This is a genomic window from Pseudomonas laurylsulfativorans (assembly GCF_002906155.1).
Lineage (GTDB): Bacteria > Pseudomonadota > Gammaproteobacteria > Pseudomonadales > Pseudomonadaceae > Aquipseudomonas > Aquipseudomonas laurylsulfativorans.
This window is the reverse complement of sequence record NZ_MUJK01000010.1, coordinates 170,955-213,507: the sequence shown is the minus strand read 5'-3', so window position 1 is coordinate 213,507 and position 42,553 is coordinate 170,955. Positions and strand designations below refer to the sequence as shown.

Genomic DNA, 42,553 nt, shown 5'->3' with positions numbered 1-42,553 from the left:
GGGCTCATCGGAGATCATTGCCATGAACAACGTAGCTATTGCCGCCATCGACCTCGGAAAACATTCCTTTCATCTTCATGCTCAAGATGATCGCGGCCACGAGGTTCACCGCAGAAAGTTTACGCGCGCAGCACTCACCCAATATCTGGCGAAACTGGAACCCTGCACCGTCGTGATGGAAGCCTGTGGCGGCGCCCATTTCATGGCGCAGGAAGTCGCCAAGCTGGGGCATACGCCCAAGCTTATTGCGCCACATCTGGTACGCCCTTACGTGAAGAGCAACAAAAACGACTTCGCTGATGCCGAAGCGATCTGCGAGGCGGCGACCCGGCCCACAATGCGCTTCGTGCACCCCAAAACCCAGGCTCAGCAGGCGCTGGCGATGCTCAATTCGGTTCGTGAGTCGTTCATCAAAGACCGTACCGCCACCGTCAATCGGATTCACGCAGCCCTGCTGGAGGTGGGTATCAGCCTGGCTCCCGGCTTCAAATCCATCAAAGAGCTTCCAGCATTGCTTGAGATGAGTTCATTTTCCGGCTCCATCAAAAAAATTCTGATGGGGTTGCATGAGCACTTCAACTATCTGGATGGGAAGGTCAAAGCGCTGGACAAGGAGGTGGAATGCCAAGCAGCTGAAGATGATCTGGCGGCTCGTTTGATGACCATGCCGTGTGTCGGCCCGATCACCTCCAGCGCCTTGGCTGCCGAGTTGGGCGATGGCAAACAGTTCAAATGCGGCCGAGGCTATGCGGCGTCGATCGGGCTGGTACCCAAACAGCACGGTACGGGCGACAAAACCGTGTTGCTCGGCATCAGTAAACGCGGCGATCGAAATCAGAGGCGCCTGCTCATCCAGTGCGCCCGTGTGTACTTGATACAACTGGAACGACAGAAAGGCGCCTTGGCGGACTGGGTCCGCCAACTATTAGCTTCCCGCCATCACTCCAATCTCGTGGTCTGCGCACTGGCCAACAAGCTGGCAAGAATCGCCTGGGCGATAGCCGCACACCACACTGAATTCGATGCGGGGCCAGCCGCGATGAACGCCTGACCCCGCTGTCACCCGAGCACCACCCACCTGGTTTTGCGATGCTGGATAACTGATGACGTGAACGGCCAACCGGCCTGACGACAACCCTGGGCTCCTACACGGCTGTAAGGCCGTTCAACTAATTAGGGTCGTTGGGCATCGATTCTCATCGAGGCGCGGGGCGACACCCCCACTCAGACGCCGGATAGATGAAAGCAAGCCAAACACGCATCAAATACAGTATTGCAGAAAAGGGGGTAACCATAGATGTAGGAGCCGGCTTGCCGGCGATGGACTCAAGGGCGCGGCGTTTATCCGGTTTACACGCGTTATCGTTAACGACCATCGCTGCGATGCGGCGACCCGACAAGCCAGCTCCTACAAGGGACCATGCCCACGCTGAAACCAGAGATAGGCACAAAAAAGGCCCGCATGCGCAACCATGCGGGCCTTTTGCATGACCAGTCGCTGATCAGTGCTTGCTGTCCTGGTTCGACAGCGCCAGCAGCTGCTTTTCCTGATTCCAGTCGAAAGGTTCGTCGTTCTGTTCGGCTTCGAAGCGGCGTTCTTCCAGGGCCTGATACAGGTCGATTTCATCATCGGGCATGTAATGCAGGCAGTCACCGGCGAAATACCACAGCAGGTCACGCGGGACCAGGTGCGCAATTTGCGGATAGCGAGTGATGACCTGGCACAGAATGTCCTGGCCCAGGTACTGGCTTTCGATCGGGTCGACAGGCAGTAACGCAAGCAGTTCGTCGAAGCGCTCAAGGAACAAGGCATGACTTTCGTCGGGAACCTGCTCGGCCTCACCTACGGCGACCAGGATGCTGCGCAGGTGGTCGAGTAAAACGAGATGATCGGCAACGATGTTGGACACGAGATAAGTCCTCAAGAGCAAAACGGGCGCGGGAGTATAAAGCGCCCGCGCCCGTTTTTACATGCTAGAAGAGATCAGCGGACTTTTCCCCCGGCCAGTGCCAAAGCCTCTTGGTCAAAGTCATCGACGTCGATCACCTTGCGCCGGGCTGCTTCGGCTTCACGCAGGGTTTGGGCTTCCACCGGCTGCAACACGCCCGCCTCGAGTGCAGCATCGATCACCGACTCGCCGGCCACCGTTTTGACCTGGCCACTCTTGAGTGCCACATGCAGCTTTTTCTGCAGCGGTTGTGCGGCGCTCAACAGATTGCAAGCGTGTTGCAATGCACCGACCGGATCGTCGCTCGCTTGTGGGCGATAGCAACCCAGGAGCAATTCCTCCAGGGCCGGGTCGCCCTTGGCCCGGCCAATCAACGCAGCGACTTCGGCACCGAGTTTGTCCGATGGCCCTTTGTGCCGGCGACCGAACGGGAACACGATCACCCGCAACAGGCAGCCCACGACCTTGTTCGGGAAGTTGTTCAGCAGCTCATCCATGGCCCGTTCCGCCTGGCCCAGGCTTTCCTCCATGGCCCAGGCCAGCAGCGGTGTCATGTACTGCGGTGAGTCGAGATCGTTGTAGCGCTTGAGTGCGGCCGAAGCCAGGTAAAGGTTGCTCAGGACGTCGCCCAATCGTGCGGACAGGTGTTCGCGGCGTTTCAGTGCGCCGCCCAGCAACATCATGCTGAGGTCGGCGAGCAGGGCGAAAGCAGCGGCTTGACGATTGAGGGCGCGGAAATAACCCTGGCTGAGTTTGTCGCCCGGGGTGTGTTCCAGGTGCCCGAAACCGAGATTGAGCACCAGCGTACTGGCGGCGTTGCCCACGGCAAAACCGATGTGCTTGAGCAGGAGTTCGTCGAACTCTCTGAGCGCCTGATCTTTGTCTTCACGGCCGGCAAGGGCCATTTCCTTGAGCACGAAGGGATGGCAGCGGATCGCGCCCTGGCCGAAGATCATCAGGTTGCGCGAGAGAATGTTCGCGCCTTCCACGGTGATGAAAATCGGCGCGCCGTTCCATTTGCGGCCGAGGTAGTTGTTCGGCCCCATGATGATCGCCTTGCCGCCGTGCACATCCATAGCATCGCTGATGCAGTCGCGGCCGCGCTCAGTCAGGTGGTACTTGAGAATTGCCGACAGCACCGACGGTTTTTCGCCCAGATCGACCGCATTGGCGGTGAGCATGCGGGCGGCGTCCATCATCCAGGCGTTGCCGCCAATGCGGGCCATGGCTTCCTGAATGCCTTCGAAAGCGGCAATCGGCACGTTGAACTGTTCGCGAACCTGAGCGTATTGGCCCGTCACCAGGCTGGTGAACTTGGCCATGCCGGTGCCCACCGCCGGCAGGGAAATCGAACGCCCGACCGACAGGCAGTTCATCAGCATCATCCAGCCTTTGCCGAGCATTTCCTGGCCACCGATGAGGAACTCCAGCGGGACGAACACATCCTTGCCCGAGTTCGGGCCATTCATGAACGCGGCGCCCAACGGCAGATGCCGACGGCCGATCTCGACACCAGCGGTGTCGGTCGGAATCAGCGCCAGGCTGATACCCAGGTCTTCCTTGTCACCCAGCAGGTGATCCGGGTCGTAGGCCTTGAAGGCCAGGCCGAGGAGGGTGGCCACCGGGCCGAGGGTGATGTAGCGCTTTTCCCAGTTCAGGCGCAGACCGAGGACTTCCTGGCCTTCCCATTCACCTTTGCAGATCACCCCGGAGTCCGGCATGCCGCCGGCGTCGGAGCCAGCCAACGGGCCGGTCAGGGCAAAGCACGGGATGTCGTCGCCGCGGGCCAGGCGTGGCAGGTAATGATTGCGTTGTTCATCGGTGCCGTAATGCAGCAACAGTTCGGCCGGGCCGAGGGAGTTGGGGACCATCACGGTGGAGGCGAGGTCGCCGCTGTGGCTCGCCAGTTTCATCGCCACTTGCGAGTGGGCATAGGCGGAAAAGCCCTTGCCGCCAAACTCCTTGGGAATGATCAGGGCGAAAAAGCCGTTGTCCTTGATGAATGTCCAGACTTGCGGCGGCAGGTCCATGGTTTGACCGAGCTGCCATTCATTGACCATGGTGCAGAGTGTTTCGGTCGGCCCGTCGATGAAAGCCTGTTCCTCTTCGTTCAACTGCGCCTTGGGATAGGACAGCAGTTTGCTCCAGTCCGGGCGGCCGCTGAACAGTTCGCCGTCCCACCACACCGTGCCGGCGTCGATGGCGTCGCGTTCGGTTTGCGACATGGGCGGCAGGGTTTTCTGGAACCAGCTGAACATTGGCGCGCTGAACAATTTGCGGCGCAGGTCAGGCAGCAGCAAGGGCGCGGCGACGGCGGCGATCAACACCCAGCAAATCAGCAGCAGCCAGCCCGGCGCACGGCTGAAAGCGCCCATTGCCACGACATAGACGGCCACGATGACCAAGGCGGGCAGCGGGGCGATGCGGCGGTGAGCCAAATAAGCAATCCCGACCAGCAGAACCAGTATCCACAACAGCAGCATATTCATTCCTCCGTGAAACCAGGGTGAACCAGCCCTCAGAGCTTAGACGGCATCCGCAAAACAGGCTGATTGGAGCGATGTGATTGGAATCGTGGGAAAAGCATTGATTGAGCGAGCGGCAAAGCGCCCATGTTTGGCCGAAACGTCGTTATCTCTGTGCTGAAGCTCTCGCTAGACTCGGGGCTTCTCCAGGAGATTATTCTCATGCACGAGTACCTGAGTCCCGGCCGCTTCATCGATAGTGACCATCCGTCCGTGGTGGAGTTCGCCGAAAAACACCGTGGCGCCAGTCGCGATCCGCTTGAGCAGGCGATCAGTCTCTATTACGCCGTGCGTGAAGCGGTACGCTACAACCCGTATACATTCAGTCGCGATCCGCAGACCCTGCGCGGCAGTTATGCGCTGGCGACCGGGGAGAGTTACTGCGTGCCCAAGGCCACGTTGCTGGCAGGTGCAGCGCGGCATTGCGGGATTCCCGCGCGGATCGGCCTGGCGGATGTGCGCAATCATTTGTCGACGCCACGGCTACTTGAATTGCTCAAGAGCGACATGTTTGCCATGCACGGCTACACCGAGTTCTATTTGCAGGATCGCTGGGTCAAGGCGACACCGGCGTTCAACCGAAAACTCTGCGACCTGTTCAATGTGGCGCCGCTGGAGTTCGACGGGGTCAACGACAGTGTTTTTCATCCCTTAAACCGCGATGGCGCGAAGCTGATGGAGTACCTCGTCGATCACGGCCAGTTCGCCGACGTCCCTGAAGCGTTCTTTTTTGAACACCTGGAAAAATGCTATCCACACCTTTTCGGCGAGCAACAGCAACCGCTGCTGGGTGACATGCAGAGCGATTTGAGTCGCGCCTGATCCGGCGTATGCTGCCTGCCCACTTATCGAAAAAGAGGCGGTCATGCTGAAGATCTGGGGTCGGAAAAACTCGTCGAATGTCAGAAAACCGTTGTGGGCCGCCGAAGAGTTGGGGCTGGCCTATGAGGCCATCGATGCCGGTGGCGCCTTTGGTGTCGTCGATTCGCCTGAATACCGCGCGATGAACCCCAACGGTCGGGTTCCGGTGATCGAAGACGATGGCTTCGTGTTGTGGGAGTCCAACGCCATCGTGCGTTACCTGATGGCCAGCCACGCCGCCGATACGGCCTGGTATCCGGCGAATCTGCAAGCCCGTGCCACCGCCGACAAGTGGATGGATTGGACCACCTCGAGTTTTGCCGGACCGTTCCGCACCGTGTTCTGGGGCGTACTGCGCACCCCGGCAGACCAGCAGGACTGGGTCGCCATCAAGGCGGCGATCAAGGAATGCGACTCGCTGCTGGCGATGGCCGATCAGGCGTTGGCGAACAAGCCCTACCTGTCCGGAGACGAGATCGGCATGGGCGATATTCCCCTGGGCAGTTTCATTTATGCCTGGTTCGAGATGCCGATCGAGCGTGCGCCACAACCGAATCTACAGGCCTGGTATGCACGGTTGAAACAGCGTCCGGCGTATCAAAAGGCGGTCATGACCGCGTTGACTTAATACTCACTATCGACACGCTTGACTGTACTTGTGTGGCGGCGACAAGCACCATTGTGCCAGTTCGCTGCGGTTGTATTGTTCGCCGCCGCCCATACTTATCCCTTTCTTCCCTTCTTGGTGCGTAAATCAGATATGAGTTCCGCTCTGTCCATCCGGCAGCTAACCAAAACCTACGGCAACGGTTTCCAGGCCCTGAGTGGTATCGATCTGGATGTCGCCGAAGGTGACTTTTTCGCTTTGCTCGGCCCCAACGGCGCCGGCAAATCCACGACCATCGGCATTCTCTCGACCCTGGTGAACAAGACCAGCGGCACGGTGAATATCTTCGGTCACGACCTGGACAGGAATCCTGCGCAGCTCAAACGCTGCATTGGCGTGGTGCCTCAGGAATTCAACTTCAACCAGTTCGAAAAGACCTTCGACATCGTCGTGACCCAGGCCGGCTACTACGGCATCCCGGCGAAAATCGCCAAGGAACGCGCCGAACAGTACCTGACCCAGCTCGGCCTGTGGGACAAGAAGGACGTGCCGTCGCGTTCGCTGTCCGGCGGCATGAAGCGGCGCCTGATGATCGCCCGCGCGCTGGTTCATGAACCGCGCCTGCTGATCCTCGACGAACCGACTGCCGGGGTGGACATCGAGCTGCGTCGCTCGATGTGGAGCTTCCTCACCGAGCTGAACCAGAAAGGCATCACCATCATCCTCACCACCCATTACCTAGAAGAGGCTGAACAGTTGTGCCGCAACATCGGCATCATCGACCACGGCACCATCGTCGAGAACACGAGCATGCGTAACTTGCTCAGCCAACTGCATGTCGAAACCTTCCTGCTGGACCTCAAGGGCGACCTGCCAGCCGCGCCGCAGTTGCTCGGCTACCCGTCCCGGCTGATCGACAGCCACACCCTGGAAGTCCAGGTGGACAAGTCCATGGGTATCACCGCGCTGTTCACTCAGTTGGCGCAGCAGAACATCGAAGTGCTGAGCCTGCGTAACAAAACCAATCGCCTCGAGGAGTTGTTCGTGTCCCTGGTGGAGAAAAATCTGTCGAAGGTGGCGGTATGAGTTCCGAGCTGCGCCCCAACCTCGTTGCCCTCAACACCATCGTTTACCGTGAAGTCCGGCGTTTTACCCGGATCTGGCCGCAGACCCTGCTGCCACCGGCCATCACCATGGTCCTGTACTTCGTGATCTTCGGTAATCTGATCGGTCGGCAAATCGGTGACATGGGTGGCTTCACTTACATGGAGTACATCGTGCCGGGGCTGATCATGATGTCGGTGATCACCAACTCCTACGGCAACGTGGTGTCGAGCTTCTTCGGCAGCAAGTTCCAGCGTTCCATTGAAGAACTGATGGTCTCGCCGTTGTCGCCGCACACCATTCTGATCGGCTACACCCTGGGCGGTGTGCTGCGCGGGTTGATGGTGGGGATCATCGTGACCTTGCTGTCGCTGTTCTTCACCCATTTGCAGGTGCATCACCTGGGCGTGACCGTTCTGGTGGTCGTGCTGACCGCGACGATCTTCTCGCTGCTGGGCTTCATCAACGCTGTGTTTGCGCGCAACTTCGATGACATTTCGATCATTCCGACGTTCGTGTTGACGCCACTGACCTACCTGGGCGGAGTGTTCTATTCGATCTCGCTGTTGCCGCCGTTCTGGCAGACCGTGTCCCTGGCCAACCCGGTGCTGCACATGGTCAACGCATTCCGCTACGGCATCCTTGGCGTGTCGGATATCCGCATCAGTATTGCGATTACGTTCATGCTGGTGGCGACCGTGGTGCTTTACCTCGGTTGTGCGCGGTTGCTGGTCAGCGGGCGCGGGATGCGTACCTGATAGGTAACCTGTAGGAGCTGGCAAGCCAGTTTCTACACTGCGAAAGCGTGAGTCTAGGCACCACAAAAAAACGGCCTCCCAAGTGGAGGCCGTTTTGCATTTTCACATCCGGCTCTGCTTGCGCCGCTTCCATTGCCTGGCCACCCACCAGCGCCAATACGTCATCACCAGGAAGTAGGCCAGAGCACCGAGCGCCAGTCCCGTCACGACCGAGCCCAACAGAAACGGTTGCCACAAGGTCGAGATTTCACCCGTGATCCATTCCCAGGTCAGCGAGTCCGGCAACGTCCGGGCGGGGACGTCCATCAGCCAGGCGCCGGTCTGGTACGTGCAAAAGAACACGGCAGGCATGGTGATCGGATTGGTCAGCCAGACCAGACTCACGGCAATCGGCATATTGCCGCGCACGATAATGGCGAGGATTGCCGCCAGCAGCATCTGCAACGGAATTGGCAGGAATGCGGCAAACAGACCTACCGCCATGGCGCGGGCAACGGAGTGGCGGTTGAGGTGCCACAGGTTTGGGTCATGCAACAGCGTGCCGAGAAAGCGTAAGGACTTGTGTTCCCTGATGCTCATCGGGTCTGGCATGTAACGTTTGAATAAGCGCCGGGGCATAAGGCTTCTCGCTCGGTCAGGGCGGCAAGTATGTCTGGATTCTATGAACTGCCCATTCAGACTTTGTGACAATTATTAACGACGGCCAGGCGACGGGCGGGCTAAGCCTTGGATGGGACTCTCAAGGACGGGCTTATGCGCACAGGGATGATGGCGCTGGCGCTGGGTCTGCTGACCTTGCGTTTTTTACCGGCTTTGCCGCCGGTCTGGTTGTGGCTGGCAATGCCGGTGGCGGGTTTGATGTTGCTGCCGTTCAGGACCTATCCGGTGGCGTTTTACTTATTCGGTTTGAGTTGGGCCTGCGTGAATGCGCAGTGGGCGCTGGATGACCGGTTACCGCCGACTCTGGATGGAGAAACCCGCTGGATCGAAGGGCGGGTCACGGGCTTGCCCCGGCATGACGACGGTGTGATGCGTTTCGAATTGACCGACATCCAGTCCCGGCGTACCCGGCTGCCGCGGCAAATGCGCCTGGCCTGGTACGGCGGGCCACCGGTGAACAGTGGTGAACGCTGGCGCCTGGCAGTCAAATTGAAGCGCCCGGTCGGGCTCCTCAACCCGCAGGCGTTCGATTATCAAGCCTGGTTGCTGGCACAACGTATCGGGGCGACCGGGACGGTCAAGCAGGGCGAACGCCTTGCGCCAGCCCAACGGGCCTGGCGCGATGGAATCCGCCAGCGTTTGCTTGCGGTGGATGCCCAAGGGCGAAGCGGCGCATTGACGGCATTGGTACTTGGGGACGGCGCCGGGTTGAGTCGTGAAGACTGGCAGGTATTGCAGGACACAGGCACGGTGCATCTATTGGTGATTTCCGGGCAGCACATCGGATTGTTGGCGGGCGTCGTGTATCTACTGATCGCCGGCCTGTCCCGTTTTGGGTTATGGCCGAACCGTTTGCCATGGTTGCCTTGGGCGTGTGGCCTGGCATTCGCCGCAGCGCTCTGTTACGGGATGCTGGCCGGTTTCGGGGTACCGGTGCGACGGGCCTGCCTGATGATTGGCCTGGTGTTGTTGTGGCGTCTACGGTTCCGTCATCTCGGCGCATGGTGGCCGCTGTTGTTGGCACTCAACGGCATTTTGCTGCTGGAGCCCCTGGCGAGTCTTCAGCCTGGCTTCTGGCTGTCGTTCGCTGCCGTGGCAGTCTTGATATTGACCTTTGGCGGCCGATTGGGGCCGTGGCGTTGGTGGCAAACCTGGACCCGTGCCCAGTGGCTGATTGCAATCGGGTTGTGCCCGTTGTTACTGGCACTGGGGTTGCCAATCAGTCTCAGCGGGCCGCTGGCCAATTTGTTCGCAGTGCCCTGGATCAGTCTGGTGGTGCTGCCACCGGCATTGCTCGGGACGCTGTTGCTGCCGGTGCCTTACGTGGGTGAGACGTTGCTGTGGCTGGCGGGCGGCTTGATCGACTGGTGGTTCAGGGGCTTGGGACTCGTCTCCGGTCAGGTTCCCGCGTGGGTGCCAACGGCAGTCCCGCTATGGGCCTGGTTGATGGGTGCCATTGGCGCTGTGCTGCTATTGCTGCCGCGAGGCGTACCGATGCGCCCCTTAGGGTGGCCCATGCTGTTGATGCTGGTTTTTGCGCCCAGGCCGATGTTGCAGGAAGGCGTGGCCGAAGTCTGGCAACTGGATGTCGGTCAGGGCCTGGCGATCTTGGTGCGCACTCGGCATCACACGATGCTGTATGACGCCGGACCGCGTTTCGGTGAGCTCGACCAGGGGGAGCGGGTGGTGTTGCCGGCATTGCACAAACTGGGGGTGAAGGGCCTCGACTTGATGCTGATCAGCCACGCCCATGCCGATCACGCCGGTGGTGCCCGGGCGATTGCCAAGGGCTTGCCGGTGAATCGGGTGGTCAGTGGTGAACCGTCGGACTTGCCTTTGGAATTGCGGGCCGAGAGGTGTGAAAGCGGTCGACAATGGACCTGGGACGGAGTCGATTTCCAGCTTTGGCACTGGCCATTGGCCGGCGACAGCAACCAGAATTCCTGTGTCTTGCTGATCGAGGCCAATGGCGAACGGTTGCTGTTGAGTGGCGACATTGATGCTGCCGCCGAAAGAGCCCTGCTGGACAGTCCGTTGGCCCTGCCCACCGATTGGCTGCAAGCGCCACACCACGGCAGTCGCAGTTCTTCGTCCAACGCCTTGCTGGATGTCCTGCAACCTAAAGGGGCGCTGATCTCCCGCGGTCAGGGTAATTCCTTTGGCCATCCGCATCCCACGGTCATCGCGCGTTATCAAAAACGTGGAATGACGATCTACGACAGCGTCGAACAGGGTGCCATTCGTCTGCAACTGGGGCGCTTCGAGCCGCCGTGGTCAATGCGCCAGGAACGGCGTTTCTGGCGCGATCCGCCGCCGTTGACCCCATAACCGGGCGTTATTAAAGCCCGACCGGATGCGACATCACGGTCTTCGGTGCTTGCACCCCCTATGTTAGAGTGGCGCACTTTTTCGAGGGGACTGTCACTGTGTGGGAATTGGTCAAATCCGGCGGCTGGATGATGCTGCCGATCATTCTGAGTTCCATCGCGGCCATGGCCATCGTCGCCGAGCGTCTCTGGACGCTGCGCGCCAGCCGCGTGACCCCGGAGCACTTGCTCGGGCAGGTCTGGGTCTGGATCAAGGACAAACAGCTCAATAAAGACAAGCTCAAGGAACTGCGCGCCAACTCGCCTTTGGGCGAGATCCTGGCGGCGGGCCTGGCTAATTCCAAACATGGTCGCGAGATCATGAAAGAGTGCATCGAAGAGGCCGCTCAACGGGTCATTCATGAACTCGAGCGCTACGTCAGTGCCCTGGGTACCATTGCCGCCATGGCGCCTTTGCTGGGGTTGCTGGGTACGGTGCTGGGCATGATCGACATTTTCAGCGCATTCACAGGCTCGGGCATGACCACCAACGCCTCGGTACTGGCCGGTGGTATTTCCAAGGCCCTGATCACCACGGCTGCGGGCCTGATGGTGGGTATCCCCGCGGTATTCTTCCACCGTTTCCTGCTACGGCGAATCGATGAGTTGGTAGTGGGCATGGAGCAGGAAGCGATCAAGCTGGTCGAGGTGGTGCAGGGCGACCGCGATGTGGACCTGTCCGGGAGCAAAGCGTGAAATTCCGCCGCAAACCACGGGAAACAGTGGACATCAACCTCGCGTCGCTGATCGACGTGGTGTTCATCCTGCTGCTGTTTTTCGTCGTGACCACCACCTTCACCCGTGAAACCCAGCTGCGCGTCGATCTGCCGGAATCGGTCAGCGGCACGCCCGCCGACGATCAAAGCAAGCCTCTGGACATCGCCATCAGCGCCGATGGCGTGTTCTCGGTGAACAACCAGATCCTGGCGAAGAGTGACTTGGCCTCGTTGATGGACGCGCTGCAAAAAGAAGCCAACGGCGACACCAACCGGCCGCTCTCTATCAGCGCTGACGGCAAGACTCAGCATCAGTCCGTGGTGACTGCAATGGATGCGGCCGGCAAACTCGGTTTCAGTCACTTGCGCATGACCACCATCGAGGCGGCGCCCCCTGCGCCCTGATGACCATGTCCGATCGATTGCTCGCCGCGTGGTATGACGGTCATCCGGCCCTGAAGCTGTTACAGCCATTGGAATGGTTGTACCGGCGAGTGGTCATGAACAAGCGCAAGCGCTTTCTGGCGGGTGAGGGCGAGATCTATCAGCCACCGGTGCCGCTGATCGTGGTCGGCAACATCACCGTGGGTGGCACCGGCAAGACGCCGCTGATTCTATGGATGATCGAGCACTGCAAGCGCAGCGGCCTGCGGGTTGGCGTGGTCAGTCGCGGCTACGGCGCCAAACCGCCGCAGTTGCCGTGGCGGGTCGAGGCGGAGCAAAGCGCCGACGTTGCTGGCGATGAGCCGTTGCTGATCGTCCAGCGCACGGGCGTGCCACTCATGATCGACCCCAATCGCAGCAACGCCGTCAAAGCCTTGCTGGCCAGTGAGCCGCTGGACCTGATCCTGTCCGACGACGGCATGCAGCACTACCGCCTGGCCCGTGACCTGGAGCTGGTGCTGATTGACGCCGCTCGCGGCCTGGGTAACCGCCGTTGCCTGCCCGCCGGGCCATTGCGTGAACCGGTCGAGCGCCTGCAAAGCGTCGACGCGGTCCTCTACAACGGAGCCGCATCTGACCGCGATGATGGATTTGCCTTTCAATTGCAACCCACCGCGCTGGTCAACCTGCACAGCGGCGAACGGCGTCCTCTTGACCACTTTGGTGCAGGCCAGTCTGTGCACGCGGTGGCTGGCATCGGCAATCCGCAACGTTTCTTCAAGACCCTCGAAACGCTACACTGGCAGCCGGTTCCACATGCGTTTGCCGACCACGCTGAATACAGCGTGCAGGCTTTGAATTTCACGCCGTCATTGCCGTTGGTAATGACGGAAAAGGACGCGGTGAAATGCCGTGCCTTTGCCGCCGCCGACTGGTGGTACCTGGCGGTCGATGCCGTGCCGTCGCCGGCCTTCGTGGCCTGGTTCGACACACAGTTGATGCGCCTGCTGCCGGCTCGTTTGTTGCCTTAACTCCGTTTTTTCCAGGGAATGCTCATGGACACCAAATTGCTCGACATCCTCGCTTGCCCGGTCTGCAAAGGCCCGCTCAAGCTCAGCGCCGACAAGACCGAGCTGATCAGCAAGGGCGCAGGCCTGGCTTACCCGATTCGCGACGGCATCCCGGTGATGCTCGAATCCGAAGCGCGCACCCTGACCACCGACGAGCGCCTGGATAAATGACCACAGCCTTTACCGTCGTCATTCCATCGCGCTATGCCTCCACCCGCCTGCCGGGCAAGCCGCTGCTGCTGATCGCCGGCAAGCCGATGATCCAGCACGTCTGGGAACAGGCAAGCAAAAGCAGCGCCGGGCGGGTGGTGGTGGCCACCGACGACGCGCGCATCGTCGAGGCCTGCAAAGGCTTTGGTGCCGAAGTGGTGCTGACCCGTGAAGATCACAACTCCGGCACTGATCGCCTGGCCGAAGTCGCGATGAAGCTGGGCCTGGCGCCCGATGCCATTGTGGTCAATGTCCAGGGCGACGAACCGCTGATCCCGCCGAGTGTGATCGATCAGGTCGCCGCCAACCTGGCCGCCCACACCGAAGCACGCATGGCCACCCTGGCCGAACCGATCGAAGACGTGGTCACCCTGTTCAATCCCAACGTGGTCAAGGTCGTCAGCGACCTCAATGGCCTGGCGTTGACGTTCAGTCGCTCCACCTTGCCCTGGGCGCGTGATGCGTTTGCCGTGAACCCTGAGCAGTTGCCCGAAGGTGTACCGTATCGCCGACATATCGGCATCTACGCCTACCGCGCCGGTTTCCTGCAGGATTTCGTCAGCTGGGGTCCCTGCTGGCTGGAAAACACCGAGTGCCTGGAACAGCTTCGTGCTCTGTGGCACGGCGTGCGGATCCACGTTGCTGATGCGCTGATCGCGCCGCCAGCCGGCGTCGATACCGCTGAAGACCTTGAGCGCGTTCGTCGCCTGCTGGAGGCGTGATGCGGGTTCTGTTTGTCTGCCTGGGCAACATCTGTCGCTCTCCCACGGCCGAAGGCGTGCTGCGACACAAGTTGCGTGAGGTGGGGCTGGCCGACCAGGTCGAAGTTGCCTCCGCCGGCACCGGTGACTGGCATGTCGGTAAGGCGCCGGACAAGCGCAGTCAGGCCGCGGCGAAGCTGCGCGGTTATGACTTGTCCACCCAGCGCGCGCAACAAGTCAGTCGTGCCGATTTCGCCACCTATGACCTGATCCTGGCGATGGACAACAGCAACCTGCGCAACCTCAAGGCCTTGCAGCCGGCCAAGGGCAAAGCCGAACTCGACCTGTTCCTGCGTCGCTACCAGTCGCCGGTCGATGAAGTGCCGGACCCGTACTACGACGGCGAACAAGGCTTCGAGCAGGTGCTGGACCTGATCGAGCACGCCAGTGATTTGCTGGTGATCGAATTGAAGGGACGGTTATGAGTTTGCAGGTCAGGTCGCAGGTTTCGCTCAAGCCGTTCAACAGCTTTGGCGTGGATGTCCAGGCCCGGCTGTTTGCCGAGGCCCATAGCGATGCCGATGTACGGGAAGCCCTGGCCTACGGGCTGGAGCACAAGGTGCCGGTGCTGGTGATCGGCGGTGGCAGCAACCTGCTGCTGACGGCAGATATCGATTCGCTGGTGCTGCGCATGGCCACTCGCGGGATTCGCGTGCTGAGCGATGAAGGCAGCAAGGTGGTGATCGAGGCGGAGGCGGGCGAGCCCTGGCATCCGTTCGTGCAGCATACGCTGGGGCTGGGGTTGTCCGGTCTGGAAAACCTCAGTCTGATTCCCGGCACCGTCGGTGCGGCACCGATGCAGAACATCGGTGCCTATGGGGTCGAGATCAAGGACGTGTTCGCCGGTCTGACCGCCCTCGATCGCCAGAGCGGCGAACTGCGGGACTTCACATTGCAAGAGTGCAACTTCGCTTACCGCGACAGCCTGTTCAAGCAGGAACCGGGACGCTGGTTGATCCTGCGTGTGCGCTTCACCCTCGACCGCGCCGAGCATTTGCATCTGGAGTACGGCCCGGTGCGCCAGCGTCTGACTGAACAAGGCATCGAGCATCCGACCGCCAGCGATGTCAGCCAGGCCATTTGCAGTATCCGCAACGAAAAACTCCCGGACCCGGCCGTACTCGGCAATGCCGGCAGCTTTTTCAAGAACCCTTTGGTGTCGTCGGCGCTGGCTGCACGGCTCAAGGGGGAGTACCCGGACCTGGTGGCCTATGCGCAACCTGATGGCCAGATGAAATTGGCCGCCGGCTGGCTGATCGAGCGGGCAGGCTGGAAAGGTTTCCGTGAGGCTGATGCTGGCGTGCATAAATTGCAGGCGCTGGTGCTGGTCAACTATGGCGGAGCAACGGGTCTGCAATTGCTGAGCCTGGCGCAGCGCATCCAGAAAGATATTTTCGAACGTTTCCACGTCGATCTGGAAATGGAGCCGAACCGGTATTGAGCTAGGCTTTCAGTACGGATCAAAAAGCCCTGCACGATGTTTATGGTGCAGGGCTTTTTTGTTAATGCTCGGTTAACTTAGTCAGCTAACGATGCACACTCTTGCTCCACCAAAGGCCCGGTGCAGACGTCTGCGTCTGCATAAGAGAGCCCATTAGCCTGAGTCGATCTGCGTGCGACCCACCGAGATCCAGCGGCAGATTGCTCGACCCCATAACTCAAGAAATATGCGGGCGTGCCCATGATTACCCTGAAGCTCAATGGTCAAGACCATCAACTCGACGTCACCGAGGACATGCCGCTGCTCTGGGCGATCCGCGATGTGGCCGGTTACAACGGCACCAAATTCGGCTGCGGCATGGGCCTGTGCGGGGCTTGCACCATTCATATCGAAGGGGCCCCGGCACGCAGTTGCATCACGCCCATCGGTTCAGTCGTAGGGCAGAATGTCAGCACCATCGACAACCTGCACGCCGACCCGATCGGCAAAGTCGTGCAGCAAGCCTGGCTCGACACGGCGGTCGCCCAATGCGGTTTCTGCCAGGGCGGGCAAATCATGTCGGCGACGGCGCTGCTCAAGACCAATCCGAACCCGAGCGACGAGCAGATTGAAGAGGCGATGGTCGGTAACATCTGCCGCTGCGGCACCTACAACCGCATCAAGACTGCGATCCGCCAGGCCTCCACTCACCTGAAGGAGGCCAAGGCATGAGCCGGTTACCGAATGATTTCGCCCTGAGCAACCTGAGTAATCTCAGTCGTCGAGGTTTCCTTAAAGGGGTTGGGGCTACCAGTGCGTTGGTGCTGGCGGCGAGCTGGGGCTGGCAAGACGCGTTTGCCGAGGACAAAGAGAAAAAGTTCGGCGCTGACGGCATGCCCCACGGCTGGGTCGATGATCCGAAGATCTATGTGAGCATCGCCGCCGATGGCACGGTGACCGTGATCTGTAACCGCTCGGAGATGGGCCAGGGCGTACGCACCAGTCTGACGATGGTGGTGGCTGATGAGCTGGAAGCCGACTGGGCGCGGGTTAAAGTACAACAGGCCCCGGGCGACGAAGCACGTTTCGGCAACCAGGACACCGACGGCTCGCGCAGCATGCGCCATTGGTACGAACCGATGCGCCGTTGCGGGGCTGCTGCTCGCGCCATGCTGGAGCAAGCCGCCGCTGACCAATGGAAAGTGTCGGTTGGCGAATGCCATGCGCAACTGCATAAAGTCGTTCATAAACCGTCCGGCCGCGAACTGGATTATGGTGTGCTCGCCGCCGCTGCCGGCGCATTGGCCGTACCGGCGCGTGACAGCCTCAGACTCAAACAGCCTTCGGAGTTTCGCTACATCGGCAAGGAAGGCACCAAGGCCATCGATGGTGAAGACATCGTCAACGGCCGTGCGGTGTACGGCGCCGACGTGCATTTCGACGGCATGCTGTACGCGACCATTGCACGGCCCTCGGTGTATGGCGGCAAGGTCAAAAGCTTCGATGGCAACGCGGCGATGAAAGTCCCTGGCGTAGTCAAGGTGGTGCAGATCGAAAGCCGACCCTTGCCTTCGGAGTTTCAACCGCTCGGCGGTATCGCCGTGGTGGCGAGCAATACCTGGGCGGCGATCAAGGGCCGCGAGGCGCTGAAAATCGAGTGGGACGACGGCCCCAACGCCAGCTACGACTCCATTGCCTATCGCAAGGCGCTGGAAGCGGCCTCGCTCAAGCCCGGCAAGGTGGTGCGCAATACCGGCAATATCGACGAGGCGATGTCCAGCGCCGCCAGCACGCTGGAAGCCTCCTACTACTTGCCGCATTTGTCGCAGTCGCCGATGGAACCGATGGTCGCCATTGCGCGATTCAAGGACGGTGCGTGCGAAGCGTGGGGGCCAAGCCAGGCGCCGCAGGTCACCCGGGAGCGGATCGGTGAACGCCTGGGCTTGCCCTTCGACAACGTCACGTTCAACGTGACCCTGCTCGGTGGTGGGTTCGGGCGCAAGTCCAAGCCTGACTTCATCATCGAAGCGGCGATCCTCGCCAAGGAATTCCCCGGCAAGGCGGTGCGGGTGCAATGGACCCGCGAAGACGACATTCACTGTTCCTACTTCCACACCGTGTCGGCCGAATACCTCAAGGCCAGCCTGAACAAAGATGGCCTCCCGTCCGGCTGGTTGCACCGTACGGTGGCGCCGAGCATTACAGCGTTGTTTGCGCCGGGCATGAACCATGAGGCGGCGTTCGAACTGGGCATGGGGTTCACCAACATGGCGTATGCGATCCCCAACATTCGCCTGGAAAACCCCGAGGCAACGGTGCATACCCGGGTCGGCTGGTATCGCTCGGTGTCGAACATTCCCCACGGTTTCGCCATCCAGAGCTTTATCGATGAACTGGCGCACAAGGCCGGGGAAGATCCGCTGAAGTACCAGATCAGATTGCTCGGTCCGGATCGTCAGATCGATCCGCGCACCTTGAGTGATGAGTGGAACTACGGCGAATCCCCCGAGCGTTATCCGATCGACACCGCGCGCCTGCGCACGGTACTGGAGACCGCCGCCAAAGCCGCGGGATGGGGGCGTGAGTTGCCCAAAGGGCGCGGCCTGGGCCTGGCGGTGCATTACAGCTTCGTGACGTATGTGGCGGCGGTGATCGAGGTGGAGGTCAAAGACGACGGCACTCTGGTGGTGCACAAGGCCGACATCGCCGTCGATTGCGGACCGCAGATCAATCCGGAGCGGATTCGCGCTCAATTCGAAGGTGCCTGTGTCATGGGCCTGGGTAATGCGGTGCTGGGGGAAATCAGCTTCAAGGACGGCAAGGTCCAGCAGGACAACTTCCACATGTACGAAGTGGCGCGCATGTCCCTGGCGCCAAAAGAGGTGGCTATACATCTGGTGACGCCGCCGGGTGATGTGCCATTGGGCGGTGTGGGTGAGCCGGGCGTGCCACCGATTGCGCCGGCGCTGTGCAATGCGATCTTTGCTGCCACCGGCAAGCGCATCCGCAACCTGCCGGTTCGTTATCAGCTGTCGGGCTGGCAGAAGGCCGACAGCTGATGGACAGCGCCGATCTGAACGTCCTGCGCAGTGTGCTGCAATGGCATCGCGCCGGTCAGCGGGTGGTGTTGTACAGCGTGGTCGAAACCTGGGGCACCGCGCCCCGGGCACCCGGCGCCATGCTGGCATTGCGTGAAGACGGCATGGTGATTGGTTCGGTCTCGGGCGGGTGTGTCGAAGATGACTTGATTGCCCGGCTGCGCGACGGTCGCCTTGCGCTTGATGGCCCACCGGTGCAATTGATCACTTACGGCGTGACTCGCGAGGAGGCCGCACGTTTCGGCTTGCCCTGCGGCGGCACCTTGCGCTTGACCGAGGAGCGTATCGATGATGGGAGCTGGGTCGAGCAATTGCTCACTCATTGCGAGGCCCATGAAATCGTTGCCCGTGAACTGAACCTGACCACCGGCGAAGTGCTTTTGCAGCCGGCCAGCAAAGCTGACGTGTTGACGTTCGACGGCCAGACCTTGCGCGCGATCTACGGCCCGCGCTGGCGCTTGCTGCTGATTGGCGCGGGGCAGCTGTCGCGCTATGTGGCGGAAATGGCCCGCCTGCTGGATTTCGAGGTGCTGATTTGCGACCCGCGCAGCGAGTTCGTCTACGGCTGGGAGGAACAGCACGGACGATTCGTTTCGGGCATGCCGGATGAGGCGGTGTTGAATATCCAGACCGATGAACGCACGGCCATCGTAGCCCTGACCCATGATCCGCGCCTGGACGACATGGCGCTGCTCACGGCCCTCGACTCCAGGGCTTTTTACGTTGGGGCGCTGGGGTCGCGGGTCAACAGTCAGAAGCGCCGGGAAAACCTGGCTCAACTGGGTTTGTCGCAACCGGCGATTGACCGCTTACATGGTCCCATCGGTTTGCACATCGGCAGTCATAATCCTGCGGAAATTGCCTTGTCGCTCATGGCGGAAATCGTGGCGGTCAAAAACGGCGTCGAACTGAAACAGAAGAAAGTCTTGCAGGAGAGGGTATGAGCGAGTCCATCGGCGTCATTGTGTTGGCGGCGGGGCAGGGCAGCCGGTTTCGTCAGGTGGCGGGCACCGACAGGGATAAATTGCTCGCTGATTGTACCGGGCGTGATGGTGCAGAGAGGTCCGTCATTGAGCACACGCTGGTCAACCTACCGGCCGCACTGGACAAGCGCGTACTGGTGACGACCCCTGACCGCCCGCGGGTTGTTCGCATGGCTCAGGCCTATGGCTGCGAAATTGTGCTGATCGAGTCGACGGGAATGGGCGACAGCATTGCCGCTGGAGTCGCTGCCTGCAAGCAGCTCGATGGTTGGCTGATGGTGCTGGGAGATATGCCGTTCATCCTGCCGTCCAGCATCGAGCAAGTGGTGGCGGGTATTGGCAATGACATGATCAGCGTGCCCGTGCAGGGGGGGGAGCACGGACATCCGGTCGGGTTCGGACGGGACTTCGCTGCGGGGTTGATGGCGTTATCGGGGGATCGTGGCGCCAAGCCACTGTTTGCCCAAGGGCGGGTGGTCGAAGTGACGGTGGATGATCCGGGTGTGTTGTGGGATGTGGATGTGCCTGAGGCACTTACCTTCAGACCAACATAGATCCTTGTGGGAGCGAACTTGCTCCGGGCGGCGATCCGACGATAGCGGTCAATCAGCCAGCACCCATGTTGAATGCCATTGCGCCATCGCGAGCAAGCTCCCACAGGGGCTGGTGTGATTTCACAGATGTAAAAAAAGCCCCGCCTGGATCACCAGGCGGGGCTTTTTAATAGCCGATGGAATCAGACGAGAGGTTTAGGCTCGTGCTCTTTTTCCTGGGCTTGCTCGTGTTGCTCTACCGCTTCCTGAACGGAGCGCGGCGCTTCGTGGATCACCGACTCAACCGGCTCGGCAGCCACTTCAGCAGCAACCGGTGCAGGTTCGGCAGCGACAACCGCTTCAGCAGGCGCAGCAGGGGCAGCCAGTTCGGCTTCCTTCTGCAGGCGCTCGGCTTCACGCTTGCGACGACGCACTTCACGTGGGTCGTTAGGTGCACGGCCACTTGGCGTCAGGGCGCTGACAGGAGCGGCCTCGACGACCGGAGCAGGCGCTTCGGCAACGACCGGGGCTTCAACGACTGGCGCTTCAACCACCGGCGCTTGAGCCGGTTCTGCAGCGGCGACTACCGGCTCGGAAACCATGGCTTCAGCCACTTGGGTTTCGGCGGCAGGTGCAGCTACTTCAGCGACAGCTGGCTCGGCCACCCAGTTGAATGCGGTTTGCTCCTCGCGAACTTCACGCACGGTTTCAGTCACGGTTTCAACAACCGCTTCTGCAACTACGGCAGGTGCTTCAACCACTGGAGCCGGTTCGGCAGCCGCTTCAACGGCAGGCTGTGCTTCTGGTGCTGGTGCTACTTCGATTTCCGGCGACGCAGTGACTTCGACCGGTGTGGTCGCTTCCACGGCTGGCGCTTCGACTGGAGCAGTTTCCAGAGTAGCGGCAGTGGCGCGTTCGGCTTGCACATTGGCTTCTGCTTCGGCCGGAGCGCTGATCACACTGCTGGCAACGGCTGCGGTGACAGCCAGGCCGGCGGCCAGATCGGCAACGCTTGGCGCTTCAGCGTTTTCGCCGGACTCGGATTCTTCCGAACCTTCGATCACGTTGCCGTTGGCATCACGCTGACGCTCGCGACGGTTGCTGCGACGACGCTGGCCACGGGAGCGGCGGCGTGGACGATCGCCTTCGGCGCCTTCCTGACCGTCTTCCGGCAGTTGCTCTTCGTTGGAGGTCAGTTCTTCTTCAGTTGCGGCTGCGGCAGCTTGTTCGGCGCGTGGCTGACGTTCTTCACGCGGTGGGCGTGGAGCGCGTTCTTCACGTGGCTGGCGAGCTGGACGTTCTTCAGCGGTGGCGGCGGTAGCGGCGGTAACAGCGGCGGCCGGAGCGGCATCCAGAGGCTCGCGCAGTTCACGAACGCGTTCTTCGCGCTCGCCACGTGGCTTGCGATCTTCACGCGGAGCGCGCGGTGCACGTTCTTCACGAGGCACGCGTGGTGCGCGTTCTTCGCGGGCTACTACTGGAGTCTCTTCACGGGATTCGCGTGGCTCACGGACTTCGCGAGGCTGACGCTCTTCACGCGGCTCACGTGGTGCGCGTTCTTCACGCGGTGCACGCTCTTCGCGAGGCTTGCGCTCTTCATCGCGGCGACCGTTACGGTTGCGGCTTTGCTGGCGACCGTTGCGACGCTCTTCGTTGCGGGCCGGACGCTCGGCGGCTGGCTTTTCAACCACAACCGGCGCAACAGGCTCTTCCTTGGTGGCGAACAGGCTCACCAACGACTTCACCAGGCCTTTGAACAGGCTTGGCTCTGGTACTACAGCCGGAGCCGGGGCAGGTGCTGCCACTTCGGTCGGAACCGGAGCGTTGGCGCGGGCCGGCGCCGTCTTGACCGCTGCTTCCTGGCGAACCAGGGTGCGGGTCGCAGCGGCTGGCTGGACTTCTTCCACTTCGGCAGCGGCAGCAGCGATTTCGTAGCTGGACTGGTTGGTGGCCGCTTCCGGGCTGTCGTCACGCAGGCGCTGCACTTCGAAGTGCGGCGTCTCGAGGTGATCGTTCGGCAGGATGACGATGCGGGCGCGGGTGCGCAGTTCGATCTTGGTGATCGAATTGCGTTTTTCGTTGAGCAGGAACGCAGCCACCGGGATCGGCACTTGTGCACGAACTTCGGCGGTGCGGTCTTTCAGGGCTTCTTCTTCGATCAGGCGCAGGATCGCCAGGGACAGCGATTCAACGTCACGGATGATGCCGGTGCCGTTGCAACGCGGGCAGACGATGCCGCTGCTTTCGCCCAGGGATGGACGCAGGCGCTGACGGGACATTTCCAGCAGGCCGAAGCGCGAGATGCGACCGACTTGCACGCGAGCGCGGTCGGCTTCCAGGCATTCGCGGACTTTCTCTTCCACGGCGCGCTGGTTCTTGGCAGGGGTCATGTCGATGAAGTCGATGACGATCAGGCCGCCGATGTCGCGCAGGCGCAACTGACGGGCGATTTCTTCAGCGGCTTCAAGGTTGGTTTGCAGCGCGGTTTCTTCGATGTCGCTGCCTTTGGTGGCGCGCGCCGAGTTGATGTCGATGGACACCAGGGCTTCGGTCGGATCGATCACGATGGAGCCGCCGGAAGGCAGTTCGACCACGCGCTGGAACGCGGTTTCGATCTGGCTTTCGATCTGGAAGCGGTTGAACAGCGGAACGCTGTCTTCGTACAGCTTGATCTTGCTGGCGTACTGCGGCATCACCTGGCGGATGAAGGTCAGGGCTTCGTCCTGGGCTTCAACGCTGTCGATCAGCACTTCGCCGATGTCCTGGCGCAGGTAGTCGCGGATCGCGCGGATGATCACGTTGCTTTCCTGGTAGATCAGGAATGGCGCGGCGCGGTCCAGCGAAGCTTCCTTGATAGCGGTCCACAGTTGCAGCAGGTAGTCGAGGTCCCACTGCATTTCTTCGCTGCTGCGGCCAAGGCCGGCAGTGCGCACGATCAGACCCATGTCGGCCGGGGCAACCAGGCCGTTCAGCGCTTCACGCAATTCGTTGCGCTCTTCGCCTTCGATGCGACGGGAGATACCGCCGGCACGCGGGTTGTTCGGCATCAGCACCAGGTAACGACCGGCCAGGCTGATGAAGGTGGTCAGGGCGGCGCCCTTGTTGCCACGTTCTTCTTTTTCGACCTGAACGATGACTTCCTGGCCTTCGCTCAGGACGTCCTTGATGTTGACGCGACCTTCCGGGGCTTTCTTGAAGTATTCGCGGGAGATTTCTTTGAGGGGCAGGAAGCCGTGGCGCTCGGAGCCGAAATCGACAAAGGCAGCCTCAAGGCTTGGTTCGATGCGAGTAATCCGGCCTTTATAGATGTTGGCCTTCTTCTGCTCGCGTGCACCGGATTCGATGTCCAGGTCGTAGAGGCGCTGGCCATCTACCAGTGCAACACGCAACTCTTCGGGTTGAGTTGCGTTAATCAGCATTCTTTTCATGTAGTACCGTCGGTTTCCGGGCTGCCGGAAACGGCGTTCGGCACACACGACTTCTCACGGTCGGTGTCAGGTGCGTCGGGAGTGGTTGGCCATTTCCCGTGTCCAGCGAAGTCCGGCCAATGTGGGCCTTCATCGCGACGTACGCGTCCTGCTTGCTGTGGCTACTTAAGCACTCAGTCAGGAGGAGGAATCAACCAGCGGCTGTGGACGAGATGAAGCGTCTTGAGAAAACCTGTTGCTACACAGTCCGGCGGTTGTGCATCTCCACCCTACACGTATCCCTGATAATTCGGGTGCTGCCGCGCGCAGAATCCGCAGCGGGTTGGCATTTACCGTGAGCTCCGAAAGGGGAGGTCACGCATCATGGCTAATTTAGGCGTTGTTTCCGATGCCTTCGCTCGGGGTCATTCGCAGCTGACTGCACTTTGTGAACTGGCCGTGAATATGGCTCGCAAAACGAGTGGAATACTCTGCTTTGTGGCGTGATTCAGGCCTCATGTCACCTGCGCTCGTTACACCTGCAAACTCCACCGTTACGTAGCGAAAGCCCCGTAGGACGGCCTCGCGTCCTGGTGAATTGCGTTGGTCAGGGCCGGTTTTTGACCGTTGGTCCGCTGTCCAGGCCGCTTTTGGCGGCGTTCGCGACTATAGCAGCAATGATTAAGTGCTTCAATTCCATAAAAAATTGTTATCATCCGCGGCATGACGACGACTACCCCCCCGACTCCAGGCGTACAACTGCTTGAGGTCTCGCCGGAATATGCCGGCCAACGTATTGATAATTTCCTTCTCGCCCGACTCAAAGGCGTGCCCAAGACCTTGATTTACCGCATTTTGCGCAAGGGCGAAGTGCGCGTGAACAAGGGGCGGATCAAGCCCGAGTACAAGTTGCAGGCGGGCGACATCGTGCGCGTGCCGCCGGTACGGGTGCCTGAGCGCGACGAGCCGGTGCCACTGGCACAAGGCCTGCTGCAGCGGCTTGAAGCCTCGATTGTCTTTGAAGACAAGGCGTTGATCGTGATCAACAAGCCTTGCGGCATCGCCGTTCACGGCGGTAGCGGCCTGACCTTCGGGGTGATCGAAGCCTTTCGTCAGTTGCGCCCCGATTGCAAAGAGCTCGAACTGGTTCACCGTCTCGACCGTGATACGTCCGGCCTGTTGATGATCGCCAAGAAGCGCAGCATGTTGCGCCACTTGCACACCGCGTTGCGCGGTGATGGCGTCGACAAGCGCTACATGGCACTGGTCCGCGGGAACTGGGCGAGCTCGATCAAGCAAGTCCGTGCGTCGCTGGGCAAGAGCAATCTGCGCTCCGGTGAGCGCATGGTCGAGGTCGACGAGGAGGAAGGGAAGGAATCCGTGACCGTGTTCAAGGTCCTGCGCCGCTTCGGTGACTTTGCCACCATGGTCGAAGCCAAGCCGATTACCGGCCGGACTCACCAGATCCGCGTCCATACCTTGCACGCCGGGCATTGCATCGCTGGCGACACCAAGTATGGCGACGAAGGTTTCAGCAAGGAAATTCGCGATCTGGGTGGCAAGCGCCTGTTCCTCCACGCTTACATGTTGACCGTGCCGCTGCCCGATGGCGGTGAGTTGAAGTTGCAGGCACCGGTCGACGAAATGTGGGCCAAGACCGTGGAGCGATTGAGTGCGCCCATCTGATTACAAGCTGTTGATCTTCGATTGGGATGGCACGCTGGCCGATTCCATCGGCCGGATTGTCGAGGCGATGCATGTTGCCTCGCAGCGTTCCGGTTTTGAACTGTGCGATGACTTTGCCGTCAAGGGCATCATCGGCCTTGGCTTGCCGGAAGCGATCCGCACCCTGTACCCGGAGATTGGTGACGCCGAGTTGATCGCGTTCCGCGAGCACTATGCTGAACACTACATTGCGTCGGAGGCTGTGCCTTCGCCGTTGTTCGAGGGCGTGGTCGAGTCGCTCGAGGCCTTTCGCTCCGAGGGTTATCATCTGGCTGTGGCGACCGGCAAGGCTCGTCGTGGGCTGGATCGGGTGTTGAAGTCCCATGGCTGGGAGAATTACTTCGATATCACCCGCGCTGCCGACGAGACTGCCAGCAAGCCCCATCCGTTGATGCTCGAGCAGATTCTCGCCCATTGCGAGGTCCGTCCGGAGCAGGCGTTGATGGTCGGTGATTCGTCCTTTGATTTGCAGATGGCGCGCAACGCTGGCATGGGCTCGGTGGCTGTCAGCTATGGCGCTCAATCGATCGATGCGTTGAAGTTGTATGAGCCGCGACTGGCCATCGACCGTTTTTCAGAATTGCATGCCTGGCTGAGTCAGCAGGCTTAACCGGTTGTTTTTGGGGTGGATGGCATGACCGACGAATGGAAGGCGCCCGCCAAGGCGAGCGCAGAGAGCGGTGACGACAAAAGCTGGAAGCTGCTGGAAAAGACGCTGCTGGCCAGCGTGCAGGAACAGCGTCGGTCCCGTCGCTGGGGGATATTCTTCAAGCTTTTGACTTTTGTGTATCTGTTCGGCGCCATTGCCCTGTTTTCGCCGCTAATGGATATGGAAAAAGCAGCCACTCGCAGCGCCCACTACACGGCGCTGATCGATGTGACAGGCATGATTGCCGACAAGGAACCTGCCAGCGCGGACAATATCGTTGGCAGTCTGCGCGCGGCTTTCGAGGACGAGAAGGTCAAGGGTGTCATCCTGCGCATTAACAGCCCAGGCGGCAGTCCGGTGCAGTCGGGTTACGTCTATGACGAGATTCGTCGCCTGCGTGGCCTGCACCCTGACATCAAGCTGTATGCGGTCATTTCCGATCTCGGGGCTTCCGGCGCTTACTACATCGCCAGTGCGGCGGATCAGATCTATGCCGACAAGGCGAGTCTGGTCGGCTCCATCGGTGTGACGGCGGCCGGTTATGGTTTTGTCGGCACCATGGAGAAGCTGGGCGTCGAGCGTCGTACGTACACTTCTGGCGAGCACAAGTCGTTCCTCGACCCGTTCCAGCCACAGAAGCCGGAAGAAACCGCCTTCTGGCAGGGTGTGCTCGATACGACACACAAGCAGTTCATCAATAGCGTCAAGCAGGGGCGTGGTGATCGCCTGAAGGACAAGGAGCATCCGGAGCTGTTCTCCGGCCTGGTCTGGAACGGCGAGCAGGCGCTGCCACTGGGGTTGATCGATGGGTTGGGCAATGCCAGTTCGGTTGCGCGGGATGTGATCGGCGAGAAAGAACTGGTGGACTTCACCGTTCAGGAGTCGCCATTCGATCGCTTCTCGAAGAAACTCGGTGCCAGCGTGGCTGAGCATTTGGCGATGTGGATGGGTTTTAACGGTCCGTCGTTGCGGTGATCTTTCGATTGCACAAAAAAAACCGGCAATTGCCTAATGCCGATCAGTTAAGCCTTCTCGCTTGACCTTTGGCCGCAAGAAATCAAAATCCGATGCCTGTACTGGCATCGGATTTTTTTATGCGTCTCGCTCGGGCCCTGGAACTGACCCACAACATCGCCTCCACTCCCAATTCAATCGAGGGACTGGATTCTTTACTCGATCCGTCTTTGGTCGAGCTGGCCCTTGAACAGGCCGGTGTGGCGACCCTGCGCAAGCGGCGTTTGCCGCTGGAAATGATGCTCTGGTGCGTGATTTCCATGGCCTTCTTTCGACGCATGTCGGCATGGGATGTGGTCAGCCGCATGAACATCATGCTGCCGGGCCAACGTCCGCTGGTGGCACCCAGCGCTGTGGTTCAAGCCCGTCAGCGGTTGGGCTGCGAGGCTGTTCGACAGGTCTTCCATCTGACTCAGAAAAGTTGGCATGAGGCCGTGGATCACCCAACTTGGGCCGGCTTGCGTTTGCTGGGCGTCGACGGTGTGGTCTGGCGAACACCGGATACCCCGGAAAATCGGGCGCGCTACGACTCGGCCAGCAATCAGCATGGCGACACTGGCTTTCCTCAGGTGCGCATGGTCTGCCAAATGGAATTGACCAGCCACATGCTGATCGGCAGTGCGTTTGATGGCTATCGCAGCAACGAAATGAAGCTGGCCGAACAACTGATCGACACCACGCCCGATCACTCGTTGACCCTGTTCGATCGAGGCTTTTACTCCTTGGGTTTGCTGCACCAATGGCAGCAAGCAGGCACCGAGCGGCATTGGCTGATGCCACTGAAAAAAGGCACGCAGTACGAAGTGGTTCAGCGTTTGGGGCGCCAGGATGCGGTTGTCTTGTTAAGTACTTCGCCGCAAGCCCGCAAACAATGGCCGGGGCTGCCCGAGCGCCTGACTGCGCGACTCCTGAGCAAAACCGTCAAGGGCAAGGTGTGTCAGATCCTGACGTCGATGGCCGACCCGCTGCGCTTTCCGTCCGACGAAATCGTCGACCTGTACAGCCAGCGATGGGAGATCGAATTAGGGTTTCGCGAGATGAAACAGACGCTGCTTAACAGCAGCTATACGCTGCGCAGCAAGACACCCGAGATGATCGAGCAGGAACTGTGGGGGGTGTTGCTGGGCTACAACTTGTTGCGCTATCAGATGGTGGAAATGAGCCGTCACTGTCCAGGTATTTACCCGTGTGAAATGAGTTTTAGCGCGTGTACCTGGGCGATTTTAGGGTTTATCAACAGTGTCTCGGCCGACCGCTCCGGGAACATCCCCAAGTACCTGGGCGAGCTTCATGCCTCAGCCCTGCACTATGTCCTGCCTCATCGGCGAGAGGAGCGTATTTATCCTCGCGCCATCCGGCTCAAATCGCCGAAGTATCCGATCAGAAATAAAAATGCCAGTCAGCTTAACTGACTGGCATTAGGCAATTGCCGGTTTTTTTGCCTTTGTACGACTGTAGGAGCTGGCTTGCCAGCGATGGCGAAATACCTGACACACTGCGTCGCCCGGATCGCCAGCAGGCCGGCTCCTACGGGATTTGCGCGCCCTCGGCCAATAGCATGTCGATCAGGCGAATCAGTGGCAGGCCGATCAGGCTGGTGGCGTCAGGGCCTTCGGTGCTGCGAAACAGGCTGACCCCCAGGCCTTCAGCCTTGAAGCTGCCTGCGCAGTCGTAGGGTTGCTCTGCGTGCAGGTAGCGTTCGATGCGGGGTGCATCGAGTGGGCGCATATGGACGGTGAACGGCACGCAGTCGACCTGACAGTGCCCGGTCTGGGTGTTGAGCAGGGCCAGGCCGGTCAGGAACGTCACGCTGGCGCCGCTGGCGGCCAGTAGTTGTTCGCGGGCTTTTTCGAAGGTGTGGGGTTTGCCGATAATCCGCTCTCCCAGCACGGCGACCTGGTCGGAGCCGATTATCAGATGAGCGGTATGGCTGTCGGCCAGGGCGCGGGCTTTCTCTTCGGCGAGGCGCTTGACCAACTCGATGGCGGATTCGTCCGGGCGATGGCTTTCGTCGATATCCGGCGAGCTGCATGTAAAAGGCAGCTGCAAGCGGGCGAGCAATTCCCGGCGATAGACCGAGCCGGAAGCGAGTAATAAAGGCAGCATGCGCATCTCCATAAGGCAGGTGCGAATTCTAGCGAGGCTTCCAAGTGACGGACAGGGCTGAATTTCCTTTGACATGGGCGGGTGCATCCCTATAATGCTGCGCCTATGTTGAATGACCCGATTCCACCTCACGTTGACCCGCGCAAATTGGCTGATCGTGGCACCACCCTTCAAGGTGAAATGCTGCTGGCCGATTTGGAGAGACTCTGCGACCCGCTTTCCGACAATGTCGGTACGGTGCAGGCTAAATTCGTTTTTGAACGAGATGAACGTAAATCTGTGGTCATCCACAGCTTTATCGACACTGAAGTCAAAATGGTTTGCCAGCGTTGTCTTGAGCTGGTCACCCTGCCGATCCATAGCGAATGCAGTTACGCTGTGGTGAAGGAGGGTGCGAATACCCAGTCGTTGCCGAAAGGTTATGACGTGCTGGAACTGGGCGAAGATCCTTTGGATCTGCAGTCACTGATCGAGGAGGAGCTTCTGCTCGCCTTGCCCATTGTGCCTGCTCATCATCCGGAAGAATGCCAGCAGCCGGCGGGTCTCGATGAGCCCGAACCGAGCGAGGACGAGGTAACGCGGTCCAACCCGTTCAGTGTATTGGCGCAGTTAAAGCGTGACCCAAACGTTTAGGAGTTAATCAATTATGGCTGTTCAGCAGAACAAAAAATCCCGCTCTGCCCGTGACATGCGCCGTTCGCACGACGCTCTCGAGGCTAGCACCCTGTCTGTAGAAAAAACCACCGGTGAAGTTCACCTGCGTCACCACGTATCGCCAGAAGGCGTATACCGTGGCCGTAAAGTGATCGACAAGGGCGCTGACGAGTAATCACTTGTCCGCTCAAGTCATCGCGATTGACGCAATGGGCGGGGACTTCGGTCCCCGCAGCATTGTCCAGGCCAGCCTCGCTTGTCTGTCTGCTACGCCCTCGCTGCACCTGACCCTCGTCGGTCAACCCTCCCTTCTTGAAGAATTGATCGCTAGCCATTCGGCTGTTGATCGCGCGCGCCTGTCGATTGCCCCGGCGAGCGAAGTCATCACTATGGACGAAAAGCCCGCCCAGGCCTTGCGTGGCAAACCTGACTCGTCGATGCGCGTGGCGCTTGAGTTATTGCGTGATGGCAAGGTCCAGGCCTGTGTCAGTGCCGGCAACACCGGGGCGCTGATGGCGTTGTCGCGGTTTGTGCTCAAGACTCTGCCGGGCATTGATCGTCCGGCCATGGTGGCGGCGATTCCGACACAAAAGGGTTATTGCCAACTGCTCGACCTGGGCGCCAACGTCGATTGCAGTGCCGAGCATCTGTTGCAGTTTGCGGTCATGGGGTCGGTGGCGGCGGAAACCCTGGGCATAGTGCGCCCACGGGTAGCGTTGCTGAACATCGGCACCGAAGACATCAAGGGTAATCAGCAGGTCAAGTTGGCGGCGACCTTGTTGCAAGGCGCCAGGGGCATCAATTACATCGGCTTTATCGAGGGCGACGGTTTGTACCGTGGCGAAGCGGATGTAGTGGTGTGTGACGGTTTTGTCGGCAACATCCTGCTCAAATCCAGCGAAGGCCTGGCGACCATGATTGCCGGGCGTATCGAGGCGCTGTTCAGGAAGAGCGTGGCTTCTCGCGTGGTCGGCGCGCTGGCGCTGCCCTTGATGAAGCGTCTGCAGGCTGATCTGGCGCCTGCACGGCATAACGGTGCGAGCTTTCTCGGCTTGCAGGGGATTGTGGTGAAAAGCCATGGTTCTGCCGGGGTCCAGGGTTTTCAAAGTGCCATTCAGCGGGCCTTGATCGAGATTCAGGAGAATCTTCCCGAGCGCCTGCACGGTCGTCTGGAGGATTTGTTGCTTTAGGCGTTTTCGTCGGACAATGCTTAAATGTGACCGCTTGGTTCGATGGGCCATCCAACTGTCAGTTTCTTGCGTCCTCTAAGTAGGGCGCCAATTCTCCGACGACAAGATCATTAGGGGCTTGTTACATGTCTGCTTCCCTCGCATTCGTCTTTCCAGGACAGGGTTCGCAGTCCCTCGGCATGCTGGCCGAGCTGGGCGCGCAACATCCGGTTGTCCTCGAAACATTCAAAGAAGCTTCCGATGCACTGGGTTACGACCTGTGGGCACTGACCCAGCAAGGGCCGGAAGAGCAACTCAATCAAACCGATAAAACCCAGCCGGCCATTCTGACCGCCTCGATCGCCCTGTGGCGTCTGTGGCTGGCGGAAGGTGGCGCGCGCCCGGCTTACGTGGCCGGACACAGTCTGGGTGAATACAGTGCGCTGGTCGCGGCGGGCAGTCTGAGCCTGGGCGATGCGGTGAAGCTGGTCGAGCGTCGTGGTCAGCTGATGCAGGAAGCCGTTCCGGCCGGGCAGGGCGGCATGGCTGCCATCCTCGGCCTGGACGATGCCGACGTACTGGCCGCCTGTGCCGAAGCGGCGCAAGGCGAAGTGGTCAGTGCGGTGAATTTCAACTCCCCTGGCCAGGTGGTCATCGCCGGTGCCAAGGCAGCGGTCGAGCGCGCCATCGAAGGCTGCAAGGCGCGTGGTGCCAAGCGCGCCATGCCGCTGCCGGTCAGCGTGCCGTCCCACTGCGAGCTGATGCGTCCGGCTGCCGAGCGTTTCGCCGAATCGATCGCCGCGATCAACTGGCAGGAGCCACAGATTCCTGTGGTCCAGAACGTCAGCGCCGAAGTGCCGGCCGATCTGGAAACCCTCAAGCGTGATCTGCTCGAACAGCTGTACAAGCCCGTACGCTGGGTCGAATCCGTACAGGCGCTGGCAGCCAAGGGCGCGACCAATCTGGTCGAGTGCGGTCCTGGCAAAGTGCTGGCCGGTCTGAACAAGCGTTGCGCCGAAGGCGTATCGACATCCAACCTCAATACCCCAGACGCTTTCGCTGCCGCCCGCGCAGCGTCGGCCTGAATCAGGAGAAACTTGCATGAGTCTGCAAGGTAAAGTTGCACTGGTCACCGGTGCAAGCCGTGGCATCGGCCAGGCTATTGCCCTGGAACTGGGTCGTCAGGGTGCCATCGTTGTTGGTACTGCGACCTCCGCGTCGGGTGCCGAGCGCATTGCCGCCACCCTGAAGGAAAACGGTATTCAAGGCACCGGCCTGGAACTCAATGTCACCAGCGACGAGTCCGTGGCGGCAGTCCTGGCGAGCATCCAGGAGCAGTTCGGCGCGCCGGCGATTCTGGTCAACAATGCCGGTATCACCCGCGATAACCTGATGATGCGCATGAAAGACGACGAGTGGCACGACGTTGTCGATACCAATCTGAACAGTCTGTTCCGCCTGTCCAAGGGCGTTTTGCGTGGCATGACCAAAGCCCGTTGGGGCCGAATTATCAGTATTGGTTCGGTTGTGGGTGCCATGGGCAACGCAGGCCAAGTAAACTACGCTGCCGCCAAGGCCGGTCTGGAAGGTTTCAGTCGTGCTCTGGCGCGTGAAGTCGGTTCGCGTTCGATTACGGTAAACTCGGTGGCCCCTGGGTTCATCGATACCGATATGACCCGTGAACTGCCCGAGGCGCAGCGTGAAGCCTTGCAGACGCAGATTCCGCTGGGTCGTCTGGGGCAAGCTCAAGAGATCGCGTCCGTGGTCGCTTTTCTTGCGTCGGACGGTGCGGCTTACGTTACCGGAGCTACAATCCCGGTGAACGGCGGGATGTACATGTAATTCAAATGTGACGGATTGCTTCAAAAAAATGTCATACGAGCTGTCTAAAATCCGTTATAAAGCTGCAATCTATTTATAGGCAGAGGGTCACCGGGTTCGAGGAGTGAAGCTTTCAGTTGAAAAGCTGAAAAGCCTTTCTATACACTTACCCACTGGCCAGCTGCCTGAATTTGTCCATTAGGAGTGAAAACAAGGTATGAGCACCATCGAAGAGCGCGTCAAGAAAATCGTTGCTGAGCAACTGGGCGTTAAAGAAGAAGAAGTGGTCAACACTGCTTCCTTCGTTGAAGACCTGGGTGCCGACTCCCTTGACACCGTTGAGCTGGTGATGGCTCTGGAAGAGGAATTCGAGACCGAAATCCCTGACGAAGAAGCTGAGAAGATCACTACTGTACAAGCTGCAATCGACTACGTTACTAGCCACCAGGCGTAATAGTTTGTAATCGTTGCTCGCTGTCATGGAAAAACCGCACTGCCATCATGGCGTGCGGTTTTTTCTTTAGGCCTGATGCAAAGTCGTCATTTGAAAAAAGGAGAGTGCTGTGTCGCGTAGACGCGTCGTAGTCACCGGTATGGGTATGTTGTCGCCACTGGGCACGGATGTGCCGAGCAGCTGGCAGGGCATTCTGGCTGGCCGCAGTGGCATTGGTCTGATCGAACACGCCGACCTTTCTGCCTATTCCACCCGTTTTGGCGGCTCGGTAAAGGACTTCAATGTCGAGGAATACCTGTCGGTCAAGGAAGCCCGCAAGCTCGACCTGTTCATTCAATACGGTCTGGCCGCAGGTTTTCAGGCGGTACGCAATTCCGGTCTGGAAGTCACTGACGCCAACCGTGAGCGCATCGGCGTGGCCATGGGCTCGGGTATTGGTGGTCTGACCAATATCGAAGAAACCGCCCGCACGCTGCACGAAACCGGCCCACGACGGATCTCTCCGTTCTTCGTGCCAGGCTCGATCATCAATATGATTTCCGGTTTCCTGTCCATCCACCTCGGTGCACAGGGACCTAACTACGCCATCGCCACGGCCTGTACCACCGGTACTCACTGCATTGGCATGGCGGCCCGCAACATCATGTACGACGAAGCCGACGTGATGATTGCCGGTGGCGCCGAGATGGCCGCGTGCGGCCTGGGCATGGGGGGCTTCGGTGCCTCCCGCGCGCTGTCGACCCGCAACGACGAACCAACCCGCGCCAGCCGTCCATGGGACAAGGGCCGTGATGGCTTCGTATTGTCCAACGGTGCCGGTGCGCTGGTTCTCGAAGAACTGGAGCACGCCAAGGCCCGTGGTGCGACCATTTATGCCGAGCTGATCGGTTTCGGCACCAGCGGTGACGCTTACCACATGACGTCGCCGCCCGCCGATGGTGCCGGTGCTGCCCGCTGCATCACCAATGCGCTGCGTGACGCCAAGATCAATGGCGATCAAGTTCAGTACATCAATGCCCACGGTACCTCGACTCCCGCAGGCGATCTCGCTGAAGTCAATGCGATCAAGTCGGTATTCGGCGATCACGCCTACAAGCTGGCCGTCAGTTCCACCAAGTCCATGACCGGCCACCTGCTGGGTGCGGCAGGCGCGGTCGAGGCGATCTTCAGCGTGCTGGCCATCAACAGCCAGGTGGCGCCGCCGACCATCAACCTCGATGAGCCGGACGAAGGCTGCGATCTCGATTTCGTGCCGCATACCGCGCGCAACATGGATATCGATGTAGTCGTTTCCAACTCCTTCGGTTTTGGCGGCACCAACGGCTCGCTGGTGTTCCGCCGGTTCGCAGGCTGATGGACAGCTGGGTCGACGGTCAACCGGCTGACGCTTTGTCGCTGAAGGATCGCGGCCTGGCTTATGGCGATGGTCTGTTCGAGACCATCGCCGTACGTAACGGGCAGCCGGTGTTGCTGGATCGGCATTTGTCGCGCCTGGCGGATGGCAGTTCGCGTCTGATGCTAGCCGCTGATCAGGAATTGATCCGCAGTGAACTGCTGGCCTATGCCGCGGCACTGGGTGAGGGGGTGCTCAAGCTCATTCTCACTCGCGGCGACGGTCTGCGCGGTTATGCTCCCGACCCTTCGGCCCAGGCCCGCCGCATTCTGCAAGGCAATCCACCTGCGGCTTACCCCGCGGCGCATGGCGAACAGGGTGTTCGTTTGTTTTCTTGCACCACACGATTGTCCAGGCAGCCATTGCTTGCCGGCCTCAAGCACCTGAATCGACTTGAGCAAGTCCTAGCCCGTGCCGAATGGCAGGACACCGAGCATGCCGAAGGGTTGATGCTCGATCAGGCCGGGCGCGTGATTGAAGGCGTGTTCAGCAATTTGTTTCTGGTGCGTGAGGGTGTACTCATCACCGCTGACCTCAAACGCTGCGGCGTGGCAGGCGTAATGCGCGCCGAAATATTGTTTCAGGCCAGGTCGCTGGGAATCCCCACGCAAATCACCGATATCCCCCTCGAACAGTTGCAATGGGCTGACGAAGTCTTTGTCTGCAACAGCGTGTATGGTATCTGGCCGGTGCGCGCCTATGCTGCTCTTCACTGGCCGGTTGGGCCGCTCACCCGTAAACTCCAAACCATTGCCCGTGTGCTACTGGATGCTTGATACGTGAGACGTAAACTCTTGCTGCTGCTGGAAACCGGAGTGGTTCTGGCGGGGCTGCTGTTGGGTGCTTCAGCCTGGAAAATTCATTCGGCGCTGGTACAGCCGCTGAACATTGCCCAGGAACAATTGCTGGATGTGCCCAAGGGCACCACGCCGACCCGCACCTTCTATCGACTCGAAGCCAATGGCGTCATCAAGGACGCGTTCTGGCTGCGTGTGTATTGGCGCTTCAATCTCGCCAAACAACCCCTGCATAGCGGCGAATATCGCCTGCAACCGGGCATGACTGTCGAAGGCCTGATCAACCTGTGGAAACGCGGGGAAATGGTTCAGTACAGCCTGACCCTGGTCGAAGGCTGGAACTTCCGTCAGGTCCGCGCAGCGCTGGCCAGGGAAGAGAAGCTCGACCATAGCCTCGACGGTTTGAGCGACAGCCAGGTCATGGACAAGCTCGGCCACGCGGGGATTTTTCCGGAAGGGCGCTTCTTCCCTGACACCTATCGTTACGTACGCGGCATGTCCGATATCGAGCTGCTGAAAACCGCTTACGACCGCCTCGACGAAGTCCTCGCCAAGGAGTGGGAGCAGCGCTCTTCCGAGGTGCCGTACACCGAGCCCTACCAGGCGCTGATCATGGCTTCGCTGGTGGAAAAGGAAACCGGTGTACCGCAGGAGCGCGGGCAGATTGCCGGTGTGTTTGTACGACGCATGGCGATGGGCATGCTGCTGCAGACCGACCCAACGGTGATCTACGGCCTCGGCGACCGCTACAGCGGCAAGCTGACCCGGGCTCACCTTAAGGAATCGACGCCCTATAACACCTACATGAATGCGGGCCTGCCGCCGACGCCGATTTCCATGGTCGGTCGCGAAGCCATCCATGCGGCACTCAATCCGGTGGAGGGCAGCAGCCTTTACTTCGTGGCGCGTGGCGATGGCACTCACGTGTTCTCCGACGACCTGGATGCCCACAACAATGCCGTGAAGGAGTTCCAGCTCAAGCGTCGCGCCGATTACCGCTCCAGCCCGGCACCCACTGCCATGCCAGAGACATCGCCGACCCAGACTGAACAAAGCGATACGCAGGAGGCCAGGGCTTCTCAGGAGCTGGCACCGATCCCGGCCGCTTCACCGAGCGCGGCTCCCGAGGCGTTGCCGCAGGTGCCGGCGCAAGATCCTGCGCCAGCCCCTGAAACGCCGGAACCCGATGCCAATGCCCCGAAAAGCTCGCAATGACTCTGACTAAGGACTGCCTGTGACTGGCTTGTTTATTACTCTGGAAGGCCCGGAAGGCGCCGGCAAGAGCACTAATCGCGAATACCTGGCCGAGCGCTTGCGCGCCATCGGCATCGAGGTGGTGCTGACCCGCGAGCCGGGCGGCACGCCGTTGGCCGAGCGCATCCGTGAAGTGCTGCTGGCCCCGGTCGACGAAGTCATGAACCCGGATACCGAGTTGTTGCTGGTGTTCGCGGCGCGTGCCCAGCACCTGGCCGAGGTGATTCGCCCGGCGTTGGCCCGCGGTGCCGTGGTCCTGTGTGATCGTTTTACCGATTCGACATACGCCTACCAGGGCGGCGGTCGCGGCTTGTCGCTGGAGCGTATTGCGTCCCTGGAAACCTTCGTCCAGGGCGATCTGCGCCCGGACCTGACGCTGATTTTCGATTTACCTGTCGAGGTGGGGCTGGCCCGCGCCAGTGCTCGCGGTCGTCTGGACCGTTTCGAACTCGAAGGCCGGACCTTTTTCGATGCCGTACGCAATGCCTTCCTCAAGCGGGCCGAGGCGGATCCGACGCGTTATGTGCTGGTCGATGCTGCCCAACCTTTGGCACAGGTCCAGCAATCGCTGGATACCTTGCTGCCGCGCCTGCTGGAGTTGAGCCGTGGCTGAGGCCTATCCGTGGCAGGAAAGCCTCTGGCAGCAACTGGCTGGTCGCGCCCAGCATGCACACGCCTATCTGCTGCATGGCCCGGCCGGGATCGGCAAGCGCGCGCTGGCCGAGCGCCTGATGGCCAGCTTGCTGTGCCAGCGCCCGAACTCGCTGGAGGCCTGCGGCGAATGTAAATCCTGCCTGCTGCTCAAGGCTGGCAGCCACCCGGATAACTACATCCTGGAGCCGGAAGAAGCCGACAAGGCAATCAAGGTCGATCAGGTTCGCGACCTGGTCGGTTTCGTGGTCCAGACCGCGCAGTTGGGCGGGCGCAAAGTGGTGCTGATCGAGCCGGTCGAGTCGATGAACATCAACGCCGCCAACGCCTTGCTCAAAAGCCTCGAAGAGCCGTCCGGCGATACCGTTCTGTTGTTGGTCAGCCACCAGCCGAGCCGCTTGTTGCCAACCATCAAGAGTCGCTGCGTGCAGCAGGCCTGTCCGCTGCCGGGCCAGGCCATGAGCTTGAAGTGGCTGGCTCAGGCGTTGCCGGAGTGCTCCGAAGAAGAGCGCGTCGAACTGCTGACGCTGGCCGCCGGTTCGCCACTGGCGGCGGTCAATCTCCAGGCCCAGGGCGTGCGTGAACAGCGCATGCAAGTGGTGGAAGGCGTGAAAAAACTGCTCAAGCAACAGCAGTCGCCGACGCAACTGGCCGAAGAGTGGAAAAACATTCCGATGTTGCGCCTGTTCGATTGGTTCTGCGATTGGTCGAGCCTGATCCTGCGCTATCAGTTGACCCAGGATGAAGCCGGTCTCGGTCTGACCGACATGCGCAAGGTTGTGCAATATCTGGCGCAGAAAAGCGCCCAGGGCAAAGTCCTCGATATTCAGGACTGGATACTCGCCCAACGCCATAAAGTCTTGAGCAAGGCCAACCTCAATCCGGCCTTGTTGCTGGAAGCATTGCTGGTGCAATGGGCTTCATTGCCTGCCCAACGATGACTGTCAGCGCCTAGACTCTGAGTATCAGTACACACGACCGTCCCACCCATTCGATACAAGTTGCAGCCCTTTATGCTCGTAGATTCCCATTGTCACCTTGATCGCCTCGACCTGGCCGCCCACGACGGCTCCCTGGATGCCGCACTTGATGCAGCCCGGCAGCGCGGGGTAGGGCACTTTCTGTGTATCGGCGTCAGCGCGGACAACGCGGCCGACGTAAAAGCCCTGGCCGAGCGTTATGACGACGTCGACTGTTCGGTGGGCGTGCACCCTCTGGATGTGCAGCCGGGTGCCGCACCGGCGCTGGACTGGCTGCTCCAGGAGCTCCATCACCCGCGGGTAGTTGCCATCGGCGAAACCGGCCTCGACTACCATTACGAGCCGGAAGCTGCAGAGTTGCAGCAGGAGTCCTTCCGCCTGCACCTGCAAGCGGCGCAGCAGACCGGCAAACCGGTGATCATCCACACCCGTGGCGCCCGCACCGATACCCTGGACTTGCTGCGTGAAGCGGCGCTACCCCAGGCGGGCGTACTGCATTGCTTTACCGAAGACTGGGAAATGGCGAAGGCGGCGCTGGACATGGGCTATTACATTTCCCTGTCCGGGATTGTCACTTTCCGCAATGCCGATGCGTTGCGCGATGTGGCCAGCAAGGTGCCTGCCGACCGATTGTTGGTGGAAACCGACTCGCCGTACTTGGCGCCGATTCCCTATCGCGGCAAACCAAACCTGCCGCAGTACGTACGTGAAGTTGCGGAATTTCTGGCAATGTTGCGTGGTGAGCCCTACGAGCGGTTTGCCGAGCAGACCACGTCGAATTTCAAGCGACTGTTCCCGCTGGCACATGTGAAATCAGTTTAGGGTTCGAAGCCGCTTTCGCGAGCAGGCTCGCTCTCACAAGGTTAAATCGCAGGCAAAAAAAACCCGGGTTCTGGGGGGTGAATCCGGGTTAAGACCATTAGGAGTAAAACAATGGCACGCGGTCCGTTGGTACCAATATCGTCGTGACACTTGGGGGAGATGCCCCGCCGACAGTTCAAGTATTGATCAGGATTGCGCCTAGTCCAGTTTGGTTGCCCGAGTTTTTAAACAAATTTGGAATACGTGCGCTTCGGAAGAGTTCTCATCAACCTCTAAACGTACGCAGAATGACCAGAAAGCGCAGATATGGTCGGATGATCCGTGCATTTTTGCGTAAGTTAGGCATAATACGCGGCTTCGAATTTTGACCCCGACAGACCTTTTCTTATGCATAAAGAACCTCGTAAGGTCCGTGAGTTTCGTCGCCGCGAGCAGGAAATTCTCGATACCGCGCTCAAGCTGTTCCTCGAACAAGGTGAAGACAGTGTCACCGTCGAGATGATTGCTGATGCCGTCGGTATCGGCAAAGGCACGATCTACAAGCACTTCAAATCCAAGGCGGAAATCTATCTGCGCCTGATGCTCGACTACGAGCGCGATTTGAACGCACTACTGCATTCGGCCGATGTCGACAAGGACAAGGAAGCCCTGTCCCGGGCGTACTTCGAATTCCGCATGCGCGATCCTCAACGCTATCGCCTGTTCGACCGTCTCGAAGAGAAAGTGGTCAAGGGCAACCAGGTGCCGGAGATGATCGAGGAGCTGCACAAGATCCGTGCCTCGAACTTCGAACGCCTGACCCTGTTGATCAAGGGTCGGATCAGCGAAGGGAAGCTTGAAGACGTGCCACCTTACTTCCATTACTGCGCGTCCTGGGCGCTGGTGCACGGTGCTGTCGCCCTGTATCACTCGCCGTTCTGGAGCAATGTGCTGGAAGATCAGGAAGGTTTCTTCCAGTTCCTCATGGACATCGGCGTGCGCATGGGCAACAAGCGCAAGCGCGACACCGACACGCCCAGCAGCTGAGCCATTCAGTTGCCTTATTGCGCCATGATTTCGCTACTTGGCGCAGTGCCGCAGGAATATACTCAGGTAGAGGACTTGCTAAAACTTGATTTCTGAGTCAAGTTTTAGCGGCCCGATATTCTTCCGCCGGAGTAACCATGATCGTTGACCGTCAAGGCAGGCGTTTTCGCAACTTGCGAATCAGTCTGACCTCCGCCTGCAATTACGCCTGTACCTACTGCGTGCCCAACGGCAAGCGGCTGGTGGCTGCGCAGGATGAATTGTCGGCCGAAGCCATGGCGCGCGGCGTGGCTTATCTGATTGAAGCGGCGGGCATCGAACGCCTGCGCATTACCGGCGGCGAGCCGCTGGTCAGCCCGAAACTCGAAGCGTTCATGACGGCGGTCGGGCAGATGGGCCTGGAAGACATCAGCCTGACCACCAATGGCCAGTTGCTGGCGAAGAAACTGCCGCTGCTGGTGAACGCTGGCATCCGGCGTCTCAACGTTTCCCTCGATACCCTCGACGCCAGTGCGTTCCGCGGCATTGCCCGGGGTGGTGACCTGGCCACCGTGCTCGACGGTATGAACGAGGCCAGTGCGGCCGGCATGAAGATCAAGGTCAACATGGTGCCGTTGCGCGGGCAGAACCTCGATCAAGTGATGCCGCTGCTCGACTACTGCCTTGAGCGAGGTTATGAACTGCGCTTCATCGAACTGATGCGCATGGGCCACCTGGCTAAGGACTCCAATGCGTTTCTGCAACAGTTCGTCAGCCTCCAGCAGCTGCTGAGCCTGATCGGCGAGCGCTACGAATACTTGCAGGCCGATGCACCCGTCGATGCGACAGCGGTGCGCTATGAAATTCCAGGTCAGGGACATTTCGGCGTGATTGCCAACGAGAGTGTGCCTTTCTGCCGGACCTGTTCACGCTTGCGTTTATCTTCCACCGGGTGGCTGCATGGCTGCCTGTCATCGAGCAATCGCCATTACATCGGCGACCTGCTGGACAAGCCGCGTCATCAGGCCTTGCCGGCGCTACAGAGACTGCTGGTCAAAGCCTTGGGCGACAAGCAGGAAGTGGCGTTCTCCGGCGGCGCGACTGTCATGAAGATTATCGGTGGTTGATCCGGCCATGTGGTGAGGGGGCTTGCCCCCGTTGGACCGCGAAGCGGTCCCAGAAGCCCCCAACATTTTCCCTGGAAGACCGCATGCGCCGGTATTACGACTGCTGCGCAGCCGAACGGGGGCAAGCCCCCTCGCCACACGTGTTCGTTCTCAAGTTTGGTGTGTCGAGGAGGTTCAGGACTGGCGCAAAAGCTGCATCCTACGGCCATTCGCCGGTTTTCCGACACCGGCCTCTGGAGGATAGGATGCGTAGCCTGGTTTTGCTGCTGGCCGTTTTGGCACTTGGTGGCTGCATGAACGTCAGCGATATGGCCGAAGGGACTCGTTACCATATGAGCGATGCGGGGCTACTCGACCACAGCGACAGCCGTCGCGTAAACAACCTGCGCATTCAACCGGACTCGTTCGTCTACATCGCCCAAGGCGCTTTCATGCCGCCGGGTAGCGCCGTTTACCCGCGGCCCAACGTGATTGCCGAAGTCGCGTTCGATGGCTTCGTCGAATACTTCCCGATGGTCCGCCGTGCCCGTACGCCGGAAGGCCTCGACCAGGCCATGGGCGAAGCCCGTGCCGCCGGTGCGCACTATCTGCTCTACACCCGATTTGCCAAGTCTGACGACCGTATCGGCAACTCGGACGAGTGGCTGGATCAGGAGGCCCTGGATCGTCTCGGCATCGATAGCGGTATGATTCAGATCATGTTGATCGAGACCAGCACCCAGTATTTGATTGATACTGCGACCATCAAGAGTCGTGGCGGTTTACTGACGTTCCACGATAAAAAACCCGAAGACCTGATGGGCCCGCCGCTGGAACAATACGCGCGCAGCCTGCTGGGACTCAGCGACCAGTAAAACCAAGGAGAACGCCATGAGTGGCCCGCAAAAAGCCAACGACCTGCTGGGGCAAATCCCCAAGACCAAAGGCTTGCCGCCGGTGCACCTGTGGAATCCAGATTTCTGCGGCGACATCGATATGCGCATTGCCCGCGACGGCACCTGGTATTACCTGGGCACGCCGATCGGGCGCAAGCCGATGGTCAAGCTGTTCTCCACCATCATCCGCCGCGATGGCGATGATTATTTCCTGATCACGCCGGTCGAAAAAGTCGGCATCAAGGTCGACGATGCGCCGTTCGTGGCAATTGCGGTGGACGTGGAAGGCGAGGGCGAGGCGCAGGTGTTGCGCTTTACCACCAACGTCGATGAAACCGCCGAGGCCGGTGCCGAGCATCCGCTGCGTGTGGTCATCGACCCGGTAACGCAGGAGCCAGCCCCTTACGTGCATGTGCGCAGCAACCTCGAAGCGTTGATTCACCGCAATGTGTTCTATCAATTGGTGGAGCTGGCGGTGAGTCGCGAGATCGACGGCCAGCGCTGGCTGGGTGTATGGAGTGGCGGCGAGTTCTTCCCCATCGGCCTCGAGCCCTGACGCATAACAATACTGTGGGAGCGAGCCTGCTCGCGAAAGCGCTGGGTCAGTCGACATCTGCATTGGACATGACCCCGTCTTCGCGAGCA

42 protein-coding genes are annotated in these 42,553 nt (G+C 60.1%); 37 read left to right on the top strand and 5 right to left on the bottom strand.

Features of this window, described 5'->3' with window-relative positions; genetic code table 11:
* The first annotated feature begins 22 nt into the window (after nucleotides 1-22).
* Nucleotides 23-1,051: an IS110 family RNA-guided transposase gene (locus tag B0D71_RS25025; protein WP_103392895.1), complete on the top strand. Its 1,029-nt coding sequence runs from the start codon at nucleotides 23-25 to the stop codon at nucleotides 1,049-1,051.
* 451 nt (nucleotides 1,052-1,502) lie between these two features.
* On the opposite strand, the gene B0D71_RS25015 is transcribed toward B0D71_RS25025, so the two are convergent.
* Complete coding sequence (locus tag B0D71_RS25015; RefSeq protein WP_007972361.1) at nucleotides 1,503-1,910, bottom strand: PA2817 family protein; 408 nt, start codon at nucleotides 1,908-1,910, stop codon at nucleotides 1,503-1,505.
* Nucleotides 1,911-1,984: 74 nt separating this feature from the next.
* Complete coding sequence (locus tag B0D71_RS25010) at nucleotides 1,985-4,432, bottom strand: acyl-CoA dehydrogenase (RefSeq protein ID WP_103397087.1); 2,448 nt, start codon at nucleotides 4,430-4,432, stop codon at nucleotides 1,985-1,987.
* A 204-nt stretch (nucleotides 4,433-4,636) separates the two neighbouring features.
* Here B0D71_RS25010 and B0D71_RS25005 point away from each other — a divergent pair, with 204 nt between their 5' ends.
* The 4 genes from B0D71_RS25005 to B0D71_RS24990 all read left to right on the top strand — a co-directional run bounded on the left by B0D71_RS25005 (nucleotide 4,637) and on the right by B0D71_RS24990 (nucleotide 7,804).
* Complete coding sequence (locus tag B0D71_RS25005) at nucleotides 4,637-5,296, top strand: transglutaminase-like domain-containing protein (protein WP_103397086.1); 660 nt, start codon at nucleotides 4,637-4,639, stop codon at nucleotides 5,294-5,296.
* Between the two features lie 43 nt (nucleotides 5,297-5,339).
* Nucleotides 5,340-5,963, top strand: a complete 624-nt coding sequence (locus B0D71_RS25000; protein WP_103397085.1) for a glutathione S-transferase family protein — start codon at nucleotides 5,340-5,342, stop codon at nucleotides 5,961-5,963.
* Nucleotides 5,964-6,095: 132 nt separating this feature from the next.
* Entirely contained in the window at nucleotides 6,096-7,028 is a 933-nt protein-coding gene (locus B0D71_RS24995; protein ID WP_103397084.1) for an ABC transporter ATP-binding protein, read from the top strand.
* Complete coding sequence (locus B0D71_RS24990; RefSeq protein WP_103397083.1) at nucleotides 7,025-7,804, top strand: ABC transporter permease; 780 nt, start codon at nucleotides 7,025-7,027, stop codon at nucleotides 7,802-7,804. Before B0D71_RS24995 ends, B0D71_RS24990 begins: the two co-directional genes overlap by 4 nt.
* 102 nt (nucleotides 7,805-7,906) lie before the next feature.
* On the opposite strand, the gene B0D71_RS24985 is transcribed toward B0D71_RS24990, so the two are convergent.
* The gene (locus tag B0D71_RS24985; RefSeq protein ID WP_103397082.1) at nucleotides 7,907-8,422 is read right to left on the bottom strand and encodes a DUF2062 domain-containing protein; all 516 of its coding nucleotides are present in this window, start codon (nucleotides 8,420-8,422) and stop codon (nucleotides 7,907-7,909) included.
* Nucleotides 8,423-8,557: 135 nt separating this feature from the next.
* Here B0D71_RS24985 and B0D71_RS24980 point away from each other — a divergent pair, with 135 nt between their 5' ends.
* From B0D71_RS24980 to B0D71_RS24925, 12 genes are all read left to right on the top strand, one after another.
* The gene (locus tag B0D71_RS24980; protein ID WP_103397081.1) at nucleotides 8,558-10,792 is read left to right on the top strand and encodes a DNA internalization-related competence protein ComEC/Rec2; all 2,235 of its coding nucleotides are present in this window, start codon (nucleotides 8,558-8,560) and stop codon (nucleotides 10,790-10,792) included.
* A 98-nt stretch (nucleotides 10,793-10,890) separates the two neighbouring features.
* Entirely contained in the window at nucleotides 10,891-11,526 is a 636-nt protein-coding gene (locus B0D71_RS24975; protein WP_103397080.1) for a MotA/TolQ/ExbB proton channel family protein, read from the top strand.
* On the top strand, nucleotides 11,523-11,951 hold the full coding sequence (locus B0D71_RS24970; protein ID WP_103397079.1) for an ExbD/TolR family protein: 429 nt from the start codon (nucleotides 11,523-11,525) through the stop codon (nucleotides 11,949-11,951). Before B0D71_RS24975 ends, B0D71_RS24970 begins: the two co-directional genes overlap by 4 nt.
* Nucleotides 11,951-12,961, top strand: a complete 1,011-nt coding sequence (lpxK, locus tag B0D71_RS24965; protein WP_103397078.1) for a tetraacyldisaccharide 4'-kinase — start codon at nucleotides 11,951-11,953, stop codon at nucleotides 12,959-12,961. Before B0D71_RS24970 ends, lpxK begins: the two co-directional genes overlap by 1 nt.
* A gap of 24 nt (nucleotides 12,962-12,985) precedes the next feature.
* Nucleotides 12,986-13,171, top strand: coding sequence for a Trm112 family protein (locus tag B0D71_RS24960; protein WP_003179363.1), 186 nt, complete (start codon nucleotides 12,986-12,988; stop codon nucleotides 13,169-13,171).
* A complete protein-coding gene (kdsB, locus tag B0D71_RS24955; RefSeq protein WP_103397077.1) occupies nucleotides 13,168-13,932 on the top strand; it encodes a 3-deoxy-manno-octulosonate cytidylyltransferase in 765 nt (254 codons plus the stop codon). The genes B0D71_RS24960 and kdsB overlap by 4 nt, the downstream gene beginning before the upstream one ends.
* Nucleotides 13,932-14,396, top strand: coding sequence for a low molecular weight protein-tyrosine-phosphatase (locus B0D71_RS24950; protein WP_103397076.1), 465 nt, complete (start codon nucleotides 13,932-13,934; stop codon nucleotides 14,394-14,396). Before kdsB ends, B0D71_RS24950 begins: the two co-directional genes overlap by 1 nt.
* Nucleotides 14,393-15,412, top strand: a complete 1,020-nt coding sequence (gene murB / locus B0D71_RS24945) for a UDP-N-acetylmuramate dehydrogenase (protein ID WP_103397075.1) — start codon at nucleotides 14,393-14,395, stop codon at nucleotides 15,410-15,412. Before B0D71_RS24950 ends, murB begins: the two co-directional genes overlap by 4 nt.
* A 240-nt stretch (nucleotides 15,413-15,652) precedes the next feature.
* Complete coding sequence (locus B0D71_RS24940; RefSeq protein WP_008046998.1) at nucleotides 15,653-16,123, top strand: (2Fe-2S)-binding protein; 471 nt, start codon at nucleotides 15,653-15,655, stop codon at nucleotides 16,121-16,123.
* Complete coding sequence (locus B0D71_RS24935; RefSeq protein WP_103397074.1) at nucleotides 16,120-18,450, top strand: xanthine dehydrogenase family protein molybdopterin-binding subunit; 2,331 nt, start codon at nucleotides 16,120-16,122, stop codon at nucleotides 18,448-18,450. Before B0D71_RS24940 ends, B0D71_RS24935 begins: the two co-directional genes overlap by 4 nt.
* Entirely contained in the window at nucleotides 18,450-19,433 is a 984-nt protein-coding gene (locus B0D71_RS24930) for an XdhC family protein (protein WP_103397073.1), read from the top strand. Before B0D71_RS24935 ends, B0D71_RS24930 begins: the two co-directional genes overlap by 1 nt.
* Nucleotides 19,430-20,026, top strand: coding sequence for a nucleotidyltransferase family protein (locus B0D71_RS24925; RefSeq protein ID WP_103397072.1), 597 nt, complete (start codon nucleotides 19,430-19,432; stop codon nucleotides 20,024-20,026). Before B0D71_RS24930 ends, B0D71_RS24925 begins: the two co-directional genes overlap by 4 nt.
* A gap of 182 nt (nucleotides 20,027-20,208) precedes the next feature.
* Here B0D71_RS24925 and rne read toward each other — a convergent pair whose 3' ends face one another.
* Entirely contained in the window at nucleotides 20,209-23,433 is a 3,225-nt protein-coding gene (gene rne, locus B0D71_RS24920; protein WP_103397071.1) for a ribonuclease E, read from the bottom strand.
* A gap of 702 nt (nucleotides 23,434-24,135) precedes the next feature.
* Between rne and rluC the strand changes: the two genes are divergently transcribed.
* From rluC to B0D71_RS24895, 4 genes are all read left to right on the top strand, one after another.
* The gene (rluC, locus tag B0D71_RS24910; protein WP_103397069.1) at nucleotides 24,136-25,098 is read left to right on the top strand and encodes a 23S rRNA pseudouridine(955/2504/2580) synthase RluC; all 963 of its coding nucleotides are present in this window, start codon (nucleotides 24,136-24,138) and stop codon (nucleotides 25,096-25,098) included.
* Nucleotides 25,085-25,747, top strand: a complete 663-nt coding sequence (locus B0D71_RS24905) for an HAD-IA family hydrolase (RefSeq protein WP_103397068.1) — start codon at nucleotides 25,085-25,087, stop codon at nucleotides 25,745-25,747. Before rluC ends, B0D71_RS24905 begins: the two co-directional genes overlap by 14 nt.
* Before the next feature lie 24 nt (nucleotides 25,748-25,771).
* On the top strand, nucleotides 25,772-26,761 hold the full coding sequence (locus tag B0D71_RS24900) for a S49 family peptidase (protein WP_103397067.1): 990 nt from the start codon (nucleotides 25,772-25,774) through the stop codon (nucleotides 26,759-26,761).
* A 119-nt stretch (nucleotides 26,762-26,880) separates the two neighbouring features.
* Entirely contained in the window at nucleotides 26,881-28,212 is a 1,332-nt protein-coding gene (locus B0D71_RS24895) for an IS4 family transposase (RefSeq protein WP_103394672.1), read from the top strand.
* Nucleotides 28,213-28,327: 115 nt separating this feature from the next.
* Here the strand turns inward: B0D71_RS24895 and B0D71_RS24890 are convergent, their stop codons facing one another.
* Nucleotides 28,328-28,906, bottom strand: a complete 579-nt coding sequence (locus B0D71_RS24890) for a Maf family protein (protein WP_103397066.1) — start codon at nucleotides 28,904-28,906, stop codon at nucleotides 28,328-28,330.
* Between the two features lie 105 nt (nucleotides 28,907-29,011).
* On the opposite strand from B0D71_RS24890, the gene B0D71_RS24885 reads away from it, so the two are divergent.
* From B0D71_RS24885 to B0D71_RS24810, 16 genes are all read left to right on the top strand, one after another.
* The gene (locus B0D71_RS24885; protein WP_008050439.1) at nucleotides 29,012-29,539 is read left to right on the top strand and encodes a YceD family protein; all 528 of its coding nucleotides are present in this window, start codon (nucleotides 29,012-29,014) and stop codon (nucleotides 29,537-29,539) included.
* Nucleotides 29,540-29,552: 13 nt separating this feature from the next.
* The gene (gene rpmF, locus B0D71_RS24880; protein ID WP_003179396.1) at nucleotides 29,553-29,735 is read left to right on the top strand and encodes a 50S ribosomal protein L32; all 183 of its coding nucleotides are present in this window, start codon (nucleotides 29,553-29,555) and stop codon (nucleotides 29,733-29,735) included.
* 4 nt (nucleotides 29,736-29,739) lie between these two features.
* A complete protein-coding gene (plsX, locus tag B0D71_RS24875) occupies nucleotides 29,740-30,750 on the top strand; it encodes a phosphate acyltransferase PlsX (protein ID WP_103397065.1) in 1,011 nt (336 codons plus the stop codon).
* A gap of 125 nt (nucleotides 30,751-30,875) precedes the next feature.
* Nucleotides 30,876-31,814: an ACP S-malonyltransferase gene (fabD, locus tag B0D71_RS24870; RefSeq protein WP_103397064.1), complete on the top strand. Its 939-nt coding sequence runs from the start codon at nucleotides 30,876-30,878 to the stop codon at nucleotides 31,812-31,814.
* A gap of 16 nt (nucleotides 31,815-31,830) precedes the next feature.
* Nucleotides 31,831-32,571 (top strand): 3-oxoacyl-ACP reductase FabG, encoded by a 741-nt coding sequence (fabG, locus tag B0D71_RS24865; protein WP_007997043.1) that lies wholly within the window; start codon nucleotides 31,831-31,833, stop codon nucleotides 32,569-32,571.
* A 196-nt stretch (nucleotides 32,572-32,767) separates the two neighbouring features.
* Nucleotides 32,768-33,004, top strand: a complete 237-nt coding sequence (acpP, locus tag B0D71_RS24860; RefSeq protein ID WP_003175607.1) for an acyl carrier protein — start codon at nucleotides 32,768-32,770, stop codon at nucleotides 33,002-33,004.
* Between the two features lie 109 nt (nucleotides 33,005-33,113).
* A complete protein-coding gene (fabF, locus tag B0D71_RS24855; RefSeq protein ID WP_103397063.1) occupies nucleotides 33,114-34,358 on the top strand; it encodes a beta-ketoacyl-ACP synthase II in 1,245 nt (414 codons plus the stop codon).
* Nucleotides 34,358-35,173 (top strand): aminodeoxychorismate lyase, encoded by an 816-nt coding sequence (gene pabC, locus B0D71_RS24850; RefSeq protein ID WP_103397062.1) that lies wholly within the window; start codon nucleotides 34,358-34,360, stop codon nucleotides 35,171-35,173. Before fabF ends, pabC begins: the two co-directional genes overlap by 1 nt.
* 3 nt (nucleotides 35,174-35,176) lie before the next feature.
* Nucleotides 35,177-36,409 carry an endolytic transglycosylase MltG gene (mltG, locus tag B0D71_RS24845; protein WP_103397061.1) on the top strand — a complete coding sequence of 411 codons (1,233 nt, stop codon included), beginning with the start codon at nucleotides 35,177-35,179 and terminating at the stop codon, nucleotides 36,407-36,409.
* 19 nt (nucleotides 36,410-36,428) lie between these two features.
* Nucleotides 36,429-37,061 carry a dTMP kinase gene (tmk, locus tag B0D71_RS24840; RefSeq protein WP_103397060.1) on the top strand — a complete coding sequence of 211 codons (633 nt, stop codon included), beginning with the start codon at nucleotides 36,429-36,431 and terminating at the stop codon, nucleotides 37,059-37,061.
* Nucleotides 37,054-38,040: a DNA polymerase III subunit delta' gene (locus B0D71_RS24835; protein ID WP_103397059.1), complete on the top strand. Its 987-nt coding sequence runs from the start codon at nucleotides 37,054-37,056 to the stop codon at nucleotides 38,038-38,040. The genes tmk and B0D71_RS24835 overlap by 8 nt, the downstream gene beginning before the upstream one ends.
* Before the next feature lie 72 nt (nucleotides 38,041-38,112).
* Nucleotides 38,113-38,901: a TatD family hydrolase gene (locus B0D71_RS24830; RefSeq protein WP_103397058.1), complete on the top strand. Its 789-nt coding sequence runs from the start codon at nucleotides 38,113-38,115 to the stop codon at nucleotides 38,899-38,901.
* 387 nt (nucleotides 38,902-39,288) lie between these two features.
* A complete protein-coding gene (locus B0D71_RS24825; RefSeq protein ID WP_007997056.1) occupies nucleotides 39,289-39,927 on the top strand; it encodes a TetR/AcrR family transcriptional regulator in 639 nt (212 codons plus the stop codon).
* A gap of 137 nt (nucleotides 39,928-40,064) precedes the next feature.
* Nucleotides 40,065-41,033, top strand: coding sequence for a GTP 3',8-cyclase MoaA (locus B0D71_RS24820; protein WP_103397057.1), 969 nt, complete (start codon nucleotides 40,065-40,067; stop codon nucleotides 41,031-41,033).
* 245 nt (nucleotides 41,034-41,278) lie between these two features.
* A complete protein-coding gene (locus tag B0D71_RS24815; protein WP_057713723.1) occupies nucleotides 41,279-41,887 on the top strand; it encodes a DUF4823 domain-containing protein in 609 nt (202 codons plus the stop codon).
* A gap of 16 nt (nucleotides 41,888-41,903) precedes the next feature.
* Nucleotides 41,904-42,464, top strand: a complete 561-nt coding sequence (locus tag B0D71_RS24810) for a DUF1285 domain-containing protein (RefSeq protein ID WP_103397056.1) — start codon at nucleotides 41,904-41,906, stop codon at nucleotides 42,462-42,464.
* The last annotated feature ends 89 nt before the right edge of the window (nucleotides 42,465-42,553 follow it).

Coding starts and splice junctions, on each gene's coding strand:
- B0D71_RS24825 (WP_007997056.1), top strand. CDS start 39,289: ATGCATAAAGAACCTCGTAAGGTCCGTGAGTTTCGTCGCCGCGAGCAG.
- B0D71_RS24940 (WP_008046998.1), top strand. CDS start 15,653: ATGATTACCCTGAAGCTCAATGGTCAAGACCATCAACTCGACGTCACC.
- rluC (WP_103397069.1), top strand. CDS start 24,136: ATGACGACGACTACCCCCCCGACTCCAGGCGTACAACTGCTTGAGGTC.
- B0D71_RS25000 (WP_103397085.1), top strand. CDS start 5,340: ATGCTGAAGATCTGGGGTCGGAAAAACTCGTCGAATGTCAGAAAACCG.
- B0D71_RS24900 (WP_103397067.1), top strand. CDS start 25,772: ATGACCGACGAATGGAAGGCGCCCGCCAAGGCGAGCGCAGAGAGCGGT.
- rpmF (WP_003179396.1), top strand. CDS start 29,553: ATGGCTGTTCAGCAGAACAAAAAATCCCGCTCTGCCCGTGACATGCGC.
- B0D71_RS24990 (WP_103397083.1), top strand. CDS start 7,025: ATGAGTTCCGAGCTGCGCCCCAACCTCGTTGCCCTCAACACCATCGTT.
- B0D71_RS24830 (WP_103397058.1), top strand. CDS start 38,113: ATGCTCGTAGATTCCCATTGTCACCTTGATCGCCTCGACCTGGCCGCC.
- B0D71_RS24885 (WP_008050439.1), top strand. CDS start 29,012: ATGTTGAATGACCCGATTCCACCTCACGTTGACCCGCGCAAATTGGCT.
- fabD (WP_103397064.1), top strand. CDS start 30,876: ATGTCTGCTTCCCTCGCATTCGTCTTTCCAGGACAGGGTTCGCAGTCC.
- murB (WP_103397075.1), top strand. CDS start 14,393: ATGAGTTTGCAGGTCAGGTCGCAGGTTTCGCTCAAGCCGTTCAACAGC.
- B0D71_RS25010 (WP_103397087.1), bottom strand. CDS start 4,432: ATGCTGCTGTTGTGGATACTGGTTCTGCTGGTCGGGATTGCTTATTTG.
- rne (WP_103397071.1), bottom strand. CDS start 23,433: ATGAAAAGAATGCTGATTAACGCAACTCAACCCGAAGAGTTGCGTGTT.
- pabC (WP_103397062.1), top strand. CDS start 34,358: ATGGACAGCTGGGTCGACGGTCAACCGGCTGACGCTTTGTCGCTGAAG.
- lpxK (WP_103397078.1), top strand. CDS start 11,951: ATGACCATGTCCGATCGATTGCTCGCCGCGTGGTATGACGGTCATCCG.
- B0D71_RS24895 (WP_103394672.1), top strand. CDS start 26,881: ATGCGTCTCGCTCGGGCCCTGGAACTGACCCACAACATCGCCTCCACT.
- B0D71_RS24995 (WP_103397084.1), top strand. CDS start 6,096: ATGAGTTCCGCTCTGTCCATCCGGCAGCTAACCAAAACCTACGGCAAC.
- B0D71_RS24935 (WP_103397074.1), top strand. CDS start 16,120: ATGAGCCGGTTACCGAATGATTTCGCCCTGAGCAACCTGAGTAATCTC.
- B0D71_RS24815 (WP_057713723.1), top strand. CDS start 41,279: ATGCGTAGCCTGGTTTTGCTGCTGGCCGTTTTGGCACTTGGTGGCTGC.
- B0D71_RS24980 (WP_103397081.1), top strand. CDS start 8,558: ATGCGCACAGGGATGATGGCGCTGGCGCTGGGTCTGCTGACCTTGCGT.
- kdsB (WP_103397077.1), top strand. CDS start 13,168: ATGACCACAGCCTTTACCGTCGTCATTCCATCGCGCTATGCCTCCACC.
- B0D71_RS24890 (WP_103397066.1), bottom strand. CDS start 28,906: ATGCTGCCTTTATTACTCGCTTCCGGCTCGGTCTATCGCCGGGAATTG.
- B0D71_RS24960 (WP_003179363.1), top strand. CDS start 12,986: ATGGACACCAAATTGCTCGACATCCTCGCTTGCCCGGTCTGCAAAGGC.
- acpP (WP_003175607.1), top strand. CDS start 32,768: ATGAGCACCATCGAAGAGCGCGTCAAGAAAATCGTTGCTGAGCAACTG.
- B0D71_RS25005 (WP_103397086.1), top strand. CDS start 4,637: ATGCACGAGTACCTGAGTCCCGGCCGCTTCATCGATAGTGACCATCCG.
- B0D71_RS25025 (WP_103392895.1), top strand. CDS start 23: ATGAACAACGTAGCTATTGCCGCCATCGACCTCGGAAAACATTCCTTT.
- B0D71_RS24930 (WP_103397073.1), top strand. CDS start 18,450: ATGGACAGCGCCGATCTGAACGTCCTGCGCAGTGTGCTGCAATGGCAT.
- B0D71_RS24810 (WP_103397056.1), top strand. CDS start 41,904: ATGAGTGGCCCGCAAAAAGCCAACGACCTGCTGGGGCAAATCCCCAAG.
- B0D71_RS24985 (WP_103397082.1), bottom strand. CDS start 8,422: ATGCCCCGGCGCTTATTCAAACGTTACATGCCAGACCCGATGAGCATC.
- B0D71_RS24925 (WP_103397072.1), top strand. CDS start 19,430: ATGAGCGAGTCCATCGGCGTCATTGTGTTGGCGGCGGGGCAGGGCAGC.
- B0D71_RS24820 (WP_103397057.1), top strand. CDS start 40,065: ATGATCGTTGACCGTCAAGGCAGGCGTTTTCGCAACTTGCGAATCAGT.
- fabG (WP_007997043.1), top strand. CDS start 31,831: ATGAGTCTGCAAGGTAAAGTTGCACTGGTCACCGGTGCAAGCCGTGGC.
- B0D71_RS24950 (WP_103397076.1), top strand. CDS start 13,932: ATGCGGGTTCTGTTTGTCTGCCTGGGCAACATCTGTCGCTCTCCCACG.